Genomic DNA, 56,249 nt, shown 5'->3' with positions numbered 1-56,249 from the left:
GTTGCGCGGCCGCGTCGTCATCGGTGCGCTCGAAGCGCAGCGGCGTGACCGACACCGCACCCCGCCCCACCACCATCGCTTCGGCATCGTCCACATCGGGACGGGGGCCGCGCGAGAACTGGAGCCAGTGGTACGGAATGCCACGCGGGTCCACATGCGCGCGGACGTCGATAGCCTTGACCAGCCCCATGCCCTGGCGCGACACCACCAGCGGACCGGCCTGCTCCGGTTCGACATCGGGAAAATTCACGTTCAGACATGCCCCGTCCGTCCAGCCGGCCGTCAGCAGGCGGCGAATCACATCCGGCGCCAGCCCGCGCGACGTGTGCCACTTCACCGCATTGCGATCGGTGAACACCTGGCTCAGCGCGATGGAACGGATGCCGAGCAGCATGCCGGTCATGGCGGCGCCCACGGTGCCGGAGAACACGGTTTCCAGCCCGAGGTTGCCGCCCCGGTTGATGCCCGACAGCACCAGATCGGGCGGCGCGTCGCGCATGAGATGGCGCGCGGCCATCACCACGCAGTCACCCGGCGTGCCGCTGATGCCAAAGCGGCGCGGCCCGTGCTCGGCCACGCGCAGCGGCGCGTGCAGGCTGATCGAGTGCGACGTGCCGCTCTGGTCGTGATCCGGGGCCACGATCCACACCTCACGGGCCAGCGTGGCCGCCACCTGTTCCAGCACGGCAAGGCCCGGCGCCTCGATGCCGTCGTCATTGGTCAGCAGCACGCGGTCGACTACGAAATCGGAAATGGGGACACTCTTTGGAGGACGAATGAACGGCCCCTACTGTATCGCAACCACGCCCGCTGCCGTGGCTGTGCCGTGGCCGGGCTTCCTCGTTGAACTGACAAAAAAAAGCCCGCATCGCTGGATGCGGGCATGATCGCCGCGGCCTCAGTGCAGGCGGTGCGCGTCGCTGTCGAGCGCGCGCTCCGCGGCGTCGCCGGTCTGGCCGCGATAGTAGAGATGGACGCCGATGGCCAGCGAATCGTGCCGGATTTCATGCAGTGCACGCCACGCCTGCACGGGGTCCTTGAAGACCAGATAGTGCGCCTCGCGCTCTACCAGCGTGGCCACCTCATGCAGCCCGTGGTTGCGGAGCGCGCCGACCAGGTGATCGAGACTGCGGTGCGTGCGGGCGTCCGTACGCGGATAGAGCATGTGCAGCACGGCAACCGGCGAGGCCGCCGGCTGGGCCGTGAACGCGGCAACGATGTCCTGATGGTGGATGGCCGTGACGGCATCGTCGTTGGCCTGCGTGCGGAAGGACTGAAGTCCTGCGTCGAGGGTCGTGTTGTTCATCTCAGCACCTCCTGGTCAAAATCTGAACGACAGTGGTGCAAAGATAGGGGATATTTGACGCGCCGCAATACGCGTTTCTTGCAACAGTGAATTCCAGCTATTCCGCCGAACGGAACGCCCGGCAGGATGTCCATGGATCGCATTTCTTTCCAGCAGCTTTCCATGGGCTTTCAATTGGCTCTCGTCGCTGCCCGGCACACGGCGCGGCGGCAGCAACGACCAGTTATTCGAACGGACGCGGCTTCGGCGTCTTGTCGTTCGAGGGCGGCAGGATGGGCAGCGTAAGGCGCGGCTGATCTCCGGTCAGCGTGTGCAGGAAGGCCACGATATCGGCGTTCTCCTCGGCCGTGAACCTGCGGCCCAGTTGCAGGCGGCCCATCACGTCCACCGCCTCGGTCAGCGTGGCCGCTTCGCCGTCGTGGAAGTACGGATACGTCAATGCCACGTTACGCAGCGTGGGCACCTTGAAGCTGAAGCGGTCGGCGTCCTGCCCGGTCACGCCGGCCCGGCCTTCGGACGGGTTCTTCGTCTTGTACGGCTCGACCAGCCCCATCTTCTGGAACGATGTGCCGCCCAGGTTGGGGCCGTTGTGGCAGGCCACGCAGCCGGAAGCCTTGAAAAGCTGGTAGCCGCGCAGTTCCTGCGCGTCGATGGCCGTCTTGTCCCCTTTCAGCCATTTGTCGAAGCGGGCATTGGGCGTGACCAGCGTCTCTTCGAACGCCGCGATGGCCAGCGTGATCTCGTGCATCGTCAGCTTGCCGGATTGGAACACCTTGCGGAATTCGGCCCGGTATTCGGGGATCGATTTCACGGTGTCGACGGCCAGGTCATGCGTGAACGCCATCTCGATCGGATTGGCAATGGGCCCGTGCGCCTGCTCCTGCAGGTCCTTGGCGCGGCCGTCCCAGAACTGGACGAAATTCAGGCTTGAATTGAGGACGGTGGGCGAATTGACGAGCCCCTTGTTCCATTTGTCGCCAATCGACGTCTTCAGGTTGTCCGAGCCGCCCATGCTGAGGTTGTGGCACGAATTGCACGAGATGAAGCCGGAGCGGGACAGGCGGGGATCGAACCAGAGCTTTTCGCCCAGGGCCACGCGGGCCGGATCTGTGATCTTCGCGGGTTCGATGGGCTGCACGGGTTCGGCCTGCTGCGAGGTGGCGGACGCCACGCCGGCGCCGATCGATGCCGTGATCCACAGCAGGGCTGGTAGGAATGGTCTGGGCTTCATGGGAGGACTCCGAACTTTGCTGAACCGCTCGGGCATCGCCGATGCCTCGGAACGGGCCTTCGGATTAGGCACCCATGCCCGCTGGCTGACTCTTGATGGGCATCAATGTCGCCCTGAAAGCAGACGGAAAGGTGCGCCCGCATATCCATACGCGATCTTCTTCGTTTGCGCCGTGTTGCGCGCGCCCTACGATCTGGCCTTTGCCCGTTCGGGAAATGCGCGGCAGCCGCCGGCGTCAGGCGCCGGCCAGCCCGCGCTGCAGGGCCGTTTTGAGCATCGAGAAGACATGTCGCGCCACAGGATTGACCGCATTGGGACGCGCCCACAGGTAGTACGTGACATCGGGCAGCCGTGGCAGGCCATCGCTTTCGCCCAGGATGCGCAAGTCGGCCTGCAGCAGGTCGATGCTGCGTGCCGTGACGCCCAGCCCGGCGCGCAACGCTGCCTTGATGCCGATCAGGCTTGGGGCCAGATAGGCGATACGCCACGGCACACCGGCCTGCGTCAGCGCCTCCAGCGACAGCTTGCGGAACAGGCTCGGCTCGTCGGCCAGGATCAGCGGCACCGGCGTGCCGCGCTCATAGACGAAATCCGCCGCGCAGACCCAGATGGTTGGCGTCGTACGCAGCACGATGCCTTCGAGCGCGCTGTCCTCTCGTGTGGAAACGGTCAGGTCGATTTCGCCGCGCCGCAGCGACTCCATCAGGAACGGGCTGCGGCCGACGTGGATCTCCAGCCGCAAGGCCGGCGACGACCGGGCGATGTGCGACAGCAGCACCGGCAGGATGGTATCGGCCACATCGTGCGGCGCACCAATGCGCAGCGAGCCGGTCAGGTCGCCCTCGCGCAATACGCGCAGCGCCTCGTCGTTGGTACTGAGCAGTTGCCGCGCATACTCAAGCAGCTTCTTGCCATGCCGCGTGAACTGCTTGCTGCGCCCCTGCCGCTCGAACAACGGCAGGTCCAGCTGCTCTTCCAGCCGCTGCATCTGCTGGGTCACCGCCGACTGGGTGCGCTGGACGGCCTCGGCGGCCGCCCCGAACGTCTCGTGATCGGCAATGGCCACCAGTGTTCGCAGCAGGTCGAGGTCAAGGTTTCGCATTCATTAGCGGCGCTAATGGGTTTTCGTCGCGCATTAAGTGGTTTTCAGAACGGGTGTTCATTACAGTGAAACACGAAGCACCGTTCTACCCCCGAAAAACAGAGATTGCAAGGATTGCTCGCACCATGTCCCTCGCAGCACAGCGCCAGTCCGCCGTTGGCGACACCATCGAATCCATTAGAAACATTGTAGACAAGGGCGGCGTTACCCGCGCCAGCCTGGCCGAAGTGCTACCCCTCGTGGAAGACCTGGCCGCCCGCACCGAGCTGTGGAATGAAGCCGACTACCCGCCGCCCGAGGTCAACGAGCGTCAGGCGCGCTACCTGATTGCCGAAGATCCGAACCAGACGTACGCGCTGTACCTGAACGTCATGCGGCCCGGCAAGCGCATTCCGCCGCACAACCACACCACCTGGGCCTGCGTGGCCGGCGTGAGCGGGGTGGAGTTCAACGACGTCTACGTGCGCACCGACGACGGCAGCCAGGCCGGCGTGGCCACGCTGGAACATTCGCACACCGTGGAAGTGGGCCCGCGCAACGGCATCGCCCTGCTGCCCGACGACATCCATTCGGTGGAAATCCGTGGCGATGCCGTCATCCGTCACCTGCACATGTACGGTCGCGCGCTGGAAACACTGACCGAACGGCTGACGTTCGACCTCGAGACCGGACGCTGCCAGATCATGAACGTGGGCGTACAGACCCGCCGCTAAGCCACAGCCCGACCGGGGCCGCCACGCGCCCCGCCAACTCCCGAGATCGAAGCCGATTCCTCGCTGTTTCAGCAAGGACGGCCCCCTTTTTGCCCAAATTTCATGACCCAGCCCACCTACACCGCCGTCGATGCCGTCACCCTGAAGGGCTGGCTGCACGATGCCGACGAAATCGCGTTGTTCGACGTCCGCGAACACGGCCAGTATGGCGAGGGCCATCCGTTCTATGCCGTGCCGATGCCTTACAGCCGGCTGGAACTCGATATCGGCCGGCTGGCCCCGCGCACCGATGCCCGTATCGTGCTGGCCGATGACGGCGACGGCGTGGCGCAGGCCGCTGCCGCGGCGCTGGCATCGCTCGGCTATACGAACCTGTTCGTGCTCGACGGCGGCATGCCGGCCTGGCGCGCGGCCGGCTATACGCTGTTCGCGGGCGTGAATGTTCCGTCGAAGACCTTCGGCGAACTGGCCGAGCACCACTACCACACGCCGCGCGTGACCGCGCAGGAACTGGCCGCGATGCAGGCCGGCCCGCAGGCGCCGGTCGTGCTCGACGGACGCCCCACCAGCGAATTCCGCAAGATGAACATTCCGGGCGCGATCTGCTGCCCCAACGGCGAGCTGGCCTATCGTCTGCGCGACCTGGTGCCCGACACCACCACGCCGATCGTCATCAACTGCGCCGGCCGCACGCGGAGCATCATCGGCGCCCAGTCGCTGATCAACTTCGGCGTAACCAATCCGGTCTACGCGCTCGAAAACGGCACGCAGGGCTGGTACCTGAACGATTTCGCGCTCGAACACGGCGGCACGGCGCGTTATCCGGACAATGGCCTGCCGCAGGACATCGACGCGGCCCGCCGCGCCGCCCAGGCGCTGACGCAACGCTTTGACGTCCCCCACATCGACGCCGCGCAGGCCAAGGCATGGCTGGCCGACACGACGCGCACCACGTTCCTGTGCGACGTGCGCACCGCCGAGGAATTCGCCGCCCAGACGCTGCCCGGCGCACAGCACACGCCCGGCGGCCAGTTGATACAGGCTACCGACCAGTACGTCGGCATCCGCCGCGCCCGGCTGGTGCTGTTCGACGCCGACGGCGTGCGCGCCCCGGTGGTGGCCAGCTGGCTGCGCCAGATGGGCCATGACGCGGTGGTGCTCGACGGCGGCCTGCAGGCCGGTCAGGCTGCCGGCGTGCGCGCCCCCCAGGGCCCAACGCATGAAGTGACCGCACTGCCGGGCACATCCGCCGCGCAGCTGGCAGCGGGCCTGTCCGACCAGTCGATGCTGGCACTGGACCTGCGCGGGAGCATGGCCTACCGCGCCGGACATGTCGCCGGGGCCCGCTGGTCCACCCGTGCCCGCCTGGCGCGGGACCTGCGCGGCGTGCCGCACGACACCACGCTGGTGCTGATTGGCGATGCCGACGGCGACGATCCCGCCGAGCTGGCCGTGGCCGATCTGCGCGCGCTGGGCTTCCGCAACCTGCGTCGGCTGCAAGGTGGCTTTGCGGCGTGGCGCGATGCCGGCCATGCCGTGCGCCAGGGCGCCGACACACTGCCCGACGCGCAGTGCATCGACTACCTGTTTTTCGTGCATGACCGCCACGACGGCAACAAGGCCGCCGCGCGCAAGTACCTGGCCTGGGAAACGGGCCTGATCGCCCAGCTCGACGCGCAGGAACTCGCCACGTTCCGCTTCCCCCCTGCCGGCTGACTGCCACCCGAGTCATCCCACTTTCAACCTGCCATAGAAGAACGAGGTCGCCCCCATGTCCCGTCCGATGTCATCCCGCCTGTCGTCACGTCTTGCGCAGTACCTGGTTGCCGTATGCGCCGTCACGCTGTCCACCGCCGCCGCGGCGCAGCAGCCCCTGGCCCCCGTCAACGGATTTCCGTCGCAGCCGCTGCGGATCGTGTCGCCGTTCCCGGCCGGCGGCGGCAACGATGCCGTGACCCGCGTGGTGGCCACGCGGCTGTCGCAGGTGCTGGGCCAGAGCGCCGTGACCGACAACCGGGGCGGCGCGGGCGGCAACATCGGCACGCGGTACGTGGCCGAGGCCAAGCCCGACGGCTATACGGTGCTGACCTCGCAGGTATCGATCATGGCCGTCAACCCGACGCTGTACCGCGCGCCCGGCTTCGATCCGGTCAGGCAGTTCATCCCGGTCACGCAGATCAACGCGGCACCGCTGGCCATCGTGGTATCGGCCAACGCCCCGTGGAAGACCTTCGAGGAACTGGCCACGCAGGCCAAGGCGCAGCCGAACAGGATCACGTTCGCCACGCCCGGAAACGGCACGCTGTCGCACCTGGTGGGCGTGGTGCTCGACAAGGACAGCCAGGTTTCGCTGCAGCATGTGCCCTACAAGGGCGCGGGTCCGGCCATCAACGACCTGCTCGGCGGGCAGGTGGATGTGCTGATCACGTCCACGTCGTCGGTGTCGGGCTTCATCCAGACCGGCCGCATGCGTGCGCTGGCCGTCACCAGCCCGCGCCGTCTCGGGGTATTCACCAAGGTGCCGACACTTGAAGAGCTGGGCTATCGCAATGCACGCTTCGAGGACTGGTACGGCTTCTTCGTACCGGCCGGCACGTCGCCGGAGCGCGTGGCGCTGCTGAACCGCGCCATCGTGCAGGTACTGCAGATGCCCGAGGTGGTGAAGACCATCAACGAAGGGGGCAGCGACGTGGTCGCCAACAGCCCGGAGGCCTTTGCCGCGCAGATGAAGCAGGACATTGCCCGCTGGTCGCAGATCGTCAAGCTGTCCGGCGCGCACGTGGACTGATCGACCGATGCAGGCACGCGCCTTGCGACACCCCCGTACAACATGCGCCAACCCACAGGCCAGCCAATGACGAAAGCGATCCCCACCCGCCTTGCCCATGCCGGACGCTCCACGGCCGTGCCCGGCGGACAGCCGGTCAACCCGCCCGTGGTGCGCGCCAGCACCGTGCTGTTCGAGTCCGTCGCGCAGCAGCGCGAGATGCGCGCCCGGCGCGACACCGAGCGGCTGTTCACGTACGGCGCGCGCGGCAATCCCACCAACTTCGCGCTCGAAGACATGGTGACCACGCTGGAAGACGGCTATCGCACGCGACTGTTTCCATCGGGCCTGGCCGCCGCCGCGATGACGATCCTGGCCTACGTGCGTCCCGGCCAGCATGTGCTGCTGCCCGATTGCGTCTACGAGCCGGTGCGCAACCTGGCCAACGGCTTCCTGCGCGAGCACGGCATCGCGGCCGATTTCTATGCGGCCAACGGCGCCGACCTGGACGCGAAGCTGCGCCCCGAGACGCGGCTGGTCTATGTCGAGGCGCCCGGTTCGCTGGTCTATGAGATGTGCGACCTGCCAGCGCTGGCGGCCCGCGCCCACTCCCACGGCGCGCTGGTGGCGGCGGACAACACCTGGGGTTCGGGCCTGCTGTACCGCCCCTTGACGCTCGGCGCCGACATCTCGCTGATGGCCGCCACCAAGTACCTGGGCGGCCATTCCGACGTGATGATGGGCACGGTCTGCACCACCGAGGCCGCGTGGCAGCCGCTGGCCACCATGGCCGATGCCTTCGGCATGACCGTGAGCCCCGACGACGCCTACCTGGTACAGCGCGGCATCCGTTCGCTCGGTGCGCGCCTGGCGCAGCACCAGACCAGCGCGCTGGCCGTGGCGCAGTGGCTGCTCGACCGCCCCGAGGTGGCCGACGTCTTCTGCCCCGCGCTGCCGCACGATCCCAATCACGCGCTGTGGCAGCGCGACTGCCACGGTACCAACGGCCTGCTGTCGTTCACGCTGCGCTCGCAGGCGCCGGTGGCGGCCGAACGCTTCGTCGACAGCCTGCGGCTGTTCGGCATCGGTGCCTCGTGGGGCGGCTTCGAAAGCCTGGCCGTGCTGGCCGACATGCGCCGCGCGCGCAGCGTCACGGACTGGTCCCGGCACGGCACCGTGATCCGCCTGCATATCGGCCTCGAAGCCGTCACCGACCTGCTGGCGGACCTGGATCAGGCATTCGCCGCCATCGCTCATCTCGAATCGACAGAAAAGGACACTTCCCATGCCCATCATCGGTGACTGGCTGCGCCAGCAATCCGGCCCTGCCCGCACCAGCGGCCAGCTGCCCGTAGGCTCGATGGCCTCGGGCATGTCCGTCTCGCTGCCCTACGTGGCCGTACGTGGCGCACGGCCGGGGCGCACGCTCTGGCTGCATGGCCAGGTGCATGGCGACGAGATCAACGGCATGGTGGCCGCCCTGCGTTTTGCACGCAGCCTGGACCCGGCCGCCATGCGTGGCAACGTGGTGGTCACGCCTACTGGCAATCCCCAGGCGCTGGACGCACGGCGCAAGCGCAATCCCTATGACGAGCTTGACCTCGACCAGACCTATCCGGGCAGCGCCGGCGGCCTGGTATCCGAGCGGCTGGCCCACGCGCTGATGAGCGAAATACGCGGCGTGGCCGACGTGCTCATCAACCTGCATACGATGAATCCGCTGTTCGATGCCCGCCCCTACACGGTCTACAAGGTCCACCCGGGCAGCAGCGTGACCGAGGCAGAAGTGCTGGCCGCCATGGCGCCGTTTCATCCCCACGTGGCCTGCCAGCAGGACGTGGGCGGCAAGGGCGAGCTGCCCGGCAACATCGCCGGCGCGCTCGACTACCAGTGCCTGGCCGCCGGGGTCTGCGCGTTCATGCTCGAACTGGGCAGCGGCAGCCGCTTCGAGGCCGACAACATCGCCGTGGCCGAGACCGGCTTCCACACGCTGGCCGTGCAGATGGGCATTCTCGACGGCCCGCCGGCCAAGCCCGCCGCCACCACGCTGCGGCGCGTGACACGGCGCGGCTGGATTACCGCCGATGACGGCGGCCTGTTCATTCCGGCGGCGCGGGCCGGAGACAAGCTCGGCGAAGGCGCCTCGATTGGCGACACGCTCAAGCTCGACGCCTCGCTCACGCCCGTCAAGCCGCTCGCGCGCGACGGCGTGCTGATCGGCCTGCGCAGCGACCCCGTTGTCCACACCGGCGAGCGCCTGGCCTTCGTGGCGTGGGAATGGGACACGGTATCGATCCAGTTTTCCGTTACGGCATGACAACGGCCTGCCCTCTCCCCCGCCCCTCTCCCGTGAACGCGAGAGGGGAGAAAACCAAGGGCCATTCGCATGCGCTGGTTCGCTCCCCTCTCCCGCTTGCGGGGGTCCGCGAGAGAGGGCAGACGCCACAACGCCTTACCAAGCCTTGAAGCAAGACCATCGGAGCCTCACCATGTTTGCCCACCGCGCCCTCGTTCTCAGCCTTGCCCTACTGACACCCCTGGCCCATGCGGCCTGGCCCGATCCGTCGAAGCCGATCCGCGTGGTGGTCGGCTTTCCGCCCGGCGGCGGCGCCGACGCGCTGGCCCGCGCCATTGCCCCCGCGCTGTCGGACCAGCTCAAGGCCAACGTCATCATCGACAACCGGCCCGGCGCGGGCGGCCTGATTGCCACGGACCTGGTGGCCAAGGCCGCGCCCGACGGCTACACGCTCTACATCGCGACGCCGGGATCGTTCACGATCTGGCCAAACCTGCGCAAGCTGGCCTACGACCCGCAGAAGGACTTCGCGCCGGTCAGCGTGCTGGTGACCATGCCCAACGTGCTGGTGACCGGCGCCGACACCCCGTACAAGGACGTGCAGGGCCTGCTGGCGGCCGTGAAGAGCGCCAACGGCAAGTTCTCGTACGCATCGGGCGGCAATGGCACGATCGGCCAGATCGCTGCCGAGCAGTTCAAGATGCTGGCCGGCGTGCAGATGCAGCATGTGCCGTACAAGGGCACCACCCCGGCGCTGACCGACGTGATGGGCGGCGTGGTGCCGATCACGTTCTCCGATCCGTCGGCCAAGCCGTTGATCGCGTCAGGCAAGCTGCGCGTGCTGGCGGTGACCACCGCCAAACGATCGCTGCAGTTCCCCGGCGTGCCGACGGTGGCCGAAGCCGGCGTGCCCGGTTACGAGGTCACCAACTGGTACGGGCTGGTGGCGCCGGCCGGCACCCCGCCCGATGTCATCACGCAGCTGAACAAGGCGCTGGTGAAGGTCATGGCCGACCCCGACATCCGCCACCGCCTGGCCCAGTCGGGCATGGATGCCACCTCGGACACGCCGCAGCAGTTCGCGAAGCTGCTCGATAGCGAGCGCGCCAAGTGGGGCGACCTGATCCGCAAGGCCGGCATCCAGGGCGATTGATACCGTGACTGTCCGCCGCTACCCGCAACTGGCGCACTGGGGTGCCTTCACGGCCGTCGTCGAGGATGGCAGGCTGGTCCGCTGCGAACCGTTCGCGGCCGATCCCAACCCGTCGCCCCTGCTCGATGCCATCGTGCCGATGGTGTACTCGCCCACGCGCATCCGTACCCCGATGGTGCGGCGCGGCTGGCTGGCGCAACGCGAGGCCAGCGACGGCCATGCGCGAGGGCGCGACGATTTCGTCGAGGTGTCGTGGGATGTCGCGCTCGACCTGGTGGCGGGCGAGATCCGGCGCGTACGCGAGGAACATGGCCCCGCCGGCGTGTTCGGCGGCTCCTACGGCTGGTCGTCGGCCGGGCGGCTGCACCACGCGCGCTCGCTGATCCGGCGCTTTCATTTCGCGGGCGGCGGCTGCGTCGACCAGGTAGGCAACTACAGCTGGGGCACCGCGCAGTTCCTGCTGCCGCATGTGATCGGCACCGACCGGCCGCTGACGGGCCGCGTCACGGCCTGGCCCAGCCTGATCGCCCATACCGAGGTCTTCGTGGCCTTCGGCGGGCTGGCGCTGAAGAATGGCCAGGTGTCGTCGGGCGGCGCCGCCGAGCATACGCAGGAACAGTGGCTGCGCAAGCTGGCCGCCAGCGGCGCCACGGTCATCAATATCAGCCCCACGCGCGACGATTGCCCCGGTTTCCTCGGCGCCGAATGGATTCCCATCCGCCCGAACACCGATGTCGCGCTGATGCTGGCGCTGGCCTACGAACTGCGCCGCGCGGGGGCGCACGACGCGGCATTCCTGCAGTCGCATTGCAGCGGCTGGGCCGAACTCGAAGCCTATTTGCTGGGCAGCGCCGACGGGGAACCGAAGACGCCCGCGTGGGCGGCCGCCATCACCGGCATTCCGGCCGCGCGCATCGCCCAATTGGCCGTCCAGCTGGCCGGCAAGCGCAGCTACCTCACCTGCAGTTTCGCCGTGCAGCGCCAGCATCGCGGCGAGCAGCCATACTGGATGGCCATTGCGCTGGCCGCCATGCTGGGCCAGATCGGCCTGCCGGGCGGGGGCTTCGGCTTCGGGCACGGATCGATGAATGGCGTGGGCAACCCGCGCGTGGCCACGCCGGGCCCGGAAATGCCAGTCGGCCGCAACCCGGCCAACCTCGACATCCCCTGCGCACGGCTGTCGGACATGCTGCTGAATCCGGGCACCGCCTACCGTTTCAAGGGCGAGACCCGCCACTATCCCGATGTGAAGCTGGTGCACTGGGCCGGCGGCAATCCGTTCCATCACCACCAGCAGCTGGCGCGGCTGCGCCAGGCATGGGCGCGCCCGCAGACCGTGATCGTGCAGGACATCTGCTGGACGGCGACCGCACGTCATGCCGATATCGTGCTGCCGGTTACCACCGCGCTGGAGCGCAACGATATCGGCGGCTCGTCGCGCGACCGCTACGTGCTGGCCATGCACCAGGCCATCGCGCCGCTGCATCAGGCGCGCAGCGACTTCGACATCTTTACCGATCTGTCCGATCGCCTCAGCTATCGCCAGGCCTTTACCGAAGACCGCGACGAACGCGGCTGGATCGCGTCGATCTACGCCCGCTGCCGAGACGCCCAGGCAAGCGCCGGCATCGAGCTGCCGCCGTTCGACCAGTTCTGGCGCAGCGGCCACGTGGCCCTGCCCGCCCCCGCCAATGACTTCGTGCTATTCGACGATTTCCGGCAAGACCCGCTGGCGCACCCGCTGCGCACCCCAAGCGGACGTATCGAGCTTGCCAGTCCGACCCTTGGCGCCATATCCAGGGACTGCGGCACCCATCCGAACTGGCAGCCGCCCGTCGAATGGCTGGGTGCGCCCGAAGCGCGGCGCCACCCGCTGCACCTGGTGTCGGTGCAGCCGGCCGACCGGCTCCACAGCCAGCTCGATGCTGCCCCGCTGGCACAGTCGGGCAAGGTGGCCGGCGCGGAGCGGATCACGCTGCATCCAGCCGACGCGGCGGCGCGCGGCCTGCACCCCGGCATGCGGGTGCGCGTACACAATGCGCGCGGCGCCATTGCCGCCGGGCTGGCGGTGAGCGATGGCGTGGCCCCGGGCGTGGCAATGATCGCCACGGGCGCCTGGTACGACCCCGATGCCGAAGGCGTGGACCGCGCCGGCGCCGCCAATACGCTGACGCTCGACATCGGCACATCGGACCTCACGCAGGGGCCGAACGCGATGAGCTGTCTGGTGGAGGTGTCGCGGGAGGGGTAGGTTCGGCTAGCCGCCCGCGGGGATGCGGTGGCCAGGATATGCATGGATCGCCGCCACGAACGATCCGGCCTGTTCGATCATTTGACGGGCATCTTCGGGCTCGACGGGCTCGACGGCCTCGACGGGCCCGACTTCATAGTCGGCCACATAGCGACGCGTTTCCGCGTGCCTGAGCAAAGCGGCCCAGTTCAAGGCGACAGTGCGCGTCCGGGTGAATCGGAAGTCGTCGGCCGCCGCCATTGGCGCCACCGTTTCGTAGCTGGCGCCGCAATCCCGTCGATTCAGCCCCTGCCCCTGGCAAGTGCCTTCGCCGTGGCTTATACCTGTGACATCGCAACGACATTCACGACGAGGACCGAGCCATGCGCCCCATGCATCCCCCCTTTCCGAACGCCAGCGCCGACGACGACCAGGCATGGGCCTACTGGCGCGCCCGGCGCATGGTGCGGGCGCTGCGCGGCTGGTATATCCATCTGCTGATCTACGTGGTGGTGAACGGCTGGCTGTGGCTGCGCTTTTTCTACTTTCCGACACCGTCGTGGTCGCATTACGCCACCTCGGGCTGGCCGTGGCCGCTGACCACCACGCTGGCCTGGGGGCTGGGGCTGGGCGTGCACGGCATCCTGGTCTGGACGCGCCTGTCGCGCTGGGGCCGCGACTGGGAAACCCGCAAGATCCAGGAATTCATGAACCGGCAGCGGTGACCGACGCCCCCCCGGCTACATCTGCCGGAATTTGTGCACGTAGGCGCGCGATACCGGCAGTTCCGTGTCGCCGCCGCGCATCCGGACGAACAGGCGCCCTGAATCGTCGCGCCGCGTGCCGGCCACGTGCTCCATGTTGACGATGGTCGAGCGGTGCACCTGCCAGAAGACCTCGGGATCCAGCCCGTCGATCAGTTCCTGCAGCGGCGTGCGGATCAGGTGTTCGCCGTCCGGCGTGTGGACCACCACGTATTTGTCGTCGCTCTGGAAATACAACACGTCCTGGATCGGCACGTGGCTGGTGGTGTTGCCCCGGCTCGCGCGCACCCACCGCAGCGGTCCCGCGCCTTCCGCGCGCGCCTGCCCCCGCGCCAGCTGCCCCAGCAGCTGCGCCAGTTCGGGCAGCGGCGCAGATTCCTGAAGCGCCTTGCGCAGCCGTTCGATGGTGCGGCCCAGCCGCTCGTCGGTGACGGGCTTTACCAGATAGTCGACGGCGGCGCGCTCGAACGCGTCAAGCGCGAACTCGTCGTAGGCGGTGACGAACACCAGGCGCGTGTCGGTCTCGATGCCCTGCGCCACTTCCAGCCCCGAAAGACCCGGCATCTTGATGTCCAGGAAGGCCACAGCGGGCGCCAGCCGGGCGATGGCCGCCGCCGCCTCCGGTCCGTTGGCGGCCTCTGCCACGATGTCCAGCTCCGGCCAGAGCCGGGCCAGCTTGCCGCGCAGGTGCGCGCGCAGGTGTTCCTCGTCATCGGCGATCAGGGCGGTGGGCTTCATGCGGTGTCTCCGTTCCGGCGTGCGCGTGGCAGCGGGATGTCGATCAGCACGGCGGTGCCGGGCGCGCGGTCTTCGATGCGGACGTGGGCATCGCCGTCATAGAGCACGGTCAGCCGCTCGCGCAGGTTGGACAAGCCTACCCCGGCATTGCCGCCCGGCCTGAAGCCCATGCCGTCGTCCTCGATCGTGGCCAGCATGCGCGGCCCGCGCCGTTCCAGCTTCACGAGCAGGCGGCCGCCTTCCACCTTCGGTTCGAGTCCGTGCTTGACGGCGTTTTCCACCACGGGCTGCAGCAGCATCGGCGCCAGCGGCACGGTGCCAAGCGATGCATCGACGTCCACCGTGTACCGCAGGCGCTCGCCCATGCGGATCTTGATCAGGGCGAGGTAGTCGCGCAGCAGCGTGGCTTCCTGCGCCACGGTGCCCTGCGTGGCCCGGCTGGCCGCCAGCGATGCCCGCAGGTACGCAATGAAGTGTTCGAGCATCAGCGTGGCCTTCTGCGGCGCGGGTTCGATCAGGCTCACCACGTTGGCCAGCGTGTTGAACAGGAAATGTGGCTCGATCTGGGCCTGCAGCAGCCGCATCTGCGCTTCCACCAGCTGTTTCTCGGTGGACAGCGTGCGCACCTGGTCGCGCGCCATGAATTCGGCGATCTTGCGCTCTTCCCAGCCCCGGCCCAGCAGGCCGACCCGGCTCCAGGTCATGATGCCGTGCACGGCCAGGCCGATGCCCCAGCCCATCAGCGGCGCACGCACCCAGGGCCGCTCGGGCGACGTTACCAGGTTGATGACAATCAGCAGCGCGTTGACCCCCACATAGATCAGCGCATGCATGTAGAAGAAGCGCAGCGCCCGCACGCGGCGGCGGGCGTCCTGATAGGCGCGCTGGTCGGCGGCGGTACGCCAGAGTTCTGGATCGACGGAACGCAAGGCGGAATCCCGGGCGGGTGTGGAGTTGCCGCGAGATTACCACCGGCGGTGGTCACGGAACACGGGAAAAGCGCGGATCGACAGGAATCCGGCGCCGCCCGCCAGCAAACGGCGCCAGTGGCAAGGCCCCGCCGAGGGGCCGTGCCGCGCCGCAGCACGATTCGCCGCTTGCGTTTCCTAGCGCGGAAACGGCCGGTGCAGCGGCAGATCGGGGTTCAGCCGCACGCCAAAGCCCGGCGCATCGAGCGCGGACGCCTTCATCCGGCCGTTGACGGGCACCGGCTCGTCCAGCAGTTGCGGATCGAACATCGGCACGATCTGGTCGGCGCCCGGCGACATGTTCAGGAATTCGGCAAACGGGCTGTTATGGCGCGTGATGACGAAGTGGTAGCTGTAGACCGACGACCCGTGCGGCACCACGAGCTTGCCGTGGGCGTCGGCCAGTGCCGAGATGCGGATCAGTTCGGTGATGCCGCCACACCAGCCCACGTCGGGCTGGATGATGTCGCAGCAACCCATCTCCAGTAGCATCCTGAAGCCCCAGCGCGTCGCCTCGTGCTCGCCCGTGGTCACCAGCATGCCGCGCGGCACGTTGCGGCGCAGTTCCGCGTAGCCCCAGTAATCGTCGGGCGGCAGCGCCTCCTCGATCCATTTCAGGCCGAAGTCGTGGTACGCCGCCTGCGCCAGGCGTGTGGCGTATTCCACGTCCAGGCTCATCCAGCAGTCGTACATGAGCCAGAAGTCCGGGCCGCAAGCCTCGCGCATCTGCCCCAGCCGTTCCAGATTTCGGCGCAGCCCCGCCTCGCCCTCGGCCGGCCCGTGGTGCAGCGGCAGCTTGCCGCCGATGAAACCCTGCTTCCTGGCGAAGTCGGGCCGCGCGCCGGTCATGTAGAACTGCAGTTCGTCGCGCACCGGGCCGCCCAGCAGCGCATGCACTGGTTCCTTCCTCACCTTGGCAAGCAGGTCCCACAGCGCCAGATCCACCCCCGAAATCGTGTTCAGCACGATGCCCTTGCGCCCGTAATACAGCGTGGCGTTGAACATCTGGTCCCAGATCTTCTCGATGTCGGTGACCCTCTGGCCCTCGATAAACCGCGCCAGGTGCTTCTCGACGATCCAGCAGCCCAGTTCGCCGCCCGTGGTGACGGCAAACCCGACCGTGCCGTCACTGGCCTCGACTTCCACCACCAGCGTACCCAGCACGTTGATGCCAAAGCTCTGCCGGCTGCGGCGATATTCGGGGTATTTCGCCATCGGCGTGGCGATGTGGTCGTCGATCCAGTGGCCGGCGCCCTGGTCGTGATAGTCGGCGCCGGCGCCGCGCAGCGTGAAGGCACGGACGTGCCGGATGGTAGGCATGCTCATGTTGCGGTGCTCCAGGAATCGGAATCAGGAAAACTGGCGATGGGCGGCCGGATTGGCCTGCGCCTGCGCCGGGCGCGCGCCGCGCAGCCCCAGGAACAGCAATCCGCCCACCACGGTAATCGCAGCCAGCAGGTTCATGCCCGCCGTGTGCGATGCAAACGCCTGCTCGGCCCACGTCTTGATGTTCGGCGCAACAAACCCGCCCAGCGCGCCCAGCGAATTGATCAGCGCAATGCCGCCGGCCGCCGCCGCGCCGCCGAGATAGCTGGTGGGAAAGGTCCAGAACAGCGGCTGCACGGCGATAAAGCCGGCCGCCGCGAAGCACAGCGCCGCCAGCGCCACCAGTGACGACGACGTATGCACGGACAGCGCAATGCCGGCCGCCGAGATCACCAGCGTGCCAAGCGCCAGCCGCGCATGGTTGCCGTGCCGTTCGGCCACGCGCGGCAGCACATAGGCCGCCGCCAGCGCGCAAACCCACGGAATGGCCGTGACCAGTCCCACCTCGACACCCACCTTCCTGCCGAGCAGCGCCGCCACCTGGGTCGGCAGGTAGAACACCACGCCGTACACGCTGGCCTGGATCAGGAAGTAGATCAGCGCCAGGAACAGCACCCGTCCGTTGCCGAGCGCCCGCATCACCGTGCTGGGGCCGTGCGCGGCCTTGAGCTGCTCCTCGCCCTCGATGGCCCGGGCCAGCGTCTCGCGTTCGTCGGCGCTGAGCCAGCGCGCGTCGCGCGGCTCGTTGTCGAGATACCAGTAGGCCCACACGCCCACCGCGCTGGCCAGCAGCCCTTCCACCAGGAACAGCCACTGCCATCCCTTCAGGCCCAGCGCGCCGTCGAATTCGAGCAGCAGGCCCGACAGCGGGCTGCCGAAGATAAAGGCCAGCGGCGCGCCGAAGTAGAACAGCCCCAGGACCCGCGTGCGCGAGCTGGCTGGAAACCACTTTGTCAGGTAGTAGATGACGCCGGGGAAGAAGCCAGCCTCGGCCACGCCCAGCAGGAAGCGCAGCACGTAGAAGCCGGTCTCGCCGCGCACGAACATCAGCGCGGCCGACACGAGGCCCCACGTCACCATGATGCGGCACATCCAGAGCCGTGCGCCCACCCGGTGCATGATCAGATTGCTGGGCACTTCCAGCAGCGCGTAGCCGATGAAGAACACGCCGGCACCGAGCGCGAACATCGCGTCGGAGATGCCGGTATCGAGCTGGAATGCCTTCTTGGCGAAGCCGATGTTGGCGCGGTCCAGGAACGCCAGCACGTACATCAGCAGCAGGAACGGCACCAGCCGCGCGATGGCCTTGGCCGTGACGGACGCCAGGTCCGGGCGATGGGATTGCATGACGAGTGTCTCCTCTGCGCAGGACTGGCCGTCAGCGGGACGCCCCGCCGTGCGCACGGGTTGAGGCAGGCCGCCCGGGGATGCCTGTCCCCGGGGTCTGTGCCGCAGGAACTTCGCTTAGTAGGTGGCGCGTCCGCCCGACAGGTCGAACACCGCGCCCGTGCTGAAGGCGCAGTCCTCGGTCGTCAGCCAGGCGATCATCGACGCGGCCTCTTCCACTTCCAGGAAGCGGCCCATCGGGATCTTCGACAGCATGAACGCAATGTGCTGCTCGCTCATCGAGTCGAAGATCGGCGTGCGCGCCGCCGCCGGCGTCACGGCATTCACCAGCACGCCGCTCTGCGCCAGTTCCTTGCCCAGCGACTTGGTCAGTCCGATCACGCCCGCCTTCGACGCGCTGTAGTGCGATGCGTTCGGGTTGCCCTCCTTGCCTGCCACCGACGCGATATTGACGATGCGCCCGAACTTGCGCGCCATCATGTGCGGCACCACCGACCGGCAGGTCAGGTAGCTGCCGATCAGGTTCACCTCGATCACGCGCCGCCAGACGGCGGGGTCCAGTTCCCACGTAGGGGCATTGCCGCCCGTGATGCCGGCACTGTTGACCAGCGCGTCGATGTGTCCCAGCTTCCGGATCGTGGCTTGCGTGGCCTTGTCGACGGCGGTCTCGTCGGTCAGTTCCACGACCTCGCCCGTGGCCTGGCCCAGCTTCGAGAGCGCCTCGCAAGCCTTGACCAGCTGCGCCTCGTTGACATCCCACAGCGACACCACGGCACCCGAACGCAGCATCCGTTCGGCCACGGCGTAGCCAATACCCTGCGCACCGCCGGTAATCACGGCCACGCGGCCCTTCAGGTCGAGCTGGTTCATGGCTGGCCTCCCACGTTGGCTGCCACGGTGCGCTGCTGCTGTTCGCCCAGCCCGGTGATGCCCAGCCGCATGGTCTGTCCCAACGTCAGGTACACCGGCTGCGGCTTCTGCCCCAGGCCCACGCCGGGGGGCGTGCCGGTGGAAATCACGTCACCGGGCTGCAGGCTCATGAACTGGCTGATGTAGGACACCACGGTCGGCACGTCGAAGATCATCGTGCGGGTGTTGCCGTGCTGGTACCGCTTGCCGTCCACCTCCAGCCACATTTCCAGGGCCTGGGCGTCGGGCACTTCGTCGCGCGTGACCAGCCACGGGCCCATCGGGCCAAACGTGTCGCAGCCCTTGCCCTTGTCCCACTGGCCGCCGCGTTCCAGCTGGTAGGCCCGCTCGGAGACGTCGTTGACGATGCAGTAACCAGCCACATGATCCAGCGCATCGGCCTTCGACACATAGCGCGCCGTCTTGCCGATCACCACGCCAAGTTCGACTTCCCAGTCCACCTTTTCGGCGCGCGGCGGAATCTCCACGTCGTCGTTGGGCCCGACGATCGCGCTGGTGGCCTTCATGAACAGCACCGGCTCGGTGGGGATCGGCATGCCCGATTCGGCCGCATGGTCCGAATAGTTCAGCCCCACGCAGATCATCTTGCCCACGCTGCCCACGCACGCGCCGATGCGCGGCGAGCCTTCCACCAGCGGCAGCGATGCCGGGTCGATGGCAGCCAGGCGGGCCAGGGTATCGGGGGAAAGCGTGGCGCCGGTGATGTCCGGCACGTGGGCGGAGAGGTCGCGCAGGCGTCCCTGGGCATCGAGCAGGCCGGGCCGTTCCTGGCCGGCCGCACCGTGGCGAATCAGCTTCATCTTGTCTCCTGTCTTTATGGTGATGGGTGAAGAAGCGTCCGTTGCACTCTAAGCCGGCAGGCTATATCGTTCCAATCAATTTATAAGAGCGAGCCATTCCATTCTGGAATAGCCAAGGAGACACCGCATGTCACTGACACGCCGCCTGGTGAACCGGCTGAAACTCAAGCATTGGGCCCTGCTTAGTGCCCTGGCCGACACCCCCACGCTGAACCAGGCCGCCGCGCTGATCAACGTCACCCAGCCGTCGGCCACGAAGATGCTGGCCGATATCGAACAGGCGTTTGGCTTTGCGATCTTCGAGCGCCACGCGCGCGGCATGCGGCCGACGCCGCTGGGCATCGAGGTGGTGACCTATGCCCGCCACACGCAGGCCAGCCTGGACCGCTTTCTGGAGGACATGGAAGTGCGTCGCCGGGGCGGCCATGGGCATCTGGTGTTTGGCGCGATCATGGGGGCTGCGCCCGACCTGGTGGCGGCGGCCGTGGCCGACATCAAGCGCGAGCGGCCGCGCCTGGGCGTGCGCATCCTGGGCGAAACCAGCGACCAGATCGGCGTGTTGCTGGAGCGGCACGAGATCGAACTGGCCGTGGGGCGCTTTGCCGGCCCGCTCGACCACAACAAGTTCGACTTCTGCGCGCTGTCCGACGAACCGCTGCGGATCGTGGTGCGCAGCGGGCATCCGCTGGTGCAGGCGTTCCAACACGATCACGACGGGCCGGGCTGGGACGAACTCGTGCGCTGGCCCTGGGTGCTGCAGACGCTGACCAGCCCGGCGCGGCTGATGCTGGAAGAGCAGTTCGCGCAGGCCCAGGTGTCCACCCCGCAGGACGTGATCGAGTGTTCGTCGATCTTCGCCACGCTGCAGCTACTGCAATCGGGCGATGCCATCGCGATGCTGCCCGAATCGGTGGTGCGCGATCACGTCCGGGCGTCGCTGCTGGCCACGCTGCCCGTGGAGGTGGGGCAGGACATGAAGGCGTTCGGCATCCTGACCCGCAAGAACGAGGCGCTGTCCGACGTGGCCACGGCGTTCGTCGGACACCTGCAGGCGCGGGCGCAGTCGAAGGCCGCGGCGGCTTCGGCTGCTTAACGGCCGAAGCGGCGCGGGTCGTACGGCGTGGGGTCCACGTACGGCGTTTCGCGGTCGAACAGTTCGCCCAGCAGCCGCGCGGTGGCCGGCCCCAGCGTCAGGCCCTGGTGGCCATGGCCGAAGTGGAACCACAGGTTGGCATGGCGCGGCGCGCGCCCTACCACCGGGCGCATGTCGGCGATGCAGGGCCGCGCGCCCATCCACGGCTGTGCTTCCACGGGCTGGCCCAGCCGCACCAGATCGCCGGCCAGCATTTCGGCCCGTACCGACTGCACCGGCGTGGGCGGCGATTCATGATGCGCGAACTCGGCGCCCGTGGTCAACCGCAGGCCCTGGCGCATCGGCGCCAGCAGGATGCCGTTTTCTGCATCGAGCAGCGGTCTGTCCGGCATGGCGTTCACCTGGTAGTGGCGGTGGTAGCCGCGCTTGACGAACAGCGGCAGCCGGTAGCCGAGCTGGCGCGTCAGCCCCGCCGCCCATGGCCCCAGCGCGATCACGGCGTGTTCGGCCTCCACCGCGCCATCGCGCGTGCGCACCGTCCAGCCGCTGCCCGACTGGCGCAGCGTATCGGCATCGCCCTGCAGCAGCACGCCACCCTGGCGCTCGAACAACGCCGCGTAGCGCGCCACCAGTTCGCCGGGATCGCTGACCGTCCACGGGTCCTGCCAGTGCACCGCGCCGGCCATCGGCCGCTGCAGCACCGGCTCGGCGGCGGCCAGTGCCGCGCTGTCCAGAACCGCGTGGCGCAGATCGTGCGCGGCCGCGACGGTGCCGGCCGCCTTGGCCGCCGCCTCGAAGGCTGCCGGGGTCCGGTATGCCTCCAGCCAGCCGGACTTGCGGACCAGATCCTGGGCACCGGCGCGTTCGACCAGCGGCGCATGTTCGTCGATGCAATGGCGGATCAGCGCGGCGTAGGCACTGACCGTGGCCATATAGCGTTCCGGCGCGGATGCGTGCCAGTAGCGCGCCAGCGACGGCACCAGCGACGGCAGCGCACGCAGGTGGTAGTGCACGTCGTTGCCACGCCGTGCCGCCACCCGCAGGATCGCCTGCCAGGCGCGCGGAAACGCGTACGGCTGCACCGCCTCGCGCTGGATGATGCCGGCATTGCCGTACGAGGTCTCGCGACCCGGCGCCTTGCGATCGATCAGGCACACGGCATGGCCGCGCTGTTGCAGCGCCAGCGCCGTGGCAACGCCAACGATGCCGGCGCCCAGTACAACGACTTGGGTCTGGCGGGACGTTCTGGAAGCTTCTGTCATGTGGTCCTGCTTGCGGGTTTAGCGGTCTTGCGCGTCCGGGCGCCCTTTCGGGGGTTGCCGGGGCTGGTGCTCGCCATGTCGATCTCCCGGGCCGTCTCGCGCAGGCAGTCGGCCAGTTCGGCCACGCTCGGCGGCAGCCGGCGGTCGCGCAGCGTGATGATGCCTACCGGCGGCAGTTCCACTTCCACGGGCATTGCCAACACGTGGAAGCGGCCTTCCGCCTGCAATTGTCGGCCCACGGAGCCTGCTACGAAGCCTACCCCCTGCCGCTGCGCCACGAAGGTGGTGACGGCCAGGTACGACGACGACTCGATCAGGTCGGCCGGCGGCTGCTGCCCATGATGGAAGAACGCCTGCTCGATCTTGACGCGCAGCGATGCCCACGGCGGCGGTAACACCAGCGGATGCCGCGCCAGGTCGGTCCAGTCGGGGCTGGCCTGGCGGGACAGCGGATGGCCGGCGGCGACGATGGCCACCATCGGATCCTCGTAGAGCGCGTCGGTAATCAGGTCTGGCGCGGCGTAGGCGGGCTCCAGGCGGCCGACGATCACGTCGAGTTCCGACAGCCGCAGGCGCGGCAGCAGATGCGTGAGGTCGCCCTCCTCGACCAGCACCGTCGCGCGGGGCGAGCGGTCCTTGAGGCGCGCCACGGCCTGGGCCAGCAGCACGGGCAGCGTGGCGCCCATCGATCCCACGCGCACGCGGCCTGCCGCGCCGCTGGCCACGGCCTCGATCTCGTCGCGCGTCACGTCATACTGGGCCAGCACGGCGCGCGCAAAGCGCACCAGCGATTCGCCAGCCGGCGTGGGCTCCGTGCCCCGCGTGGAGCGCATGAACAGCGTCAGCCCCAGCATCTTCTCTACTTCGGCCAGCACCTTGGACACGGCCGGCTGGCTGACCGACAGGAATTCGGCGGTGCGGCCCAGATGGCGAAACTCGTCCAGCGCCACCAGCAACTGCAGGTGACGAAGCTTGATATTGGAGCGGAAGGCCCGGTCGATATGCGCCATGGCTGCGAGTCTACCTAACCGGAAGGTTATGAAGCAATGCCAATTTTCTATTGGATGGTTATGATCCGGGCGCCCACAATCGGTGCCAGAGCGGGTTGGCATCGAAGCCGGTCCGCGACCTAAAACAAGATCGGAGACAACCCCATGACGCAACGTCTTCCCGCCAGCCTGTCGCGCCGGCGACTTCTGCTGGGCAGCGCCGCTACCGCCGCCGTTGCCGCCACCGGCACGGCCAGCCTGCTGGTGCCGCGCATTGCACGCGCTGCCGGCGAATATCCCGACCGGCCCATCACGTTCATCTGCCCCTGGCCGGTGGGCGGTACGGCCGACCAGTCGATGCGGGCCCTGTGCCAGGTGGCGTCGGGGATTCTCAAGCAGTCGATCGTGGTGGAAAACCGCGCCGGCGCGTCTGGCATGATCGGGACGAAGGCACTGGCCCGCGCCAACCCCGATGGCTACACCATCGGCCAGATCCCGATTTCGGTCACGCGGTTCTCGCAACTGGGCATGCTGCAGCTGGACCCTCGCACCGAACTGACCTACCTGGCACGCACCTCTGGCCAGACGTTCGGCATCGCCGTACCGGCCGGCTCGCGCTTCAAGACGCTGGCCGATGTGGTGGCCGAGGCCAAGGCGAACCCGGGAAAGCTCACCTACGCGCATGCCGGCGTCGGCGGCGCCACGCACGTCGGCATGGAGCAGTTCGCGCTGGCCGCCGGCGTGAAGTTCAACGCCATCGCCTACAAGGGCGGTTCGCAGGCGCTGCAGGACGTGCTGGCCAACCAGGTGGACCTGCTGGCCGATTCCAGCTCGTGGGCGCCGCATGTGGAAGCCGGCAAGCTGCGCCTGCTGGCTACCTGGGGCGAGCAGCGCACGCCGCGCTTCAAGGACACGCCCACGCTCAAGGAACTGGGCTACAACGTCGTGGTGGAAGCCCCCAATGGCATCGGCGCGCCCAAGGGCCTGCCGCCCGACATCGAAAAGAAGCTGCGCGACGCGTTCCGCGCCGCCGTGGCCAGCGCCGAATTCAAGACCGTGGCCGCGCGCATCGACGCGCCGATCATGTACCTGGACGGCCCGGACTACAAGAAGTACGTGGCCGATGTCTACAGCCAGGAAACGCAGCTGATCCAGCGCCTGAAGCTCAAGGAAATGCTCGCGCAGAGCTAACCCGCCCCCAATCTGTCAATCGTGACCCTGAACCCCGTCATTCGCCTGCACGCCAACGACAACGTCCTGATCGCCCGCAGCGACCTGACGCTGGGCCAGCAACTGGAAGACCTGGGCGTGCGCGTGCGCGCCCAGGTGCCCGCCGGCCACAAGATTGCCGCCCGTGCGATTGCACGCGGCGAGCAGGTCAAGAAGTACGACACCGTGATCGGCGTGGCCGACCGCGACATCGCCGCCGGCGAGCACGTGCACAGCCATAACCTGCGGCTCGTGGATGACTACCGCGATCCCGCCTTCGGTGCCGATGTGCGCCCGGTGGCCTACGTGCCGGAAAGCGAACGCGCGACGTTCATGGGCTATGTGCGGCCCGACGGCCGCGTGGGCACGCGTAATTTCGTCGGCATCCTGTCGTCGGTGAACTGCTCGGCCACGGTCATCAAGCACATCGCCGCGCATTTCACCAGGGAACGGCTGGCTGCCTATCCCAACGTCGATGGCGTGGTGGCGTTCGCGCAGAGCAGTGGCTGCGGCATGTCGTCGCCAAGCGAACACTTCGACCTCCTGCGTCGCACCATCGCCGGCTATGCGCGGCATCCGAACCTGGCCGGCGTGCTGATCGTCGGCCTGGGCTGCGAGCGCAACCAGGTGGCCTCGCTGGTGGAATCGCAGGGGCTGGTCCCCGGCGAGAACCTGCACACGCTGGTGATGCAGGACACGGGCGGCACGCGCGCCACGATCGAGGCCGGCATCCGCGCCATCGAGGCCATGCTGCCGGCCGCCAATGCCTTCCGGCGGCAGCCAGTGAGCGCCAGCCATATCAAGATCGGCCTCGAATGCGGCGGCTCGGACGGCTTCTCCGGCATCACGGCCAACCCGGCGCTGGGCGCGGCCATGGATATCCTGGTGCGCCACGGCGGCACCGCGATCCTGTCGGAAACCCCGGAAATCCACGGCGTGGAGTACATGCTCACGCGCCGGGCGGTGACGCCCGAGGTGGGCCAGAAGCTGCTGGATCGCCTGGCCTGGTGGGAACGCTACACCGCCGGTCACAACGCGCAGTTCAACGGCGTGGTGGGGCACGGCAACCAGCAGGGCGGCCTGGCCAACATCTTCGAGAAATCGCTGGGCTCGGCCATGAAGGGCGGCACCACGCCCCTGCAGGCCGTGTACGAGTATGCGGAGCCGATCGACCGCGCCGGTTTCGTCTTCATGGACTCCCCCGGCTACGACCCCGTGGCGGCCACGGGCCAGATCGCCAGCGGCGCCAACCTGATCTGCTTCACCACTGGTCGCGGCTCGATGTTCGGCTCGAAGCCGGCCCCGACCATCAAGCTGGCCTCGAATTCGCCGATGTTCCGCCGGCTGGAGGAAGACATGGACATCAACTGCGGCCTGGTGCTCGATGGCGAACTCACCGTGGCCCAGATGGGCGAACGGATCTTCGAACACATCCTGCGCGCCGCGTCCGGCGAGCCCACCAAGAGCGAGCTGCTTGGCCTGGGCGATCATGAATTCGTGCCCTGGCATGTGGGGATCGTGAGCTAGACCCTTCGTATATCAGACGCTTCCAACATCCGACCACGCAATCGCATGCTGACCACCCTCACCGACCCCACCCTGCTTCGTAGCCAGAACTTCATCGACCAGCAGTGGTGCGACAGCCGCGCCCGCCTGGCAGTGACCGACCCCGCCACGGGCGCTGTGATCGCCGACGTGCCCGACAGCGATGCCGCCGATGCCCGGCGCGCCGCCGACGCCGCCGCCGCGGCCTTCCCCGCCTGGAGCCGCCGCACCGCCCGCGACCGAGCCCAGATCATCAAACGCTGGCACGCGCTGATCCTGGCCAACGAGCAGGACCTGGCGCGCATCATTTCCGCCGAGCAGGGCAAGCCGATGCACGAGAGCGTGGGCGAAGTGCGCTACGGGGCCTCGTACGTGGAATGGTTCGCCGAGGAAGCCACGCGCATCTGCGGCGACGTGGTGGCCGAGGCCGTGCCGGGCCGCAAGATGATCGTGCTGAAGGAACCGGTGGGGGTGGTGGCCGCCATCACGCCATGGAATTTCCCGCTGGCCATGATTGCGCGCAAGATCGCGCCAGCGCTGGCCGCCGGCTGCACCGTGGTGGCCAAGCCCGCCGAAGACACCCCGCTCACCGCACTGGCGCTGGTCCGCCTGGCGGAACGCGCGGGCCTGCCCCAAGGCGTGCTCAATATCGTCACGGCATCGCGCGCCAACACCCCGGCCGTGGTCGATGCCTGGCTGGCCGATCCGCGCGTGCGCAAGATCACGTTCACGGGCTCCACGCCGGTGGGCAAGCACCTGGCCCGCGAGTCGGCCGGCACGCTCAAGAAGCTGTCGCTGGAACTGGGCGGCAACGCCCCCTTTATCGTGTTCGACGATGCCGACCTCGATGCCGCCGTCGAAGGCCTGATGGCCGCCAAGTTCCGCAACGGCGGACAGACCTGCGTGTGCCCGAACCGCGTGTACGTGCAGGCCGGCGTCCACGACGCCTTTGTCGAGAAGCTTGCCGCCCGCGTGGGTGCGCTGCATGTGGGCCCGGCCACCGAGCCCGCCGCGCAGATCGGCCCGATGATCAACGCCCGCGCCGTCGACAAGATCGACCGCCATGTGCGCGATGCGGTGGACCGGGGCGCCCGCGTGGTGGTGGGCGGCGAGCGCGTGCGAACCGCCGACGGCCCGCACTACTACGCCCCGACCGTGCTCGCCGGCGCCACGCCCGCGATGGCGCTGGCGCACGAGGAAACCTTCGGGCCCGTGGCGCCCGTGTTTCGCTTCACCCACGAGGACGAGGTGATCCGCGACGCCAACGACACGCCGTTCGGGCTGGCCGCCTACTTCTATTCCAGCGACGTGCGGCGCATCTGGCGCGTGGCGCAGGCGCTGGAAACCGGCATCGTGGGCATCAACGAAGGCGCGCTGGCGTCCGAGGCGGCGCCGTTCGGCGGCGTGAAGGAATCGGGCTACGGCCGCGAAGGTTCGCGCCATGGGCTTGACGATTACATGCATACCAAGTATCTGTGCCAGGGCCAGTTGCACTGACAACGCCCATCGAACCCCGTTCGACACCCCGGACCGACAGGAGACACCCCATGCCCGCCCATAACCCGTTCAAGGCCGCGCTGGCCGCCCGCCAGGCCCAGATCGGCCTGTGGATGTCCGCCGCCACGCCCTACGTCGCCGAAATCAGCGCCACGGCAGGCTTCGACTGGCTGCTGGTGGATGGCGAACACGCGCCCAACGACGTGCGCACCATCCTGCAGACGCTGCAGGCTCTGGCCCCGTACCGCTCGCAACCCGTGGTGCGCGCCGTGTCGGGCGAGACCGCGCTGATCAAGCAACTGCTGGACATCGGCGCCCGTACGCTGCTGATTCCGATGGTGGACACCGCCGAACAGGCCGCCGCACTGGTGCGCGCCACGCGCTACCCGCCGTTCGGCGTGCGTGGCGTGGGCAGCGCCGTGGCGCGCGTGTCGCAATGGAGCGCCCGCAAGGACTACCTGGCCGTGGCCGACGACGAAGTCTGCCTGCTGGTGCAGGCCGAGACCGTGACCGCCATGCAGAATCTGGAAGCGATCTGCGCGGTCGATGGCGTGGATGGCGTCTTCATCGGTCCGGCCGACCTGGCCGCGTCGATGGGCCATCGCGGCAACCCGGGGCACCCCGAGGTGCAGGCGCAGATCGAGACGGCCATGCGGACGATCATCGCCAGCGGCAAGGCCGCCGGCACGCTGACGTCAGACAATGCACTGGCGCGTCGTTATCTGGAACTGGGCTGCACCTTCGTGGCCACCGGCGTCGACGTGCTGGTCTACGCCAACGCGGCGCGCAAGCTTGCCGCCGAATTCCTGCCGGAGCGCGCCCAACAGGTGTCCGCGCCCGGCGCCGCCTACTGAGTATCGACGATGTCCTCGCTGCCTTCCCAAGCCATGCCCTCCCAAGCCGACCTGCTGCACGCCATGCAGGCCATCGTCGGCCCCAACGGCTGCCTGACCGCCGACGCCGACACCGAGCCGTACGTGACCGACTACCGCCGCATCTATCGCGGCAAGTCGCCGCTGGTGGTCATGCCCGCCACCACCGAACAGGTCAGCCGCGTGATGGCCTGGTGCCATGAGCACGACGTGCCCGTGGTCCCGCAGGGCGGCAATACGTCGCTGATGGGCGGCGCCGTGCCCGACGACAGCGGCACGGCCGTGGTCATCAGCCTGAAGAAGATGAACCGCGTGCTGGCCATCGACACCGTCAACGACACGATGACCGTGGAAGCCGGCGTGACGCTGTCCGGCGCGCGCGCGGCGGCCGACGACGCCCGCCGCCTGTTTCCGCTGCGCATCGGTTCGGAGGGCTCGTGCCAGATCGGCGGCAACCTGTCGACGAACGCGGGCGGCACGGCCGTGCTGCGCTACGGCAACATGCGCGACCTGGTGCTGGGCATCGAGGTGGTGCTGCCCGACGGGCGCATCTTCTCGTCGCTCAAGGGCCTGCGCAAGGACAACACCGGCTACGACCTCAAGCATCTGTTCATCGGCGCCGAAGGCACGCTCGGCATCATCACCGGCGCGGTGCTGAAGCTGATGCCGCAGCCGCGCTCCACCGCCGTGGCGCTCGTGGCCGTGGACGGCCCGGAAGCCGCCGTCAAGCTGCTGGGCGAGGCCCGCGCGCTGTCGGGCGGCGCGGTCACGGCCTTCGAATTGATCTCGGCCCCGGCGTTGGACCTGGTGCTCGAATACCTGGGCGACGTGCCGTCGCCGCTGCCGGCGCGCCATGACTGGATGGTGCTGATCGAACTGACGTCGGGCACCGATGAGGAAACACTCGGCGGCACGCTGATGGAGATCCTGGAATCCGGCCTGGGCAACGGCTGGGTACTGGATGCCGCCGTGGCGTCGAGCCTGGCCGACGTGCAGCAGTTCTGGCGCATCCGCGAGGAAATCTCGGACGCCCAGACGCGCACCGGCGGCAGCATCAAGTGCGATATCTCGGTGCCGGTGTCGCGCATCGCCCAGTTCATCGACAAGGCGTCGGCCGAGGTGCTGGCACTGGAGCCGGCCACCCGCATGGTGATCTACGGCCATATGGGCGACGGCAACGTCCACTTCAACCCCCTGCGCCCGAAAGACCGCGATGCCAAGGACTTCCTGGCGCAGTGGTACAAGCCCGTGTCGGATCTGGTCGACGGCCTAGCCCACGCAGAGAACGGCTCGATCTCGGCCGAGCACGGCATCGGCGTGGCCAAGCGCGACGACCTGGGCCGCTACAAGTCGCCTGTGGAGCTGGAACTGATGTGGCAGGTCAAGCGCGCGCTCGATCCGAAGAACCTGCTGAACCCGGGCCGGGTGCTGCCACCGATCGCTGGGCCCGCTGACTGAGCCAGACCCCGCCGAGCACCAGCACCATGCCCGCGATCTGCGCCGTGCTCAGCGTCTGGCCCAGCACGATCCAGCCGATCAGCACCGCCGTGAGCGGGCTCAGGAACCCGAGCGTCGCCACGGCGCCGGGGCCCAGCCGCGCGATGCCCCGGAACCACAGCACATAGGTCAGCGCCGCGCCGATCACCGTCAGCCACGCCATGCCGAGCGCGTTGGCCAGCGTGGGCGTCGGCAGCGGCGGTTCCAGCCATAGCGCAAACGGCACCAGCAGGATGCCGCCCGCCGTGAGCTGCCATGCCGTGAACGTCAGCGCCGGCACCGGCGGCTGCCAGCGGCGCGTGAGTACGGTGCCCAGCGCCATCGACACCGCGCCAGCCAGCCCGGCCGCCACGCCCACCGCATCGAGCGTGGCCTTCGGGGTCAGCACCAGCAACGCCACGCCCGCCAGCCCGGCCAGCGCCGCGGCAACCGCGCCCACCCGGATCGCGGATCCCAGCAACACGCGCGACAGCGCGATCACGATCAGCGGCTGGATGGCGCCGAGCGTGGCCGCCACGCCACCGGGCAGCCGGTAGGCCGAGACGAACAGCATGGCCCAGAAGAACGAGAAATTGAGCGCGCCCAGCACCAGCAGCCTGAGCCACCAGCTGCGCGACGGAAGCTGCCGGCCCAGCAGCCAGAGCAGCATGCCCGCCGGCAGCGCGCGCAGCGTGGCGACCGTCAGCGGATAGCCGGCCGGCAGCCAGTTGGTGGTCACCAGGTACGTGGTGCCCCAGATGGCGGGCGCCAGCGCGGTCAGCAACAGGTCTGTCGAACGACGGGTGGTCATGGGGATTCCCTTGGGGACCAGCGCGGGTAGAGGAGCGCGGATGAATGTGCGCACATTACAGGACCGGCCCGTCCGCCGGAAGCCGACGGATATGGAACACAGCATTTACCGCCCGTCATGAATCGGCCCGCCATGAAAAAAGCGGGGCCGCAGCCCCGCTTTACGATAGTCGGGCGCCGCCAGTGGCTGGCGGCCCCTGTCTCGCGCCGGGCCAAGCCCTAGCGCGGGTTCTTCTTCATGTCTTCCTTGGTATCGCCATAGCTGGCCTGCGTGCGGCCGGCCACCTGCTGGGCCTTGCCCTTCATTTCCGTGGAAGTCTTGCCGGTCACCTTGCCGGCCAGTTCCTTTGCCTTGCCCTTGGCCTCGTTCATGCGGCCCTTCACCTGGTCCTTGTTCATGATCGCACTCTCCTGATGGGTCGGTTCGTAGGGCGTCCGGCGTCTGCGCGATGGCCCGGCTGGCGGGCGCTGCGGCAGGCAACGGCGCTACTGGACAGTGTAGAAAGGGCCTGGGGCCGGTCGTGTAGGACACGGCCGCGACAGCATGTCGGACGGTGCCAATGCACCCGCCCGGCTGCCGTTGCGGCTCGCCCTTGCGCACGCCGGGACGGCGCCCACAATTGGATGGGGCGTCCATATGCATCGCCGCCCCATGCGCCGTCTGGCGCAGCCTGACGTCACGCTCCATGCCTCACTTAATCCGCCATTCATCGAATGACGATACGCTTGCAGCACTTCGCCTTCCACCAGCCTTGCCCCGCCCCGCCACATGGACGGCCAACTGCATATTGAACACCTGACCGGCCACGGCCGCGGCCCTTACACCTTCGAAGTGACGGGCGGCAAATGCACGGTGCTGTCGGGCCCTTCGGGCAGCGGCAAGAGCCTGCTGCTGCGCATGATCGCCGATCTCGATCCCAGCGACGGCAGCGTCCGCATCGGCAGCACGCCGCGTGAAGCGCTGAGCGGACCGGCATGGCGACGCGAGGTGATTTATGTGGCGGCCGAATCGGGCTGGTGGGCCGACGACGTGCGCAGCCATTTCGACGACCTGGGCCCGGCCGACATCCCCGGTACACCCGATCCCTCCGGAACCCCCGGCACCCCCGGCACCCCGGATACCCGGCTCGCGCGTCTGGCGCAACGGCTCCGCCTGCGCGACGACATCCTGGCCGCGCGCGTCAGCCATCTGTCCACCGGAGAACGGCAGCGGCTGGCGCTGCTGCGGGCCATCGTCCGCCGCCCGCGCTTCCTGCTGCTCGACGAGCCCACCTCGGCGCTGGATCACGACACCACACTGGCCGTGGAAGCCGTGCTGCGCGAAGTCATGGCCGAAGGCGTCGGGTTGCTGGTCGTTTCCCACAACGCCGAACAGGCAGCGCGCCTGCAGCACGCGCACTGGCGCCTGTGCCCGTCCGGACTGGAGCCCTTGCACCCATGCACCCGATCCTGCTGACAACGGGCGACCTGACGCTGGCCAGCCTGCTGATCGTGGCGGGCGCTGCGCTGTCGCTGGCCATGTCGCTGGGCATCCATCGCGCCCTGCTCTGGGCGGCGGCCCGCATGGTGGTGCAACTGATGCTGGTGGGCCTGGTGCTGCGCGCGGTCTTTGCGCTGTCGTCGCCGTGGCTCACGCTGCTGGTGGTGACGGCGATGATCTTCGCCGCCGCGCGTGAATCCGGCAGCCGGCTGGAGCGCCGCTTCGCACCGCGCTGGCAGATGGCGATCGGGCTGGCGTCGGTGAGCGCACCCACGCTGGTCATCACGGTGCTGGCCCTGCTCACCGCCCTGCGCCCCACGCCGTGGTACGACGCGCGCCACGCGATTCCGCTGGCCGGCATCATCCTGGGCAACGCCATGAACGCGGCCAGCCTGACGCTGCACGCCACGCTCAACGCCGCCTGGCACCAGCGCCAGGCCATCGAGGCCAGGCTGGCCCTTGGGGACGACCGCCATGCCGCATTGCGACCGATCCTGCGCCAGGCGGTGCGCGGCGGACTGCTGCCGACGATCAATACGATGGCGGCAGCGGGCATCATCACGCTGCCAGGCATCATGACAGGCCAGATCCTCGCCGGCATGGACGCGATGGACGCCGCGCGCTACCAGATCCTTCTGATGTTCCTGCTGGCCGGCGGCAGCATGCTGGCCGTGGTGGTGGCCGGCTGGCTGGCCGTATGGCGCCTGACCGACGAGCGTCACCGCCTGCGCCTGGACCGCCTGCACGCGGCCTGAACCGCTACCCAACTGCAACAGCCCTGACACCGTTGACATGGCACTTCGTAGAACTGCCATGTGGTGACGCATTTCCCTGCAACAGTCTCATTCTGAATGAGAAAAATCCCACTCAGAGTGACGAAGAAGCGAGCCAAATCAAAGCTGAAAATTTCATGCCTTCCGATCATTGCGGATTCCTTCCCAACCTGGAGAACAAGGCATGAAACTCAAACTGGCAGCGGCTGCTGCAATCACGATGTTTGCCGCTGGCGCTCAGGCGCAGTCGAGCATCACCCTGTACGGCGTGGCCGACGTCGGCGTGGAATACCTGAACCGCACCGCCGGCGACCACAGCAACGTGCGCATGCAGTCCGGCAACGGCATCACCACCGGTTCCTGGTGGGGTTTGCGCGGCACGGAAGACCTGGGTGGCGGCTTCAAGGGCATCTTTGTGCTGGAAAGCGGCTTCGACCTGGACACCGGCACAACGGCCAATAACCGTCTCTTCAACCGGCAGGCTTTCGTAGGCCTGCAAGGCCGGTTCGGCGCCCTGATGCTGGGCCGCCAGCAGACGCCGATCTACGACTTCACGCTGGCGTTCGACCCGATGGCCGCCACCTCGCAGTATTCGATCGTCAACCTCGACCCCTCCATGGCCAGCCGGGCCGACAACGCCATCCAGTACAAGGGCACGTTCGGCGGCCTGACCGCGGCGGCGCTGTACAGCTTCGGCTATGACAACAGCAACGTGTTCGGCGTCGGCAGCGGCGAGATACCGGGCAACTACAAGAAGGGCCGCGAGTACGCCGCCAGCCTGCGCTACACGACGGGGCCGTTCGACGTCGGCGTGGTGTACGACCTGCGCCAGCCCGACACCCATATCAAGGACCAGCGCGCGTCCGTGGCCGGCAGCTACGCCTTGGGCCCGACCAAGGTCTTTGCCGGCTATCGGTGGGAAAACCGCAGCGGCGCGGGCGCGGCGTTCAGGCACAGCAACATCTACTGGATCGGGTTGGGCTACCAGGCCACACCGGCGCTGATGCTGAAGGGCGCGGTGTACTACAACGACCATGCCGAGACCAGCGCCGACCCGGCCGTCTTCGTCGCCACGGCCGACTACGCGTTCTCCAAGCGCACCAGCGCCTACCTGGACCTTGGCTACGCGTGGAACCGCACCAGCAAGGGCGTTTCGTCGCACGCCAGCCTGAGCACCGACAACATCCGGGCAGGCGACAGCCAATTCGGCGCGATGGTGGGGGTGCGCCACCGGTTCTGATTCCGCACCACGACACTTTCCGCTTTTTGCCCGGCCGCGCGCCGGGCTTTTTTATGTCGATGGCGCCCAGCGTTCCGAAAAGTACCAGCCCCGCTGCCGCGACGACTTCTTCGACCGACAGGAGGAAGCGGACTTCGAATAACGCCCGGGTACCGATGGGGCGTCGGGCCGGTCTCGTCCATAACGGCTGATGGCCCCATCCCGCAATGCCCTCGCCGTGCCGATGCCGCGGCACTATTCGCTGTCGCGGACGATCATGGAACTGGGCGCCAGCAAGTCAGGTTTCGATGCAATCCTGTGCCGCCACTTCAGCGCCGGCCACCCGCGAGCTTCCGCGCATCGGGATGGCCCCGCAGCCGCCACATCGCCACGCAGCCGAGTGCCGGGCCGATGGCCAGCATGCCGAAGCCTGCGCGCCAGCCCATCCATTCGACCACGTGGGGCACCAGGTGGATGCTGGCCAGCGTCAGCAGGAAGCCGGCGCATGTCTGCGCGGTCAGCAGCGTGCCGATCGATGACGGGTCGGCCAGTTCGGTCACGCTGGCCGAGAACTGGGCGGAATCGGCGATGACCGATACGCCCCAGACCAGCGCCACCGTCACCAGTACCGCCATCGGTGCCGTATCGAGCCAGCCCATCAGCGCCGCGCAGCTTGCGCTGATGGCCATGGCGCCGATGGTGACGGCCGTGCGGCCCACGCGGTCCGCCAGCCATCCGCCCGCCCAGGCACCGAGCGCGCCAATGGCAATTGCCACAAAGGTCAGCAGTTCCGCCCGCCCGCGCGCATCGTCCATGCCGCGTGCGGCAAACGACTGCTGCAGGAACAGCGCCAGCCACGCCCACATCGCGTAAAGCTCCCACATATGCCCCAGGTAGCCCAGGTTGGCCAGGCGCACTGCGGGCTGGCGCCAGGCCTGCGCGATCTTGGCTGGGTCGATGCGCGCGGCCTTCCGGAGATTCGGACCCATCGCGGCCAGGCCGATCAGCAGCGCCGCGCAGGCCGCGCAGGCCGCCGCCACGGCGTAGATGGTGCGCCAGTCGGGGCCGCCCGCAGCGGGCGTCAGCCAGGCCGCCACCAGATGCGGACTGGCCGACCCGAGCGTCAGCGCGCCCACCAGCAACCCGATCAGCAAACCCAGGTCGGTCCGCGCCCATGTTGCCGCCAGCCGCATGCCCACCGGATAGACCCCGGCCATGCACATGCCGGTGATGAAGCGCAACGCCACCACCGCGCCGCCGGTGGGCGCGATGAACGCGAGCATGCCCGTGGCCAGCGCCGCCACCAGCGCCGAGCCGGCAAACAGGCGGCGCAGGTCGTAGCGGTCGGGCAAGGACAGCAGCGCCGACAACAGCGTGCCAGCGACAAAGCCGAACTGCACGGCGCTGGTCAGCAGCGCCTCGTCGAATGCGGACATGGCCTCGCTGCGTTTGATCAGCGCCACGGCGGTGCTCGCAGAGAACCACACGCCCATCGCCGCCACTTCGGCCAGCAGCAGGATGGCGATCGAGAACACCTTGCCGCGCTGGCGCTGCTGCACAGGCGCGGCCGTCGACGTGGGTACCGTCATCTCAGGCGGCGGCCGGGTGTGCGACGGTGCCCACGGGATGGAAGTCGCGCCCGAAGTAGATCAGGCCCGCCTGGCCGCTGGCGCTTTGCGCGGCCTTGACGGCGCAGAAGAACACCGTATGCGTGCCGACTTCAGTCACCGACGTGATCTCGCAATCGAGCGCGCTGATGGCGCCATGCAGCACCGGCGCGCCCGTGACCAGCTGCTGCCACTCCGCGCAGGCAAACCGCTCGTCCAGCGACAGGTCCTTGTCGGCGAAGCGCATGGCCACGTCGCGCTGCGCGGCGGCCAGCACATTCACGCAGAGCCGGCCGTTCTGGCGGATGGCGGCGTTGTTGCGGCTGGACCTGTTAATGCAGACCAGCAAGGTGGGCGGATCATCGGTAACGGGACAGACGGCGGAGGCCGTGCAGCCGGCCAGCCCGGCCACGCCGTCCGTGGTGATGACGTTGACGGCGGCACCCAGGCCCGCCATCGCGTCGCGAAAAGTTGTCTTGTCTACCATTATGCGTCTGTCTATACCGGATTGGCGCCGGTTCCGCGATATTGCGCCGCCGCGTGGGTGGCTGGCAAGCGTGCCGTGCCGAACAGCTTGTCGCGATAGGTGCCTGGCCGGTACGCGGTCTTGTAGGCGCCGCGCTCCTGCAGCAGCGGCACCACCAGGTCGATCACGTCCTCGAAGCACTCCGGCACCACCGTGCGCGACAGGTTGAAGCCGTCCACGCCGGTGTCCTCGCTCCAGGCCATCAGCAGGTCTGCCACATGCGCGGCGGAGCCCACCCACGGCGGCTGGCGGCTGCCGAGCACCATCTGTTCAAGCAGCTTGCGGCGCGTCCATTGCGGGCCCGCGCTGCGCGTCATGGCTTCCACGTTCGACACGATGGCCTGGCTCTTGCCGGTATCGATCGGCTCGTCCAGATCGTAACGCGCGAAGTCGATGCCCAGCGACGCCGCAGCGTGCACCAGCGCGGCCTCGGAACTGACGTAGCGCCGGTATTCCTCGAACTTCTCGCGCGCCTCGGCATCGGTGCGTCCCACCACCAGCGTGGCACCCAGGAACACCTTCACGTCGTCGGCCTGCCGGCCCAGCTGCACGGCCTGCCCGCGGATGTCGTCGACGATCTCCCTCACGCCTTCCTTCTTCTGCCCGTTCACGAACACGCACTCGGCGTGCGTGGCGGCAAAGCGGCGGCCTCGCGTCGACGATCCGGCCTGGTACAGCACGGGCGTGCGCTGCGGCGACGGCGCGCACAGGTGCATCGCATCCACCTTGTACTGCGGGCCGCGATGATGGATCACGCGCACTTTTTCGGGATCGGCATAGACCCCGGCCGTGCGGTCGGCCACCACCGCGCCGTCATCCCAGCTGCCTTCCCAGAGCTTGTAGACCAGCGCCATGTACTCGTCGGCCAGGTCGTAGCGGTCGTCATGCGCCACCTGCCCGTCGATGCCGATGGCCCGCGCCGCGCTGTCCAGGTAGCCCGTGACGATGTTCCAGCCGATACGCCCGCCGGTCAGGTGATCCAGCGTGGACATGCGGCGCGCGAACAGGAACGGTTGCTCGTAGGTCAGGTTGGCGGTTACGCCAAAGCCCAGGTGCCGGGTCACGGCCGCCATGGCCGGTATCACCAGCGTCGGGTCGTTGACCGGCACCTGCACCGCGCCCCGCAATGCGGCGTCGGGGCTGGCGCCATAGACGTCGTAGACGCCCACCACGTCGGCAAAGAAGATGCCATCGAACAGGCCGCGCTCCAGCGTCTTCGCGTAGTCCATCCAGTACTGGAGTTCGGCGTAGCGGTGCGACTGGTCGCGCGGGTGCGTCCACATGCCGTGCTGGATGTGGCCGACACAATGCATGTCGAAGGCGTTCAGGCGGATTTCACGGGGCATGGGGGCGGTTCCTGAGAGAAAGGCGCGAGTCGCGTGTCATCCACTATAGTGGACGAACGAGCATCATCGTCAGAATTTATGGATGAGGGTTAACCCGCGCCCGGCGATGCCGCTCCTATAATCGGACCACCTTCCAGCGCCTTCGCCACCATGAGCCGCCTGCCCGACGACCCCACCACCGCCATTTCCGCCCGCGTGCGCATCGAGCGCGAATCGCGCGGCTGGTCGCTGGCGGAGCTGGCGGACCGCTCCGGGGTGTCCAAGGCGATGATCAGCAAGATCGAACGGGGCGAGGCCAGCCCCACGGCTACCGTGCTGGGACGCCTGTCAGGCGCGTTCGGGCTGCAACTGTCGATGCTGCTGGCGCTGGCCGAGCAGGCTGGCGAGCGCCTGAGCCGCGCCGCTGAGCAGCCGGTGTGGCAGGACCCGGAAACGGGCTACACGCGCCGTGCGGTATCGCCGCGCAATGGCGGCATGCTCGAACTGGTGGAGGTGACGCTGCCCGGCCACGCGCGGGTATCGTATCCGTCGTCGGCCTTCACGTTCCAGCATCAGCAGATCTGGGTGCTCGATGGCACGCTGGTCTTCGAGGAAGGCGAGCTGGCGCACACGCTCGCCGCCGGCGACTGCCTGCAGCTGGGGCCGCCCGCGCCCTGCACGTTCATCAATCCCGGCCCGGACGCCTGCGTCTACGTGGTGGCGCTGGTGCGCCGCTGATCAGGGCTGGTCGGCGTCGATCCACACGCGCGTCGACGCCCCCGCGCGCGTCAGCCGCATCTGGTAGGTATAGCGTTCCGGGTGGTAGAGCCCGACCAGGAACTGCACCGGGCGGCCGTTGGCGTCGGATGCCACGCGCGACACGCGCAGCAGTGGTACGCCAGGCGCGATGCGGAAGATGCGTGCCACGTCCAGGTCGGCCACGGCGGCGCCCAGCGTCTGCTCGGCCGAGACCACTTCGACGCCATGCTGCTCCATCGCCACCAGCATCGGCGTGTCCTGCAGCGTATGGCGGTCCAGCGCGGCGGCCAGATCGTCGGGCACGAACACTTCGGTATAGGAAATGGGCTGCGCCTTGAACTTGCGCACCCGCACCACCTTGAGCACGGGCGCGCCGGGCGGCAAGGCCAGTGCGGCGCTGACCGCGGCGGGCGCCGCCATGCGCTTCCATTCCAGCACCTGCACGCGCGTGCGCATGCTGACGCTGACGATGTTGTCGAGCAGGCCGCCTCGCACGGTCTGCACGGCGGTCTCGGGCTGCGGCACGTTCCGCGCGGTCGGCACCGTGCCCTTGCCGCGCAACCGCACCACCAGGCCTTCTTCCTGCAATCGCGCCAGGGCCGAGCGCACCGTCACGCGCGCCACGCCGAATTCCTCGGCAAGCTGGCGTTCGCCGGGCAGCGGCAGGCCGGCTGCATAGTGACCGCCGCGAATGCGCTCCCGCAGGATCAGGCGAACCTGCTGGAAACGGGGCAGCGAGGTTGGCGGGGCGTGGGCATCGAGCATCGGGCTGGGCGGCAATCAGGCGGGCGGGCCGGGAAACTGGGGGCGATGCCGCCACGGTACGCGTGCCGCCCCGGTCAGGCAAGCACGCGCAGCGTTGCGTTACTCGTACTGCTTGCCCAGCGCCAGCATTTCCGGCGTGCCGATGACGTCATTGAGCGCCTGGAACGACAGCATCCTGTCCAGGTACGGCGTGGTGGTGCCGTGGGCGTGCAGGGTGGCCAGGTAGTCGCGCAGCGCAAAACTCAGCGCACGCACGGTGCCCCCCGGGAAGATCACGATGCGGAAGCCGATTGCCTCCAGTTCGGCGGCCGGCAGCACGGGCGTCTTGCCGCCTTCCACCATGTTGGCCAGCAGCGGCGCGCGGCTGCCCAGGCGGGCGATGGCAGCCGTCATGTCCTCGCGGCTGCGCAGGGCCTCCACGAAGAGCACATCGGCACCGGCTTCGGCGTACTGCTCGGCCCGCGCCAGCGCGGCTTCCATGCCCTCCACGGCAACCGCGTCGGTGCGCGCGATGATCAGCGTATTGTCGTCGCGCCGCGCATCGCAGGCGGCGCGGATCTTGCCGGCCATCTCCGCGGCGCTGATCACTGACTTGCCATCCAGATGACCGCAACGCTTGGGCATCGACTGGTCTTCGAACTGGATGGCGGTGGCGCCAGCGCGTTCCAGCACACGCACGGTCTGCATCACGTTCAGCGCATTGCCGAAACCGGTGTCGGCGTCCACGATCAGCGGCAGCGTGGGGCAACGTTCGCGGATATTGCGCGTGACCGATGCCACGTCTTCCAGCGACAGGAAGCCGATATCGGGCCGCCCCAGCCGCGTGTAGGCGATGCTGGCGCCGGACAGGTAGGCGGCCTGGAAACCGGCCTGTTCGACCAGCAGGGCCGAAAACGCGTCGTACACGCCCGGTGCGGTCACGATGCCGGTGCCTTGCAGGCGTTGCTTCAGCGTCATTGCAGTCATTGCACTTCCTCTTTGACCGAGAGTTGGCCCGACGCGATCCGTCGCGCCAGGTGCGGGACCAGTCCGCCATCGCGGATCATGGCCACCAGATGCGGGGGCACCGGCTCGCATTGCAGCGCCGGCGCGTTCTCGATATGGACCCGGGCCGTGTCGATGTCGCATCCCGCGCGCTGGCCGGGCGTCACCGGCGGCAGCGCCCGGCAGGTCAGCAGCGGCAGCCCCAGGTTGAATCCATTGCGGTAGAAAAGGCCGGCGAAGGAGGGGGCGACGACCGCCACCACGCCCAGGTGGCGCAATACCTCGACCGCCTGCTCGCGCGACGACCCCGCGCCGAAGTTGCGTCCGCCGAAGACGATATCGCCGGGACGCACCTGCGCCGCGAACGACGGGTCCACGGCTTCCAGGCAATGGCGGGCGATCTCTTCGATGCCAAACTTCATGTAGGCGCCCGGCGCCAGGAAATCGGTATTGATATCGTCGCCGAACACCCAGGCCCGGCCGGAAAAACGACTCATGCCAGCACCTCCCGTGGATCGGCAATGCGGCCGGCAATGGCCGAAGCGGCCACCGTGTACGGCGAGCCGAGGTAGACCTGCGAAGAGGCCGCGCCCATGCGGCCCTTGAAATTGCGGGCCGTGGCGCTGATCACCACGGTGTCTTCGCCAAACCGGTGTTCGCCGTAGCCCGCGCAGGCGCCACAGGCGTTCGGCAGCAGCTCCGCGCCGGCATCGGTCAGCGCGGCCAGCGTGCCTTCCCGCGCGGCGCGCTGCTGGTCTGCGGCACTGGCCGGCGCCACCAGCAGGCGCGTTCCCCGTGCCACGCGCTTGCCGCGCAGCACCTGCGCCGCCATGCGCAGGTCATCGAGCTTGGCGCCGGTGCAGGCGCCGATATAGGCGATGTCGATACCCACGCCGCCGAAGACATCCACGTCGTCGGCGTTGGCGGGGGTGTGCGGGCGCGACACCTGCGGCGCCAGCGTCGCGGCATCGAAGTCATGCACGGCCAGGCAGGCTGCGTCGGCGTCCGACTGCCATCCGTGGATATCGATGGCATCGGCCGGGGCGCCGGCGGCCAGCAGCCAGTCGCGCGTGGTGGCGTCGGGGGCGATGAGCCCCACCTGCCCGCCCAGTTCGGCGGTCATGTTCGACAGCGTCATGCGTTCCTGCATCGACAGCGCCGATACGGTGTCGCCGGTGTACTCCACGGCCTGGTACTGGCCGCCGTCCATGCCGAAGCGCGTGCACATGCGCAGCATCATGTCCTTGGCCGAGACACCGGCGCCCAGGCGGCCATGCCAGCGCATGCGGATGGTGTGCGGCACGCGCACCCAGATCTCGCCAGTCACCAGCACACCCAGCATCTCGGTGGCGCCGATGCCGAACATGTAGGCGCCGAACGCGCCGCCGGTGGATGAATGGCTGTCGCCGCCCACCGCGAACATGCCGGGGCGCAGATAGCCCTTCTGCGGCACCACCACGTGGCAGATGCCTTCCATGTCGTGGAAGCGCGCCACGCCTTCGTCGCGCGCCCAGTCGCGCGCGATCTGGACGATCCTGCGGCTGTCGTCGTCATGCGCGGGCACGTAGTGGTCGGTGACCAGCACCACCTTGTCCGGATCCCACACCTTCGCGCCGAGCTTCTCCAGCATCGGCTTCACGCGGCGGGGGCCGCTCGAGTCATGCATCATCGCCAGATCCACGCGACACGTGACAATCTCGCCGGGCGCCACGTCGGCCCGGCCCGCGGCCCTGGCCAACAGTTTCTGCGCCAATGTCTGGCCAGTCATTGCTATTCCTTACTCTACTTTGGTACCAGACGCCTGGATCACCCTGGCCCAGTGCTGGATGTCGCTGCGCACGAACGCGCCGAACGCCTGCGGCGTCATGCTGACGGCCGTGGCCGCCTCGGTCTCTATGCGTGTCTTGTAGGCCGGGTCATCGACGGCCACCTTGACCGCGCGATAGAGCTGCTCCGTGATGGCCGGCGGCAGCCTGGCCGGGCCGAACAGGCCGAACCACGCCGACGACTCGAAGCCCTTCACGGTCTGGCCGATCGGGGGCACGCCCGGGAACTGCGGCAGTGCGTCCCTGCTGCTGACGCCCAGGAACTTCAGCGTGCCCGACTTCAGGTGCGGCAGCACGTTCACCGTGCTGGCGAACATCAGGTCCACGGTGTTGTTGCCGAGCACGTCGGTCAGCGCCGGGTTGGTGCCCTTGTACGGGATGTTCACGATGTCGGTGCCGGTGGCCATCTTGAACTGCTCGCTGGCCAGATGCAGCGACGAGCCCTGCGCGCCAATCGCGAACGTGAGCTTGCCGGGGTTCTTCTTCGCGTAGTCGATCAGGCCCGCCGTGTTGTCGAACGGCACGCCCTTGCGGGCAACCAGCACGCTGGGCACGCGCGCCACCATGGTGATCGGCGTGAAGTCCTTGACCGGATCGAACGGCAGGTTCTTGTAGAGCGATGCGTTGATGGTATGGCCGGTAAAGCTCATCAGCAGCGTGCTGCCGTCCGGCGTGGCACGCGCCACATACTGCGCGGCGATATTGCCGCCGGCGCCGGGCCGGTTGTCCACCACCACCGTGCGGTGCAGCGTGTCGCCCAGCGAGCGGGCAATCAGGCGCGCCAGCGCGTCGGTGGTACCGCCGGCCGGGCTGCCCACCACGATCGTGATCGGCTTGTCCTGCGCCACCGCGTGCCCGACCGGGGCCAGGGTTGCAAACATGGCCGGCGTCGCGCCGGCCAACAGCTTTCTTCGACTGATCAACATCTGTGTCTCCGCCTCTTTGTACTTCCCGTGGGGTTCAGGCGGACTCTATGCCCCATGGCCCGGTCACTCAATGGAACCAGCTGGTCCTATCCACGGGACCAGTCAGCGCGACGGATGTCCAGACATTGTCGGCCCCGCATGGCGGCCATCCAGTCGCACGCCGCGCCGGCGCCGTCCGAAAGCGCGCCATGGTACACAGACATGGCGCAAGTCAATACTACGGAATGCAGAGGAGGAATGTCAGAGGCGGGGCGGATAGAGCCGTCGCAGCAGGCTCAGGGGTCCGCCGCATGGCGCCCGCACAGGGCACCGACAGGCGGAACGCGGCGTAGTGGGCGCCTGCGCCGATGGGGCGCGCGGTATGCGTGGTGTGGTCCGGGGCGCGGGCGTTCAGTCGATCGTCGCACCCGACGCCTTCACCACCTTGCCCCATTTGTCGATCTCGCTGGCGACGAACCTGCCGGTGTCCGCCGGCGAGGTCCACGTGGCGGTGAAGCCCTGCGTGGCGAAGCGCGTACGCACGTCTTCCTGGGTCAGCACGGCCTTGAGGGCCTCACCAAGCTTGTCGACCACGGCCGCGGGCGTGCCGGCCGGCAACAGCAACGCGTTCCACGCGGTGGCCTCGTAGCCGGGCAGGCCCGCCTGTGCCATGGTGGGGATATCGGGTGCCGCCGGCGACCGCGCGGCGCCGGTCACGGCCAGCGCGCGCAGCTTGCCGTCGCGCACGAACGGCATGGCCGACAGCATGGTGTCGAACATCACCGTGGCCTGCCCCGCCATCACATCGGTCAGCGCAGGCGCGCTGCCTTTGTAAGGCACGTGGGTCATGCGGATGCCGGCCATGCTGTCGAACAGTTCGGCCGACAGGTGCGTGGACTGCCCGTTACCCGAGCTGGCAAACGTGACCTTCCCCGGATTCGCCCTGGCCATCGCGATCAGTTCGGCCACGTTGTGAACCGGGGTGGACGGCGCGGTCACCAGCACCAGCGGGCCGCTGGTCAGCATCGACACCGGTGCAAAGTCGGTACGCGTGTGGTAGCCCGGCCTGGCGAACAGCGTCATGTTGATGGCGTGCGCGGTGGTGGCCACCAGCATCGTGTAGCCATCGGGGGCCGACTTGGCTACGGCGTCCGCGCCGATATTGCCGCCGGCGCCGGGCCGGTTGTCGACGACGACAGGCTGGCCCAGCCGCTCGGACAGCTTCTGCCCCACCACGCGCGCCACGATGTCGGTGGGCCCGCCGGGCGGATACGGCACCACCATGCGGATCGGCTTGGCCGGCCACGCCTGCGCCTGGGCGGCGGGCACGACGGCCAGCATCGGGAAGGACAGCACCGACAGGGACAGCAACAGCTTGCGGACGGGGGGCATGCGCACGCTCCTGGATCGCCAAGGTTTTGCGGAGTGAAATTCGCGAAACGGTCTTGCCACAAGGCTTATAGGCGCCGGACCGAGCCGTGTCACTCTGCAGCGCATCAAAGTTTCACGGGCTGAAACCGGGGCCAGATGCAAAAACGCCGCGCGTCCCGACTGGCGGGGCGCGCGGCGTTGCGCGATCGAGCGGGCCGCCCGGGCCCGGCAGATCAGTCGTCGAGCAGCGACAGGTCGCGCACGGCGCCCTTGTCGGCGGACATCACCAGCTTGGCATAGGCCTTGAGCGCGGCCGACACCTTGCGCGGACGCGCCTTGGCCGGCTTCCAGCCACGGGCATCCTGCTCGGCACGGCGGGTGGCCAGCTCCTCGTCCGACACCAGCACGTCGATCGTGCGGTTGGGAATGTCGATGCGGATCCTGTCGCCGTCGCGCACCAGACCGATGGCGCCACCGGCCGCCGCCTCGGGCGAGCAGTGCCCGATCGACAGGCCCGAGGTGCCGCCCGAGAAGCGGCCATCCGTCAGCAGTGCACACGCCTTGCCCAGGCCCTTGGACTTGATGTAGCTGGTCGGATACAGCATTTCCTGCATGCCCGGCCCGCCCTTCGGGCCTTCGTAGCGCACGATCACCACGTCGCCGGCCTTGACCTTGTCGTTCAGGATGTTCTCGACCGCCTCGTCCTGCGACTCGGTGACGTGGGCCGTGCCCTCGAACACCAGGATGCTTTCGTCCACGCCCGCGGTCTTCACCACGCAGCCGTCCAGCGCGATATTGCCGGTCAGCACGGCCAGGCCGCCTTCCTTCGAGAACGCGTGCTCGTACGAGCGGATGCAGCCTTCGGCACGGTCCAGGTCCAGGCTGAGCCAGCGCGTGTTCTGGCTGAACGCCACCTGCGTGGGGATGCCGGCCGGGCCGGCCATGTAGAACGTGCGCACGGCTTCGTCCTGCGTGCGGACGATGTCCCACTGGTCCAGCGCGTCCCTGAGCGTGGGCGTATGCACGGTCGGCACGTCGGTGTGCAGCTTGCCGGCGCGGTCCAGTTCGCCCAGGATGGCCATGATGCCGCCAGCGCGATGCACGTCCTCGATGTGGTACTTGTTGGTGTTTGGCGCCACCTTGCAGAGCTGCGGCACCGAACGCGACATGCGGTCGATATCGGCCATCGTGAAGTCGATCTCGGCTTCACGCGCAATCGCCAGCAGGTGCAGGATGGTGTTGGTGGACCCGCCCATGGCGATGTCCAGCGTCATGGCGTTCTCGAACGCCTTGAAGCCCACCGAACGCGGCAGCACGCGCTCGTCGTTCTGCTCGTAGTACATGCGGGCCAGATCGACGATGCGCTGGCCGGCGCGCTTGAACAGCTGTTCGCGGTCGGCGTGCGTGGCCACCACGGTGCCGTTGCCGGGCAGCGACAGGCCCAGCGCCTCGGTCAGGCAGTTCATCGAGTTGGCCGTGAACATGCCCGAGCACGAGCCGCACGTGGGGCAGGCCGAACGCTCGACCTGCGCCACATCCTCGTCCGAATACGACGGGTCGGCGGCCATCACCATGGCGTCCACCAGGTCGAGCTTCTTCAGTTCGATGGTCTTGGTCACCGGGTTGGCCAGGCGCGTCTTGCCGGCTTCCATCGGGCCGCCCGAGACGAAGATCACCGGGATGTTCAGGCGCATGGCGGCCATCAGCATGCCCGGGGTGATCTTGTCGCAGTTCGAGATGCACACCATGGCATCGGCGCAGTGGGCATTGACCATGTATTCGACCGAATCCGCGATGATGTCGCGGCTCGGCAGCGAATACAGCATGCCGTCGTGGCCCATGGCGATGCCGTCGTCAACGGCGATGGTGTTGAATTCCTTGGCCACGCCGCCGGCGGCTTCGATCTCGCGCGCGACGAGCTGGCCCAGGTCCTTCAGGTGGACGTGACCCGGCACGAACTGGGTAAACGAATTGACCACCGCGATGATCGGCTTCTGGAAGTCTTCGTCTTTCATGCCGGTGGCGCGCCACAGCGAGCGCGCACCTGCCATGTTGCGGCCGGCGGTGGAGGTCTTGGAACGGTATGTGGGCATTGTGGGTGCTTGGAAATTACGCAAACGCAGCGGCCCACGGGGGATCGACAGGGCCAGGACAAACCCGTGCGGGCGGCCTTGTGAGCCGGGCGCCGGGCAAAGCTGGGGATTATCCCACAGCCCTTGCCCGGTCTGGCGGCCGGTCCATGGCTACAGCGGAGGCAGCCTTCGCTTGACCGGTTGCGACTTCACGATGGCCGAACTGGTCTCGGCCATCTCGGTGATCTGCTCCAGGATATGGTCCAGGTGCTCGATAGATCGCAAATACAGCCGGCCGATAAAGCAGTCGTCGCCGGTCACCTTGTCGCATTCGGCGAATTCGGGGATGGCCTCGATCAGCTTCTGCACCGCCTGCAGCTTGCCCGGCAAGGGCTTGATGCGGACGATGGCCTGCATCGAAAACCCTAGCGTGCGCGGTTCCACGTCGACCGTGAAGCCGCGGATCACGCCACGGTCCTCAAGCCGGCGCAGCCGCTCGGACGCGCCTGGCGACGACAGGCCGACCTGCTCGGCCAGGGCTTTTACGGGCAGGCGGGCGTCCTGCTGCAGCAGGGCCAGGATGCGACGGTCGATATCATCGAGAGACATAAGGTATTTCCTGAAAATCACCTTACAAAATACAGAACAAAGTGGGAACAGCCTGCATTTTCGACTGTGGATTGTAGGCCACAGCCCTTAAACTGCAACCCTCATTTGGCAAAGTTGCCATCACAGGAACGGGAGACGGCCGTGAACGACAGAACGCGGGGCATGCTGGAAATGGTGGCGGCGATGGTGATCTCGGGCACCATCGGCTGGCTGGTTGTGGTATCGGGGAGACCTGTCACCCAGGTGGTGTTCTGGCGCTGCGCCTTCGGCGCGCTGGTCCTGGTGCCGGTCTGCGCCGCGCGTGGCTACCTGCGGCCGGGCGGCATCTCGCTGCGGCAGGCGCTGCTGGCCGTGGCCGGCGGGGTGGCCATCGTCGCTAACTGGCTGCTACTGTTTTCGGCATACGAAGGCGCTTCGATCTCGATTGCCACGGCGGTGTACAACACCCAGCCGTTCATGCTGGTGGCGCTGGGCGCGCTGTTCCTGGGCGAGCGCCTTACCCTGGCCAAGGTGGCGTGGCTGCTGCTGGCGTTTGGCGGCATGCTGCTGATCGTGCAGGGGAAGCCCGGCGCCGGCGCGGCGCACGGCAACTACCTGCTGGGCATCGGGCTGGCGCTGGGCGCGGCGTTCTTCTACGCGCTGGCGGCGCTGATCGCCAAGCAGCTCAAGGGCGTGCCGCCGCACCTGATCGCGCTGATCCACGTGCTGGTGGGCACCGTCATGCTGCTGCCGATGGCGCTGCGCGCCGACCTGCCGGCCGGCGCCCTGCCCTGGGCCACGCTGGCGACCATGGGCTTTGTCCATACCGGGCTGATGTACATCCTGCTGTATGGCGCGATCCAGAAGCTGCCCACGCACCTGACAGGCGCCCTGTCGTTCATTTATCCTATCGTGGCCATTCTGGTGGACCGGCTGGCCTTCGGGCATCATCTGCACCTGTCGCAAATCGGCGGGGCGGCATTGATCCTGCTGGCTGCCGCGGGCATGACGCTGGGATGGCCCTGGCGCGGAATGCTGCCGTGGGGGGCGCGCAAGCCCTCCGCCTGACTGCGGCCCGCGCCCCGACTTCAAACCTGACAGGGAGGCGCGGATATGCAGCAGACGCAGGGGATGTCCCGGGATCGACTGGACCGGATCGGACGCTTTATCGACGAGACCTACGTCGCCACCGGCAAGCTGCCCGGCGCACTGGTGCAGGTCTGGCGGCGCGGCGAACTGGCCCTGAATGCGGTGCTGGGCCAGGCCGACCGCGAGCGGCAGGTGCCGCTGGCCGAGGATTCCATCTTCCGCATCTATTCGATGACCAAGCCGATCACGTCGGTGGCCATCATGATGCTGGTGGAGGAATGCAGGATCGCCCTCGACGATCCGGTCAGCAAGTACATCCCGGCCTGGGAAAAGCTGGGCGTGTTCGCGGGCGGCTTCATGGAGAGCTTCCAGACCCGCCCGCCCGCGCGGCCGATGCTGGTGGTGGACCTGCTGCGCCATACCTCGGGCCTGACCTACGGCTTCCAGCAGAACAGCAACGTCGACGCGGCCTACCGCAAGCTGAAGATCGGCGAACTGGCCACCGAAGGCACGCTCGACGACATGATCGAGAAGCTGGCCACGCTGCCGCTGGAATTCTCGCCGGGCGAGGCCTGGAACTACTCGGTGGCCACCGACGTGCTGGGCTACCTGGTCGGCAAGATTAGCGGCATGCCGTTCGATGCCTTCCTGAAACAGCGGATTTTCGATCCACTGGGCATGGTCGATACCGGCTTCCACGTGCCGGCGCACAAGGCCGCCCGGTTCTGCGCGTGCTACGCGGTCGGTGCGCTTGGCTCCAAGGTGATCATGCCGCGCCGCCCGATGCTGCAGGACGATCCGCAGACCAGCCCCTACCTGCAGCCGCCCGCATTCCTGTCGGGGGGCGGCGGCCTGGTATCGACGGCTGCCGACTACCTGCGCTTTGCCCGCATGCTGCTGAACGGCGGCGAACTCGACGGCGTACGGCTGCTCGGCCCCAAGACACTGGCGCTGATGACCGCCAACCACCTGCCCGGCGGGGTTGACCTGCCGCGCCTGTCGCGCTCAATGTTCAGCGAAGCCACCTACGAAGGCGTGGGCTTCGGCCTGGGCTTCGCCACCACCATCGCGCCGGCCAGCACGCTGATTCCGGGCAGTGCGGGCGACATGTTCTGGGGCGGCGCCGCCAGCACGTTCTTCTGGGTCGATCCCAAGGAAGACCTGATCGGCCTGTTCCTGACGCAGCTGCTGCCGTCGTCGGCCTACCCGGTGCGCCGCCAGTTGCGCACGCTGGTCTACAGCGCGATCACGGAAACGGGGCCGGCACCGCGCTAGCACGGCTGCCCGCGCCAGGGCATCGCGGCGCGGGCGCGCGTAAAATACGGCCACGTGAAACCCGCTACGGACCAGATCCAAACATGAAGCTCCGCACGACGATCGTCACGATGTCGCTGGCCGCCATGGCCGCCATGAGCCCCCTGGCACACGCCAGTGTGTCTTCCGACGCACACGCCTTCAAGGAAGGCGTCAAGGAAGCCGGCAAGAAAACCGGCCACGCGGTGGCCGATGTCGCCCGCACGATTGGCCACGGCGCCAAGGAAGCCGGCATCACCATCGGCCATGGCGCGCGGGATGCCGGCCACGCCGTGGCGGATACCACGAAGCGCGGCTACCAGGCGACCAAGCAGGCCATCAAGGGCGACGGGAAGGGCGAAGACAGAGGCGAGGATTAAGGCCCGGATTGCGCCGAAGATCTGGCCCGATGTCGCGCCGCCCCGCCGCACATGCGTACAATGCGCGGCTTAACCAATTGGAAAGCTGTCCGTGAAGAAAACCGACCTGGAAAAGAACAAGGGCCTGAAGATCAACAACAATCTGAAGCAGGCCGGCGCCAACCGGGCAGGTGGGCTCCCGAAGTCGCAGCGCCAGCAGGGCACCGGCAAGAACGGCCTGCTCGGCAAGCTGCTCGGCAAAGCCGTGCCGCAGGAAAAGTCCGAAGACTGAATCAGATAGCCGCGGCCGCCGGCATCGCGCGCGCCACCGGGCAGGTCGGGTCGATGGCCCGGCACAGCGCATAGAGATCGCGCACGATCACATGCGGCGCCTGGCTGCTGCGGGCCCAGCGCGCCGCAGCGGCATCGTCCGAGCGCACCACCCACGCGGCCTGAACGCCTGCCGCGATGGCTCCCACCACATCCAGATCCGCATCGTCGCCGACGTGCAGCATCCGTTCGGGCCGGCACCCGGCCAGTTCGGCCGCCGCATGGAAGATCGCGGCATCGGGCTTGGCGCAGCCGGCGCTCTCCGGATTCAGGGCCGCATGGAAGAAGTGATGGCCGCCCGTCACCTGCAGGCTGGCGTTGCCATTTGACACGGCCACCAACGGAAAGCGGGCGCTGAGCCATTCCAGCGCCGGGAACGCATCTTCGAAGAAATCCACGCGCTGGCGCGCGGCAAAGAACACGTCATAGGCGGCCTCGGCCAGTTGCGGGTCTTCGGCCGACAGTTCCAGGAGCATGCGGATCGATCCGAGCCGCAGCTCGCGCAGGCTGTGCGCAAGGTCCGGCCGCTCTGCCTGGAACCGCGCGCGTAGCTCGCCCAGCACCTGCGGCGATGTCAGCAGGCCCGATGTGCGCGGTGCCTGCGCCAGCAGCCAGTCGTGCAGGGTCTGCTCGGCCCGTATGACGGCTGGCGTGAACGGCCACAGCGTATCGTCGAGATCGAGTGAAATGGCCGCGAGGTTGGCCAGCGGTTGTTGCATGGGGACAGGGGCACGGAATTAGGGAATCGGTCCGAATTGTGCCAGTGTTCGCCGCGCCCCGTAAAACGCGCACATTGGCGAAACGGCCACGCGGCGCGGCAATCGCCCCGCATTCGGCACGCGGGCCGCCCTACAGTTCCGACATCCCGAAGCGCCGCAGCGCCTCCAGGTCGGTAACCCGGATGGTCTGGTACGACAACCCGACCATGTCCTCCGCTTCGAGCCGCCGCAGCGCCTGGTTCACGCGCTGGCGCGACAGCCCGGTGAGCAGGCCGATTTCCTCCTGCGACAACTCCAGCACCGCCGTGGTCTTCGGATAAAGCGCCGGATGGAACAGCTGGGCGATGGCCTGCGCCACACGGGCATCGGCGCCGAGCAGGCGGTCGTTCTGCACCATGGCGATGAACTGGCCCATGCGCTCGTTGAGCTGGCGCACCACGTAGCCCGCGAAAGGCAGGCTGTCCGCCAGCAGCGTGTTGAAGACCGCCTCGGCCACCAGCAGCACGCGCGATTCGCGGATGGCGATCACGTCGTAGCGCCGGTCCTCGCGCTTGATGACGCTGCCCTCCCCGCACCAGCCGCCGGCCGGCACGCCGCAGAAGGTGCAGCCGCGCCCGTCCGGCGTGTAGACCGCCAGCTTGATCAGGCCCGCATCCACGCCGATCCAGTGGCGCGAAAATTCGCCGCGCCGCGCGATATAGCTGTCGGGCGCGAACGTCCGCACCACCGTGCCCGACGCCGCCAGCGCCTGGTGTTCCGGCGCCAGCGCGCGATACCAGTCGTGTTGTTCAAGCGAGTCGTGGACGTTCATGAGCCTGCGGCAACGGTTACCCAGTGGAATCTGACGCGAAACTTACGCCAACGGGGCACAAGATGCGTCAATGTCGCGGTTGGAGCAGCTCTGTCGCCTGAACGACAGAGTCGGCCCGCGCGAGAATGATAGCGTGGCCCCCGACAACACAACACGAATCCGACAGGATCCAGACAGGAGACACGCATCATGCCGACCGACTTCGATACCGGGCTGGCCCGCAACGCCGCCAATTTCGTGCCGCTGACCCCGCTCGACTTCATCGCCCGCGCGGCCGAAGTCTACGGCCAGCGCCTGGCCATCGTGCATGGCCCGCTCCGGCAGAACTGGCGCGATACCTATGCGCGCTGCCGCCGGCTGGCGAGTGCCCTGGCGCGCGCCGGCGTCGGCAAGGGCGACACGGTCGCCGCGTTGCTACCCAACACGCCGGCCATGATCGAGGCGCATTTCGGCGTGCCGATGTCCGGCGCCGTGCTCAACGCGCTGAACATCCGCCTGGACGCCGCCAACCTGGTCTTCATGCTGCGCCATGGCGAGGCCCGCGTGCTGCTGGCCGATACCGAGTTTGCCGACGTGGCGCGCCAGCTTGCGCGCGAGGTACAGGGGCTCAAGGTCATCGCGGTCCATGACGTGCTGGGCCCCGAGCCCGACGCGCCGTTTGGCGACACCGATTACGAGACCTTCCTGGCTGGCGGCGACCCCGACTACGACTGGCAGATGCCGGCCGACGAATGGGATGCCATCGCGCTGAACTACACGTCCGGCACCACGGGCGACCCCAAGGGGGTGGTCTACCACCACCGCGGCGCGGCCATGAACGCGGTGTCCAATATCCTGGAATGGGACATGGCCAAGCATCCGGTCTACCTGTGGACACTACCGCTGTTCCATTGCAACGGCTGGTGCTTCGCCTGGACCGTGGCCGCACGCGCCGGCGTGAACGTCTGCCTGCGCAAGTTCGATCCGAAGCTGGTGTTCGATCTGATGCGCGACGAGGGTGTCACCCACTATTGCGCCGCGCCCATCGTCCACACCGCGCTGGTCAGCGCGCCGGCCACATGGCGTGAAGGCCTGCGCGGGCCGGTGCGCGGCATGGTGGCGGGCGCGCCGCCGCCGGCCGCCGTGCTGGCGCAGATGGAACACATGGGCTTCGAACTGTCGCACGTCTATGGCCTGACAGAGGTGTATGGCCCGGCCGCGGCCTGCGCGGAGCAGGACGACTGGCGGGACGTGTCGATGGAAGCGCGCGCCGTGCTGAAGGCCCGCCAGGGCGTGCGCTACCACCTGCAGGCCGGCGTGGCCGTGCTGGACCCCGACACCATGCAGCCGGTACCGCGTGACGGCGAGACCATCGGCGAGATCATGTTCCGCGGCAATATCTGCATGAAGGGCTACCTGAAGAACGACCGCGCCACGCGCGAGGCGTTTGCCGGCGGCTGGTTCCATACGGGCGATCTGGGCGTTTGCATGCCGGACGGCTATATCAAGATCAAGGACCGCAGCAAGGACATCATCATCTCGGGCGGCGAGAACATCTCCAGCGTCGAGGTCGAGGACGCGATCTACCGCCATCCGGCCGTGATGGCCGCCGCCGTGGTGGCCCAGCCCGACGCCAGGTGGGGCGAAACCCCGTGCGCGTTCGTCGAACTCAAGGACGGCGCCAGCGCCACCGCCGAGGAAATCATCGCCCACTGCCGTACCCTGCTGGCCGGCTTCAAGGTGCCCAAGGCCGTGTACTTCGGGCCGCTGCCCAAGACATCGACGGGCAAGATCCAGAAGTTCGAACTGCGGCGCCAGCTGCAGTCGGCCGCCGCGATCGACGTCTGACGCGCCTCGCCGCGCAACCGCCGCCGCGCCTCAGGGCTTTGGCGGCGGGGCGTCCACCTTGTGCCCCGCCATGTGGTGCAGGTAGGCCAGCAGGTCCTTGAGTTCGGCGTCGGACAGCGTTTTCTCGTCGATCGACGACATCTTCGAGCCCGGCCACCAGCGCAGCGCCTGGGGGTTGCGGATCAGCTTCGACAGCTTGTCGTCGCCCAGGTACTCCACCGGGTTGTAGGGCACGTTCAGGTCTGGCCCCAGGTTGGCGTCGCCGGCGCGGTTCATCGAATGGCACGAGAAGCAGACGCGCTGGAACGCCGCGAAGCCGCGCATGACCGGCCCGTCGGCGGGCTCGCCTTCGGCCGGGCGAATCGCCGCAAAACGCTCCGCGGCGGTGCCGCCCAGATCGATGCGCGCAATCGCCCAGGTCCACAGGCTTTCCGTGATCCGCACCGTCGCATCGGCCTGCCTGGCTGACTTCGGCACGGTCCAGATCAGCCGGAACGGGCCAATGTCCTGCCCTTTTAGCTTCGGCCACGGCTTTGCGGGGTTTTCCACCGCCAGCCACGCGCGGGGGCCGTCGGCGCGGTCGGCCGGCAGCAGGCCCAGCGGCAGATGCGAGACATAGCCATCGGTGGCGGCCGTGGTGGCGCTGCCATCCGGCGACGCCGGCAGGCCTGCCAGCAACGCAGCCATCGGGATGGCCTTGAATGTCATGCGACGCTTGTAGTTGTCGTCGTCGACGGTGACGCTGGCCAGACGCCGGTCTTTCAGCAGCGCATCGCGGGTCAGGGTCTTCTGCTGCGCGCCGGCGGTAATGGTCAGCGTGGCGGCATCCTCGGCGTGCGCCGGTGCGGCGCCGATCAGGGCCAGCGTGCAGCCGATGGCCGCAGCGGCGCGTGTGAGCCAGGGGGTCATGTTCTAGTCTCCTCGTGCGGGCGTGGGGTTGTTATTGGGGCGGGCGCCATAGCCGTAACCCTAATCGATGCCCGTGACAAGCTGCAAATTTCCCCTTTCCCCCAAACCCACCTGCCCGCCCGCATGGCGCATGCTTCCCGGGATGCTGGCTGGCGGCCGGCATGTGGCGCGCCGCCCCCCAGCAAAGGTTTCGCAAAAGAAATGCTTGCGCTTTGCGAAAGTCGTCTATAGAATTCGCGCCTTCGCTAGGCTCGTAGCTCAGCTGGTTAGAGCACCACCTTGACATGGTGGGGGTCGTTGGTTCGAGTCCAATCGAGCCTACCAACGCACAAACAGGAACGGACGGTCGCCACTCGGCACCGTCCGTTTTTGCATTCCAGACCCAACGGAACCCTTTCATGATCCAGCCAAGCCCGGTATTCAAGGACAACCTCGCACAACTCCCCGCCATCGACGGCATCGCCCGCATCGACCTCGTCGACACCAGCGGCACCGTGGTAGCGAGCATCGAGAACGTACAGGGCAAGCAAGGCTCGCTGGCCGTGTACCACTACCTGCAGCAGGTCTTCGGCAAGCTCGATGCCCAGGCCGCCGAGCATGGCCTGGCCGTCTTTGCCGAACACACCGCCGATGCACGCAACAGGCCGGGCGCACACCCGAACGTGGACCGCCTGCTGATCGTCGCCGCCGGCGGCGAAGCCCTGCAGATCCAGGTCGTCGCCAGAGCCTGAGCGGTCTTCCGTCCGCGCAGCCAAAAAGAAAAACGGCCCCTTGTGAATCCAGGGGCCGTTTTCTATTACGCGATGCCTAGTGCGCGGTCGCTTCGCCAGCGCCGATGCCCGTCTCGGAGCGCAGTTCCTGCGCCTCGAAGCCAGCCTTGTCCAGCAGGGAACGCCGTGACTTGTCGGTCACCGAGAACAGCCAGATGCCGACAAAACCGATCGTCATCGAGAACAGCGCCGGCGACGTGTAAGGGAACGGTGCGTTCTTGAAGTGGAACACATCGACCCAGACTGCCTGCGACAGCACCGTCAGCACCACCGCCGACACCAGCCCCAGGAAGCCGCCCACCATGGCGCCCCGCGTGGTGCAGCCCTTCCACAGCACCGACAGGAACAGCACCGGGAAGTTGGCCGATGCCGCCACGGCAAAGGCCAGCGACACCATGAACGCGATGTTCTGCTTCTCGAACACGATGCCCAGCACCACCGCGATGATGCCCAGCACAATCGTCGTGAGCTTCGACACGCGCAGTTCCTCGGCACTGGTGGCCTTGCCGTGCTTGAACACTGTCTGGTACAGATCGTGCGACACCGCCGACGCGCCGGCCAGCGTCAGGCCCGCCACCACCGCCAGGATCGTCGCGAACGCCACGGCCGAGATAAAGCCCAGGAACACATTGCCACCCACTGCGCTGGCCAGGTGAACGGCGGCCATGTTCACGCCTCCGAGCAGCTTGCCGCTACCGTCCTGGAAGCTGGCGTTGGTGCTGACCAGCACGATCGCGCCAAAGCCGATGATGAACGTCAGGATGTAGAAGTAGCCGATCCAGGTGGTGGCCCAGAACACCGATTTGCGGGCTTCCTTGGCGTTCGGCACGGTGAAGAAGCGCATCAGGATGTGCGGCAGCCCGGCGGTACCGAACATCAGCGCGATGCCGAATGAGATGGCCGAGATCGGGTCCTTGATGCAGTTGCCGGGACTCATGATGGAGTCCTTCTTGGCATGCACTTCCACGGCCTTGGCAAACAGCTGCTCGGGGCTGAAGTGATACTGGGCCAGCACCATGAAGGCCATGAACGACGCACCACCCAGCAGCAGGCAGGCCTTGATGATCTGCACCCACGTGGTGGCGGTCATGCCGCCGAACAGCACGTAGATCATCATCAGCGCACCGACGATGACCACCGCCACCCAGTATTCCAGACCGAACAGCAGCTTGATCAGCTGCCCTGCTCCCACCATCTGGGCGATCAGGTAGAACGCCACCACCACCAGCGTGCCGGACGCCGCGAAGGCACGGATAGGCGCCTGCTTGAAGCGGTATGCCGCCACATCGGCAAAGGTGAAGCGGCCGAGATTGCGTAGCCGCTCGGCCAGCAGGAAGGTGATGATCGGCCAGCCGACCAGGAATCCGATCGAATAGATCAGGCCGTCATAGCCATTGGTGTAGACCGCTGCGGAAATGCCGAGGAACGACGCGGCCGACATGAAGTCGCCGGCAATCGCCAGGCCATTCTGGAAGCCGGTGATGCCGCCGCCGGTATAGAACGTGGCCGCGGACTTGG

General features: G+C 67.9%; 54 protein-coding genes and 1 tRNA gene (2 of these 55 only partly in view). 25 read left to right on the top strand and 30 right to left on the bottom strand.

Annotation, left to right across the window (positions count from 1 at the left end; translation table 11 throughout):
• The 4 genes from surE to BLQ58_RS12700 form a co-directional block, all read right to left on the bottom strand.
• Nucleotides 1-754 carry the 5' portion of a 5'/3'-nucleotidase SurE gene (gene surE / locus BLQ58_RS12715; protein ID WP_092598355.1) on the bottom strand. The gene continues 32 nt to the left of window position 1, outside the view, so only the first 754 of its 786 coding nucleotides appear in the window; the start codon lies at nt 752-754; its stop codon lies beyond the left edge, outside the window.
• Between the two features lie 144 nt (nt 755-898).
• On the bottom strand, nt 899-1,306 hold the full coding sequence (locus BLQ58_RS12710; RefSeq protein WP_092598352.1) for a hypothetical protein: 408 nt from the start codon (nt 1,304-1,306) through the stop codon (nt 899-901).
• A gap of 223 nt (nt 1,307-1,529) precedes the next feature.
• The gene (locus tag BLQ58_RS12705; RefSeq protein ID WP_092598349.1) at nt 1,530-2,537 is read right to left on the bottom strand and encodes a cytochrome-c peroxidase; all 1,008 of its coding nucleotides are present in this window, start codon (nt 2,535-2,537) and stop codon (nt 1,530-1,532) included.
• A 235-nt stretch (nt 2,538-2,772) separates the two neighbouring features.
• Entirely contained in the window at nt 2,773-3,639 is an 867-nt protein-coding gene (locus BLQ58_RS12700; RefSeq protein WP_092598346.1) for a LysR substrate-binding domain-containing protein, read from the bottom strand.
• Nucleotides 3,640-3,764: 125 nt separating this feature from the next.
• Here BLQ58_RS12700 and BLQ58_RS12695 point away from each other — a divergent pair, with 125 nt between their 5' ends.
• The 7 genes from BLQ58_RS12695 (at nt 3,765) to BLQ58_RS12665 (ending at nt 12,819) form a co-directional block, all read left to right on the top strand.
• The gene (locus tag BLQ58_RS12695; protein ID WP_092598343.1) at nt 3,765-4,352 is read left to right on the top strand and encodes a cysteine dioxygenase family protein; all 588 of its coding nucleotides are present in this window, start codon (nt 3,765-3,767) and stop codon (nt 4,350-4,352) included.
• 102 nt (nt 4,353-4,454) lie between these two features.
• On the top strand, nt 4,455-6,068 hold the full coding sequence (locus BLQ58_RS12690; RefSeq protein ID WP_092598339.1) for a rhodanese-like domain-containing protein: 1,614 nt from the start codon (nt 4,455-4,457) through the stop codon (nt 6,066-6,068).
• Between the two features lie 67 nt (nt 6,069-6,135).
• The gene (locus BLQ58_RS12685; RefSeq protein WP_092598336.1) at nt 6,136-7,140 is read left to right on the top strand and encodes a Bug family tripartite tricarboxylate transporter substrate binding protein; all 1,005 of its coding nucleotides are present in this window, start codon (nt 6,136-6,138) and stop codon (nt 7,138-7,140) included.
• A gap of 66 nt (nt 7,141-7,206) precedes the next feature.
• Nucleotides 7,207-8,421 (top strand): cystathionine beta-lyase, encoded by a 1,215-nt coding sequence (gene metC, locus BLQ58_RS12680; protein ID WP_092598333.1) that lies wholly within the window; start codon nt 7,207-7,209, stop codon nt 8,419-8,421.
• Nucleotides 8,405-9,436 carry a M14 family metallopeptidase gene (locus BLQ58_RS12675; RefSeq protein WP_092598329.1) on the top strand — a complete coding sequence of 344 codons (1,032 nt, stop codon included), beginning with the start codon at nt 8,405-8,407 and terminating at the stop codon, nt 9,434-9,436. Before metC ends, BLQ58_RS12675 begins: the two co-directional genes overlap by 17 nt.
• Before the next feature lie 172 nt (nt 9,437-9,608).
• On the top strand, nt 9,609-10,568 hold the full coding sequence (locus BLQ58_RS12670; RefSeq protein ID WP_092598326.1) for a Bug family tripartite tricarboxylate transporter substrate binding protein: 960 nt from the start codon (nt 9,609-9,611) through the stop codon (nt 10,566-10,568).
• A 4-nt stretch (nt 10,569-10,572) separates the two neighbouring features.
• Nucleotides 10,573-12,819, top strand: a complete 2,247-nt coding sequence (locus tag BLQ58_RS12665) for a molybdopterin-dependent oxidoreductase (RefSeq protein ID WP_092598323.1) — start codon at nt 10,573-10,575, stop codon at nt 12,817-12,819.
• A 6-nt stretch (nt 12,820-12,825) separates the two neighbouring features.
• Here BLQ58_RS12665 and BLQ58_RS12660 read toward each other — a convergent pair whose 3' ends face one another.
• Nucleotides 12,826-13,059, bottom strand: coding sequence for a hypothetical protein (locus BLQ58_RS12660; RefSeq protein WP_092598318.1), 234 nt, complete (start codon nt 13,057-13,059; stop codon nt 12,826-12,828).
• A gap of 122 nt (nt 13,060-13,181) precedes the next feature.
• Between BLQ58_RS12660 and BLQ58_RS12655 the strand changes: the two genes are divergently transcribed.
• Nucleotides 13,182-13,523: a 2TM domain-containing protein gene (locus BLQ58_RS12655; RefSeq protein WP_092598315.1), complete on the top strand. Its 342-nt coding sequence runs from the start codon at nt 13,182-13,184 to the stop codon at nt 13,521-13,523.
• Between the two features lie 15 nt (nt 13,524-13,538).
• Here BLQ58_RS12655 and BLQ58_RS12650 read toward each other — a convergent pair whose 3' ends face one another.
• The 6 genes from BLQ58_RS12650 to BLQ58_RS12625 form a co-directional block, all read right to left on the bottom strand.
• Nucleotides 13,539-14,300 carry a LytR/AlgR family response regulator transcription factor gene (locus BLQ58_RS12650; protein WP_092598312.1) on the bottom strand — a complete coding sequence of 254 codons (762 nt, stop codon included), beginning with the start codon at nt 14,298-14,300 and terminating at the stop codon, nt 13,539-13,541.
• The gene (locus tag BLQ58_RS12645; RefSeq protein ID WP_302847644.1) at nt 14,297-15,229 is read right to left on the bottom strand and encodes a sensor histidine kinase; all 933 of its coding nucleotides are present in this window, start codon (nt 15,227-15,229) and stop codon (nt 14,297-14,299) included. Before BLQ58_RS12645 ends, BLQ58_RS12650 begins: the two co-directional genes overlap by 4 nt.
• Before the next feature lie 177 nt (nt 15,230-15,406).
• Nucleotides 15,407-16,594, bottom strand: a complete 1,188-nt coding sequence (rhmD, locus tag BLQ58_RS12640; protein WP_092598309.1) for an L-rhamnonate dehydratase — start codon at nt 16,592-16,594, stop codon at nt 15,407-15,409.
• A 24-nt stretch (nt 16,595-16,618) separates the two neighbouring features.
• On the bottom strand, nt 16,619-17,941 hold the full coding sequence (locus BLQ58_RS12635) for an MFS transporter (RefSeq protein ID WP_092598306.1): 1,323 nt from the start codon (nt 17,939-17,941) through the stop codon (nt 16,619-16,621).
• Between the two features lie 117 nt (nt 17,942-18,058).
• Nucleotides 18,059-18,811, bottom strand: a complete 753-nt coding sequence (locus BLQ58_RS12630; RefSeq protein WP_092598303.1) for an SDR family NAD(P)-dependent oxidoreductase — start codon at nt 18,809-18,811, stop codon at nt 18,059-18,061.
• Entirely contained in the window at nt 18,808-19,671 is an 864-nt protein-coding gene (locus tag BLQ58_RS12625) for a fumarylacetoacetate hydrolase family protein (protein WP_092598300.1), read from the bottom strand. The genes BLQ58_RS12630 and BLQ58_RS12625 overlap by 4 nt, the downstream gene beginning before the upstream one ends.
• A 127-nt stretch (nt 19,672-19,798) precedes the next feature.
• Here BLQ58_RS12625 and BLQ58_RS12620 point away from each other — a divergent pair, with 127 nt between their 5' ends.
• Nucleotides 19,799-20,764 (top strand): LysR substrate-binding domain-containing protein, encoded by a 966-nt coding sequence (locus BLQ58_RS12620; protein WP_092598297.1) that lies wholly within the window; start codon nt 19,799-19,801, stop codon nt 20,762-20,764.
• Here the strand turns inward: BLQ58_RS12620 and BLQ58_RS12615 are convergent.
• Both BLQ58_RS12615 and BLQ58_RS12610 read right to left on the bottom strand, forming a co-directional pair.
• Nucleotides 20,761-22,026, bottom strand: coding sequence for an NAD(P)/FAD-dependent oxidoreductase (locus BLQ58_RS12615; protein ID WP_092598294.1), 1,266 nt, complete (start codon nt 22,024-22,026; stop codon nt 20,761-20,763). The two genes, BLQ58_RS12620 and BLQ58_RS12615, sit on opposite strands and share 4 nt — an antisense overlap.
• Nucleotides 22,023-23,036 carry a LysR substrate-binding domain-containing protein gene (locus tag BLQ58_RS12610; protein WP_092598291.1) on the bottom strand — a complete coding sequence of 338 codons (1,014 nt, stop codon included), beginning with the start codon at nt 23,034-23,036 and terminating at the stop codon, nt 22,023-22,025. The genes BLQ58_RS12615 and BLQ58_RS12610 overlap by 4 nt, the downstream gene beginning before the upstream one ends.
• Nucleotides 23,037-23,180: 144 nt before the next feature.
• On the opposite strand from BLQ58_RS12610, the gene BLQ58_RS12605 reads away from it, so the two are divergent.
• The 5 genes from BLQ58_RS12605 (at nt 23,181) to BLQ58_RS12585 (ending at nt 29,596) form a co-directional block, all read left to right on the top strand.
• Nucleotides 23,181-24,206 (top strand): tripartite tricarboxylate transporter substrate binding protein, encoded by a 1,026-nt coding sequence (locus tag BLQ58_RS12605; protein WP_092598288.1) that lies wholly within the window; start codon nt 23,181-23,183, stop codon nt 24,204-24,206.
• Nucleotides 24,207-24,227: 21 nt separating this feature from the next.
• Nucleotides 24,228-25,751 carry a UxaA family hydrolase gene (locus BLQ58_RS12600; protein ID WP_092598285.1) on the top strand — a complete coding sequence of 508 codons (1,524 nt, stop codon included), beginning with the start codon at nt 24,228-24,230 and terminating at the stop codon, nt 25,749-25,751.
• 45 nt (nt 25,752-25,796) lie between these two features.
• Entirely contained in the window at nt 25,797-27,266 is a 1,470-nt protein-coding gene (locus tag BLQ58_RS12595; RefSeq protein ID WP_092598280.1) for an NAD-dependent succinate-semialdehyde dehydrogenase, read from the top strand.
• Between the two features lie 50 nt (nt 27,267-27,316).
• Complete coding sequence (hpaI, locus tag BLQ58_RS12590) at nt 27,317-28,120, top strand: 4-hydroxy-2-oxoheptanedioate aldolase (protein WP_092598277.1); 804 nt, start codon at nt 27,317-27,319, stop codon at nt 28,118-28,120.
• Nucleotides 28,121-28,183: 63 nt separating this feature from the next.
• Nucleotides 28,184-29,596: an FAD-binding oxidoreductase gene (locus tag BLQ58_RS12585; protein ID WP_092598742.1), complete on the top strand. Its 1,413-nt coding sequence runs from the start codon at nt 28,184-28,186 to the stop codon at nt 29,594-29,596.
• On the opposite strand, the gene BLQ58_RS12580 is transcribed toward BLQ58_RS12585, so the two are convergent.
• Nucleotides 29,520-30,425, bottom strand: coding sequence for an EamA family transporter (locus BLQ58_RS12580; RefSeq protein WP_092598274.1), 906 nt, complete (start codon nt 30,423-30,425; stop codon nt 29,520-29,522). The two genes, BLQ58_RS12585 and BLQ58_RS12580, sit on opposite strands and share 77 nt — an antisense overlap.
• Before the next feature lie 218 nt (nt 30,426-30,643).
• Nucleotides 30,644-30,823 carry a CsbD family protein gene (locus tag BLQ58_RS12575; RefSeq protein WP_092598271.1) on the bottom strand — a complete coding sequence of 60 codons (180 nt, stop codon included), beginning with the start codon at nt 30,821-30,823 and terminating at the stop codon, nt 30,644-30,646.
• Nucleotides 30,824-31,193: 370 nt separating this feature from the next.
• On the opposite strand from BLQ58_RS12575, the gene BLQ58_RS12570 reads away from it, so the two are divergent.
• The 3 genes from BLQ58_RS12570 to BLQ58_RS12560 all read left to right on the top strand — a co-directional run bounded on the left by BLQ58_RS12570 (nt 31,194) and on the right by BLQ58_RS12560 (nt 33,917).
• Nucleotides 31,194-31,880 carry an ABC transporter ATP-binding protein gene (locus tag BLQ58_RS12570; protein ID WP_092598268.1) on the top strand — a complete coding sequence of 229 codons (687 nt, stop codon included), beginning with the start codon at nt 31,194-31,196 and terminating at the stop codon, nt 31,878-31,880.
• Nucleotides 31,862-32,659 carry an ABC transporter permease gene (fetB, locus tag BLQ58_RS12565; RefSeq protein WP_092598265.1) on the top strand — a complete coding sequence of 266 codons (798 nt, stop codon included), beginning with the start codon at nt 31,862-31,864 and terminating at the stop codon, nt 32,657-32,659. Before BLQ58_RS12570 ends, fetB begins: the two co-directional genes overlap by 19 nt.
• Nucleotides 32,660-32,861: 202 nt before the next feature.
• Complete coding sequence (locus tag BLQ58_RS12560; protein ID WP_092598262.1) at nt 32,862-33,917, top strand: porin; 1,056 nt, start codon at nt 32,862-32,864, stop codon at nt 33,915-33,917.
• 308 nt (nt 33,918-34,225) lie between these two features.
• Here the strand turns inward: BLQ58_RS12560 and BLQ58_RS12555 are convergent, their stop codons facing one another.
• From BLQ58_RS12555 to BLQ58_RS12545, 3 genes are read right to left on the bottom strand one after another with little or no spacing between them, the layout of a single operon-like run.
• Complete coding sequence (locus BLQ58_RS12555) at nt 34,226-35,485, bottom strand: MFS transporter (protein ID WP_092598259.1); 1,260 nt, start codon at nt 35,483-35,485, stop codon at nt 34,226-34,228.
• 1 nt (nt 35,486) lies between these two features.
• Nucleotides 35,487-35,990, bottom strand: coding sequence for a flavin reductase (locus tag BLQ58_RS12550; protein WP_092598256.1), 504 nt, complete (start codon nt 35,988-35,990; stop codon nt 35,487-35,489).
• Between the two features lie 11 nt (nt 35,991-36,001).
• Entirely contained in the window at nt 36,002-37,375 is a 1,374-nt protein-coding gene (locus tag BLQ58_RS12545) for an LLM class flavin-dependent oxidoreductase (protein ID WP_092598253.1), read from the bottom strand.
• Nucleotides 37,376-37,525: 150 nt separating this feature from the next.
• On the opposite strand from BLQ58_RS12545, the gene BLQ58_RS12540 reads away from it, so the two are divergent.
• Nucleotides 37,526-38,092 carry a helix-turn-helix domain-containing protein gene (locus BLQ58_RS12540; RefSeq protein WP_066741548.1) on the top strand — a complete coding sequence of 189 codons (567 nt, stop codon included), beginning with the start codon at nt 37,526-37,528 and terminating at the stop codon, nt 38,090-38,092.
• Here BLQ58_RS12540 and BLQ58_RS12535 read toward each other — a convergent pair whose 3' ends face one another.
• From BLQ58_RS12535 to BLQ58_RS12500, 8 genes are all read right to left on the bottom strand, one after another.
• Nucleotides 38,093-38,878, bottom strand: a complete 786-nt coding sequence (locus BLQ58_RS12535) for a GntR family transcriptional regulator (protein ID WP_092598250.1) — start codon at nt 38,876-38,878, stop codon at nt 38,093-38,095.
• A gap of 99 nt (nt 38,879-38,977) precedes the next feature.
• A complete protein-coding gene (locus BLQ58_RS12530) occupies nt 38,978-39,835 on the bottom strand; it encodes an isocitrate lyase/PEP mutase family protein (protein WP_092598248.1) in 858 nt (285 codons plus the stop codon).
• 5 nt (nt 39,836-39,840) lie between these two features.
• Nucleotides 39,841-40,359: a LeuD/DmdB family oxidoreductase small subunit gene (locus BLQ58_RS12525; RefSeq protein WP_092598245.1), complete on the bottom strand. Its 519-nt coding sequence runs from the start codon at nt 40,357-40,359 to the stop codon at nt 39,841-39,843.
• Nucleotides 40,356-41,630, bottom strand: a complete 1,275-nt coding sequence (locus BLQ58_RS12520; RefSeq protein WP_092598242.1) for a 3-isopropylmalate dehydratase large subunit — start codon at nt 41,628-41,630, stop codon at nt 40,356-40,358. The genes BLQ58_RS12525 and BLQ58_RS12520 overlap by 4 nt, the downstream gene beginning before the upstream one ends.
• A 9-nt stretch (nt 41,631-41,639) precedes the next feature.
• Nucleotides 41,640-42,611 (bottom strand): Bug family tripartite tricarboxylate transporter substrate binding protein, encoded by a 972-nt coding sequence (locus BLQ58_RS12515; RefSeq protein ID WP_254775936.1) that lies wholly within the window; start codon nt 42,609-42,611, stop codon nt 41,640-41,642.
• Between the two features lie 393 nt (nt 42,612-43,004).
• The gene (locus BLQ58_RS12510) at nt 43,005-43,934 is read right to left on the bottom strand and encodes a tripartite tricarboxylate transporter substrate binding protein (protein ID WP_254775935.1); all 930 of its coding nucleotides are present in this window, start codon (nt 43,932-43,934) and stop codon (nt 43,005-43,007) included.
• Between the two features lie 263 nt (nt 43,935-44,197).
• On the bottom strand, nt 44,198-46,057 hold the full coding sequence (gene ilvD, locus BLQ58_RS12505) for a dihydroxy-acid dehydratase (protein ID WP_092598232.1): 1,860 nt from the start codon (nt 46,055-46,057) through the stop codon (nt 44,198-44,200).
• A 150-nt stretch (nt 46,058-46,207) separates the two neighbouring features.
• A complete protein-coding gene (locus BLQ58_RS12500; protein WP_092598229.1) occupies nt 46,208-46,645 on the bottom strand; it encodes an Lrp/AsnC family transcriptional regulator in 438 nt (145 codons plus the stop codon).
• A gap of 141 nt (nt 46,646-46,786) precedes the next feature.
• Between BLQ58_RS12500 and BLQ58_RS12495 the strand changes: the two genes are divergently transcribed.
• From BLQ58_RS12495 to BLQ58_RS12480, 4 genes are all read left to right on the top strand, one after another.
• Nucleotides 46,787-47,692 (top strand): DMT family transporter, encoded by a 906-nt coding sequence (locus BLQ58_RS12495; RefSeq protein ID WP_092598226.1) that lies wholly within the window; start codon nt 46,787-46,789, stop codon nt 47,690-47,692.
• A gap of 45 nt (nt 47,693-47,737) precedes the next feature.
• Nucleotides 47,738-48,988, top strand: coding sequence for a serine hydrolase domain-containing protein (locus tag BLQ58_RS12490; protein WP_092598223.1), 1,251 nt, complete (start codon nt 47,738-47,740; stop codon nt 48,986-48,988).
• A gap of 83 nt (nt 48,989-49,071) precedes the next feature.
• Complete coding sequence (locus BLQ58_RS12485; protein ID WP_092598220.1) at nt 49,072-49,386, top strand: hypothetical protein; 315 nt, start codon at nt 49,072-49,074, stop codon at nt 49,384-49,386.
• 91 nt (nt 49,387-49,477) lie between these two features.
• Entirely contained in the window at nt 49,478-49,657 is a 180-nt protein-coding gene (locus BLQ58_RS12480) for a hypothetical protein (RefSeq protein WP_139186101.1), read from the top strand.
• 1 nt (nt 49,658) lies between these two features.
• Here the strand turns inward: BLQ58_RS12480 and BLQ58_RS12475 are convergent, their stop codons facing one another.
• Both BLQ58_RS12475 and BLQ58_RS12470 read right to left on the bottom strand, forming a co-directional pair.
• Nucleotides 49,659-50,414 carry an HAD family hydrolase gene (locus tag BLQ58_RS12475; protein ID WP_092598214.1) on the bottom strand — a complete coding sequence of 252 codons (756 nt, stop codon included), beginning with the start codon at nt 50,412-50,414 and terminating at the stop codon, nt 49,659-49,661.
• A 130-nt stretch (nt 50,415-50,544) separates the two neighbouring features.
• Nucleotides 50,545-51,225, bottom strand: a complete 681-nt coding sequence (locus BLQ58_RS12470) for a Crp/Fnr family transcriptional regulator (protein WP_092598211.1) — start codon at nt 51,223-51,225, stop codon at nt 50,545-50,547.
• Between the two features lie 189 nt (nt 51,226-51,414).
• Between BLQ58_RS12470 and BLQ58_RS12465 the strand changes: the two genes are divergently transcribed.
• A complete protein-coding gene (locus BLQ58_RS12465) occupies nt 51,415-53,052 on the top strand; it encodes an acyl-CoA synthetase (protein WP_092598208.1) in 1,638 nt (545 codons plus the stop codon).
• Between the two features lie 30 nt (nt 53,053-53,082).
• Here BLQ58_RS12465 and BLQ58_RS12460 read toward each other — a convergent pair whose 3' ends face one another.
• Entirely contained in the window at nt 53,083-53,961 is an 879-nt protein-coding gene (locus BLQ58_RS12460; RefSeq protein WP_092598206.1) for a c-type cytochrome, read from the bottom strand.
• Nucleotides 53,962-54,208: 247 nt separating this feature from the next.
• Between BLQ58_RS12460 and BLQ58_RS12455 the strand changes: the two genes are divergently transcribed.
• A tRNA-Val gene (locus BLQ58_RS12455) sits at nt 54,209-54,285 on the top strand.
• Nucleotides 54,286-54,359: 74 nt separating this feature from the next.
• Nucleotides 54,360-54,692 carry a DUF2322 family protein gene (locus BLQ58_RS12450; RefSeq protein ID WP_092598203.1) on the top strand — a complete coding sequence of 111 codons (333 nt, stop codon included), beginning with the start codon at nt 54,360-54,362 and terminating at the stop codon, nt 54,690-54,692.
• Between the two features lie 76 nt (nt 54,693-54,768).
• Here BLQ58_RS12450 and BLQ58_RS12445 read toward each other — a convergent pair whose 3' ends face one another.
• Nucleotides 54,769-56,249 carry the 3' portion of a cation acetate symporter gene (locus BLQ58_RS12445; protein ID WP_092598200.1) on the bottom strand. The gene runs 184 nt beyond the window's last position, so 1,481 of the gene's 1,665 nt are visible here — the last part of the coding sequence; its start codon lies off the right edge, out of view; it ends in the stop codon at nt 54,769-54,771.

It is taken from the genome of Ralstonia sp. 25mfcol4.1 (assembly GCF_900104095.1).
Lineage (GTDB): Bacteria > Pseudomonadota > Gammaproteobacteria > Burkholderiales > Burkholderiaceae > Cupriavidus.
The sequence above is the reverse complement of the archived record's forward strand: the minus strand, read 5'-3'. Positions and strand labels throughout refer to the sequence as shown.

Coding starts and splice junctions, on each gene's coding strand:
- BLQ58_RS12620 (WP_092598297.1), top strand. CDS start 19,799: ATGTCACTGACACGCCGCCTGGTGAACCGGCTGAAACTCAAGCATTGG.
- BLQ58_RS12470 (WP_092598211.1), bottom strand. CDS start 51,225: ATGAACGTCCACGACTCGCTTGAACAACACGACTGGTATCGCGCGCTG.
- BLQ58_RS12575 (WP_092598271.1), bottom strand. CDS start 30,823: ATGAACAAGGACCAGGTGAAGGGCCGCATGAACGAGGCCAAGGGCAAG.
- BLQ58_RS12610 (WP_092598291.1), bottom strand. CDS start 23,036: ATGGCGCATATCGACCGGGCCTTCCGCTCCAATATCAAGCTTCGTCAC.
- BLQ58_RS12585 (WP_092598742.1), top strand. CDS start 28,184: ATGCAGGCCATCGTCGGCCCCAACGGCTGCCTGACCGCCGACGCCGAC.
- BLQ58_RS12700 (WP_092598346.1), bottom strand. CDS start 3,639: ATGCGAAACCTTGACCTCGACCTGCTGCGAACACTGGTGGCCATTGCC.
- BLQ58_RS12675 (WP_092598329.1), top strand. CDS start 8,405: ATGCCCATCATCGGTGACTGGCTGCGCCAGCAATCCGGCCCTGCCCGC.
- BLQ58_RS12690 (WP_092598339.1), top strand. CDS start 4,455: ATGACCCAGCCCACCTACACCGCCGTCGATGCCGTCACCCTGAAGGGC.
- BLQ58_RS12545 (WP_092598253.1), bottom strand. CDS start 37,375: ATGCCCCGTGAAATCCGCCTGAACGCCTTCGACATGCATTGTGTCGGC.
- BLQ58_RS12580 (WP_092598274.1), bottom strand. CDS start 30,425: ATGACCACCCGTCGTTCGACAGACCTGTTGCTGACCGCGCTGGCGCCC.
- BLQ58_RS12595 (WP_092598280.1), top strand. CDS start 25,797: ATGCTGACCACCCTCACCGACCCCACCCTGCTTCGTAGCCAGAACTTC.
- BLQ58_RS12655 (WP_092598315.1), top strand. CDS start 13,182: ATGCGCCCCATGCATCCCCCCTTTCCGAACGCCAGCGCCGACGACGAC.
- BLQ58_RS12520 (WP_092598242.1), bottom strand. CDS start 41,630: ATGACTGGCCAGACATTGGCGCAGAAACTGTTGGCCAGGGCCGCGGGC.
- BLQ58_RS12535 (WP_092598250.1), bottom strand. CDS start 38,878: ATGCTCGATGCCCACGCCCCGCCAACCTCGCTGCCCCGTTTCCAGCAG.
- BLQ58_RS12525 (WP_092598245.1), bottom strand. CDS start 40,359: ATGAGTCGTTTTTCCGGCCGGGCCTGGGTGTTCGGCGACGATATCAAT.
- BLQ58_RS12475 (WP_092598214.1), bottom strand. CDS start 50,414: ATGCAACAACCGCTGGCCAACCTCGCGGCCATTTCACTCGATCTCGAC.
- BLQ58_RS12685 (WP_092598336.1), top strand. CDS start 6,136: ATGTCATCCCGCCTGTCGTCACGTCTTGCGCAGTACCTGGTTGCCGTA.
- BLQ58_RS12540 (WP_066741548.1), top strand. CDS start 37,526: ATGAGCCGCCTGCCCGACGACCCCACCACCGCCATTTCCGCCCGCGTG.
- BLQ58_RS12485 (WP_092598220.1), top strand. CDS start 49,072: ATGAAGCTCCGCACGACGATCGTCACGATGTCGCTGGCCGCCATGGCC.
- BLQ58_RS12550 (WP_092598256.1), bottom strand. CDS start 35,990: ATGGTAGACAAGACAACTTTTCGCGACGCGATGGCGGGCCTGGGTGCC.
- BLQ58_RS12510 (WP_254775935.1), bottom strand. CDS start 43,934: ATGCTGGCCGTCGTGCCCGCCGCCCAGGCGCAGGCGTGGCCGGCCAAG.
- BLQ58_RS12450 (WP_092598203.1), top strand. CDS start 54,360: ATGATCCAGCCAAGCCCGGTATTCAAGGACAACCTCGCACAACTCCCC.
- fetB (WP_092598265.1), top strand. CDS start 31,862: ATGCACCCGATCCTGCTGACAACGGGCGACCTGACGCTGGCCAGCCTG.
- metC (WP_092598333.1), top strand. CDS start 7,207: ATGACGAAAGCGATCCCCACCCGCCTTGCCCATGCCGGACGCTCCACG.
- BLQ58_RS12560 (WP_092598262.1), top strand. CDS start 32,862: ATGAAACTCAAACTGGCAGCGGCTGCTGCAATCACGATGTTTGCCGCT.
- BLQ58_RS12705 (WP_092598349.1), bottom strand. CDS start 2,537: ATGAAGCCCAGACCATTCCTACCAGCCCTGCTGTGGATCACGGCATCG.
- BLQ58_RS12660 (WP_092598318.1), bottom strand. CDS start 13,059: ATGGCGGCGGCCGACGACTTCCGATTCACCCGGACGCGCACTGTCGCC.
- BLQ58_RS12570 (WP_092598268.1), top strand. CDS start 31,194: ATGGACGGCCAACTGCATATTGAACACCTGACCGGCCACGGCCGCGGC.
- BLQ58_RS12615 (WP_092598294.1), bottom strand. CDS start 22,026: ATGACAGAAGCTTCCAGAACGTCCCGCCAGACCCAAGTCGTTGTACTG.
- BLQ58_RS12650 (WP_092598312.1), bottom strand. CDS start 14,300: ATGAAGCCCACCGCCCTGATCGCCGATGACGAGGAACACCTGCGCGCG.
- BLQ58_RS12605 (WP_092598288.1), top strand. CDS start 23,181: ATGACGCAACGTCTTCCCGCCAGCCTGTCGCGCCGGCGACTTCTGCTG.
- BLQ58_RS12465 (WP_092598208.1), top strand. CDS start 51,415: ATGCCGACCGACTTCGATACCGGGCTGGCCCGCAACGCCGCCAATTTC.
- BLQ58_RS12630 (WP_092598303.1), bottom strand. CDS start 18,811: ATGAACCAGCTCGACCTGAAGGGCCGCGTGGCCGTGATTACCGGCGGT.
- BLQ58_RS12635 (WP_092598306.1), bottom strand. CDS start 17,941: ATGCAATCCCATCGCCCGGACCTGGCGTCCGTCACGGCCAAGGCCATC.
- BLQ58_RS12490 (WP_092598223.1), top strand. CDS start 47,738: ATGCAGCAGACGCAGGGGATGTCCCGGGATCGACTGGACCGGATCGGA.
- BLQ58_RS12670 (WP_092598326.1), top strand. CDS start 9,609: ATGTTTGCCCACCGCGCCCTCGTTCTCAGCCTTGCCCTACTGACACCC.
- BLQ58_RS12625 (WP_092598300.1), bottom strand. CDS start 19,671: ATGAAGCTGATTCGCCACGGTGCGGCCGGCCAGGAACGGCCCGGCCTG.
- BLQ58_RS12555 (WP_092598259.1), bottom strand. CDS start 35,485: ATGACGGTACCCACGTCGACGGCCGCGCCTGTGCAGCAGCGCCAGCGC.
- BLQ58_RS12460 (WP_092598206.1), bottom strand. CDS start 53,961: ATGACCCCCTGGCTCACACGCGCCGCTGCGGCCATCGGCTGCACGCTG.
- BLQ58_RS12530 (WP_092598248.1), bottom strand. CDS start 39,835: ATGACGCTGAAGCAACGCCTGCAAGGCACCGGCATCGTGACCGCACCG.
- BLQ58_RS12695 (WP_092598343.1), top strand. CDS start 3,765: ATGTCCCTCGCAGCACAGCGCCAGTCCGCCGTTGGCGACACCATCGAA.
- BLQ58_RS12500 (WP_092598229.1), bottom strand. CDS start 46,645: ATGTCTCTCGATGATATCGACCGTCGCATCCTGGCCCTGCTGCAGCAG.
- rhmD (WP_092598309.1), bottom strand. CDS start 16,594: ATGAGCATGCCTACCATCCGGCACGTCCGTGCCTTCACGCTGCGCGGC.
- BLQ58_RS12710 (WP_092598352.1), bottom strand. CDS start 1,306: ATGAACAACACGACCCTCGACGCAGGACTTCAGTCCTTCCGCACGCAG.
- ilvD (WP_092598232.1), bottom strand. CDS start 46,057: ATGCCCACATACCGTTCCAAGACCTCCACCGCCGGCCGCAACATGGCA.
- hpaI (WP_092598277.1), top strand. CDS start 27,317: ATGCCCGCCCATAACCCGTTCAAGGCCGCGCTGGCCGCCCGCCAGGCC.